Raw genomic sequence first — 57,671 nt, forward strand, 5'->3', positions numbered from 1 at the left:
TCGACCGACGCCGAGCTGGAGGCCGTGCTCGCCCGGGTCGGCCTCGGCGAGTGGCTCGAGTCGCGCGGCGGGCTCGACGCGCGTCCCGGCGAACGCGGCGCGCTCATCTCGGGCGGCCAGGCGCAGCGGCTCGCGCTGGCCCGGGCGCTGCTGCGCGGGTTCCCGGTGCTGGTTCTCGACGAGCCCGCCGCCGGGGTCGACCCCGACCTGGCGGACGCCCTGATCGCCGACCTGCTGCGGGCCGCCGAGGCCGACGGGACGACCGTCGTGCTCATCTCGCACGTGCCGGTTCCGTCAGCGTTGGTGACGCGGCGGCTGCGCCTCGTCGGCGGCCGATTCGCCTAGCCGGCTCCGTGTCGGCCCTCTCGGCTCGTCGCCGAGAGTGCGCACTGTGTCGATATCGGTGCCGCTGGCGACGAAGAGCGCACTCTCGACGTGGTCCGGACCGCGCGGCCGTGGCGGCGCGCTACGCCCCGACGTAGGTGGCGAGGTGCTGCCCCGTGAGCGTCGACCGGTCGGCGACGAGCTCGGCGGGCGTGCCCTCGAAGACGATGCGCCCTCCGTCGTGGCCGGCGCCCGGCCCGACGTCGATGATGCGGTCTGCGTGGGCCATCACGGCCTGGTGGTGCTCGATGACGATGACCGACCTGCCCGAGTCGACCAGGCGGTCGAGCAGCGCGAGCAGCTGCTGCACGTCAGCGAGGTGAAGGCCCGTGGTGGGCTCGTCGAGCACGAGCACGCTGCCCTTCTCGCCCATGTGCACCGCGAGCTTGAGGCGCTGCCGCTCTCCTCCCGAGAGCGTGGTCAGCGGCTGGCCGATGGTGAGGTAGCCGAGCCCGACGTCGGCGAGCCGGCGCAGGATCGCGTGGGCCGCCGGCGTCTTCGCCGCACCGGCGGCGAAGAACTCCTCGGCGTCCGCGACCGACATGGCCAGCACCTCGGAGATGTCGCGACCCCCGAGGGTGTAGTCGAGCACGGACGAGTCGAACCGTCTGCCCTCGCAGTCGTCGCAGACGGTCGAGACCGTCGCCATGATGCCCAGGTCGGTGTAGATCACGCCGGCGCCGCCGCAGGTCGGGCAGGCCCCTTCCGAGTTCGAGCTGAAGAGGGCCGGCTTGACGCCGTTGGCCTTGGCGAACGCCTTGCGGATCGGCTCGAGGAGCCCGGAGTAGGTCGCCGGGTTGCTGCGGCGGGATCCGCGGATGGGACTCTGGTCGACCGAGATGACGTCGTCGCCCACGGATACCGAGCCATGGATCAGCGAGCTCTTGCCCGAGCCCGCGACGCCCGTCACGACGGTCAGCACTCCGAGCGGCACGTCGACGTCGACGCCCTGGAGGTTGTGCGTGGTGGCTCCGCGCACCGCGATCGACCCCGTCGGCGTTCGGACCGTCGACTTGAGCGCCGCCCGGTCGTCGAGGTGCCGGCCGGTCACCGTGTCGGCGCCGCGCAGGCCGTCGACCGTGCCCTCGAAGCACACCGTGCCGCCGTTCGCGCCGGCACCCGGCCCGAGGTCGACGACATGGTCGGCGATCGCGATGGTCTCGGGCTTGTGCTCGACGACCAGTACCGTGTTGCCCTTGTCGCGCAGTCGCAGGAGGAGCTCGTTCATCCGCTGGATGTCGTGCGGATGCAGGCCGGTGGTCGGCTCGTCGAAGACGTAGGTGATGTCGGTGAGCGCCGAGCCGAGGTGGCGGACCATCTTCACGCGCTGGGCCTCGCCGCCCGACAGCGTGCCGGTGGCGCGGTCGAGCGAGAGGTAGCCGAGTCCGATCTCGACGAACGAGTGCAGCACCTGCCGCAGCGACTGGAGCAGCGGGGCGACCGACGGCTCGTCCAGCGCGTGGACCCACTCGGCGAGGTCGCTGATCTGCATCGAGCAGGCGTCGGCGATGCTGATGCCGTCGATGAGCGACGAGCGCGCGGCCTCGTTCAGCCGGGTGCCACCGCAGTCGGGGCAGGAGGTGAAGGTCACGGCTCGGTCGACGAAGGCGCGGATGTGCGGCTGCATCGACTCGCGGTCCTTCGAGAGCATCGACCTCTGGAGCTTGGGCACCAGCCCCTCGTAGGTGAGGTTGATGCCGTTGATCTTGACCTTGGTCGGCTCGCGGTAGAGGAAGTCGTTCAGCTCGACCTCGGTGTAGTCGCGGATCGGCTTCGCGCCGTCGAGGAAGCCCGACTCGATGTAGACGCGCATCATCCAGCCGTCGCCGGTGTAGCCCGGCACTCGGACGGCGCCGTCGATCAGCGACTTCGAGTCGTCGTAGAGCTCGGTGAAGTCCATGTCGCTGACCGACCCCCGGCCCTCGCAGCGCGGGCACATGCCGCCGTTGCGCGAGAAGTTCGCCGGGATGTCCTTCGAGGCGCCGCCCTTCTGAACCGTGAGGGTGCCGGAGCCGCGCACCGACGACACGTTGAACGAGAAGGCGTTGGGGGAGCCCACTCGAGGCGAGCCGAGCCGGCTGAAGAGGATCCGCAGCATGGCGTTGGCGTCGGTCGCCGTGCCCACCGTCGACCTCGGGTCGGAGCCCATGCGCTGCTGGTCGACGATGATGACGGTGGTGAGCCCCTCGAGCACGTCAACCTCGGGACGGGCCAGCGTCGGCATGAACCCCTGGACGAACGCGCTGTAGGTCTCGTTGATCAGCCGCTGCGACTCAGCCGCGATGGTGCCGAACACGAGGGAGCTCTTGCCCGACCCCGAGACGCCCGTGAAGACGGTCAGCTGCCGCTTCGGGATGGCGACGCTGATGTCTTTCAGGTTGTGCTCGCGGGCTCCGCTGACGCGGATGGTCTCGAACGTGCGATCGGCATGAGGCATGCGCCCAATATATCGAGTACCGGCGACAAAGCTAGTGCGAGTGGACGGGCCGCCTGAGGGCGTCCAGCCGCGCCCGCCACAGCCGCAGGCGCCCGGGCTGCTCGGCGACCGTCGGCCCGCCTACCCACGAGGTGGCGATCCGGGGCCCGTGCAGCGATCCGAGGCTCCACACCTCGTGGTCGGCGAGGTCGTCCGGCTCGACGAGCTCCCGCAGCACGGTGACGCCAAAGGCCGTCGCGACGGTCACGAGCGAGTTCTCCGTCACCCCGGGCAGCCGCTCGAGCGTGTCGTCGACCACGCAGAGCGCATCGCCCCGCCACCACGCGATCGACGAGTAGCCGCCCTCGACGACGAGTCCCTCGGGCGAGACGATCACGGCCTCGTCGGCTCCGGCCCGCACGGCCTCCTGGCGCAGGGCGTCGAGGCGCGCGAGGTCCGGTCCTTTGATCAGGGGAGTCGTCCGCGGGTCGACACGCGCGGTGTGCAGCGCCACGGAGGTCGTCCGGACGGGCGCCCGTCGCAGCGACATGTCGAAGGTCCCTGAGGTGTCGAGGGTGATCCGCGGAAACCAGGACCCGGTCGCAGGAACTCCCCGCACCGCCCGATCCCAGAACGGTCCCGCCGCATCGGCGAGGTCGGGCGCCTGCGCCCGCACCGAGTCGACGAACCGCGACCGGTGCACCCCGGCCGCCAGCGCCAGCCCGCCGTCGACGAGGAGGGAGTCCGCCACGAGCAGCGAGGTGGGGGGTGCGTCGTTCATAGAATCAACCCTATGCGGCAGCCTCCGACCCGAACCCCGCTCGCCGGGTGGGTGACGCCCGAGGCGGTCGTCCGCGCGTTCGGGGCGGAGGGCGACGTCGTCTGGATCGACGCCGGCGCGGCCGCGGACGCCGAGGGCGCGGCTCCGTCACCCGGTCATCCGGCGCGCTCGCTGGTCGGCTGGGGGCGCCGACGCCTCGACGCCCGCGCCGCGGTGCCCGGCGACGTCGAGGCGGCCCTGGCCCGCGCCGACGCCTCCCTCCGCGACGACGATCCCGACGCCGACCCGCTCGGCTGGTGGGGCGTCGTCGGCTACGGCGTCTCGGCCGAGCTGCTCGCGCCCGGCGACGCGACCTGGGCCGAGGCCCTCGGCGACCCGGTGCGGCCCGACCTGCTCCTGCTGGAGGTGGACCGCGCGCTCGTGTTCGACCACGGCACGGGCCTCGTCGAGCTGGTGGAGCGGGGCGCTGAGCCGGAGCTCGGCGAGGCTCTGCGGAACTGGTGGCCCGGGCGGGAGCCGCGGCAGAAGGCCGTTCCTGCGCCCGGAGCGACAGCAGCGTGGGCCGACGACGACGCCCGCTACCTCGACCTGATCGCCGGCTGCCTGGCCGCGATCGACCGCGGCGACGCCTTCGTCATCTGCCTGACGACGAGCGCCTCCGTCGTGACCGGCGAGAGCGACCTCGACCTCTACGCGCGGCTGCGGCGGTCGTCTCCGGCGCCGAGGGCGTCGTTCATCAGGCTCGGCGAGACGGCCGTGCTGGGGGCGAGTCCCGAGGAGTTCCTGCGCATCGATGCCGAGGGCCGGGTCTCGACGTCGCCGATCAAGGGCACTCGCGAGCGCTCGGCCGATTCGCGACTCGACGAGGCCCGGGCGCAGGAACTCGCGTCGAACCGCAAGGAGCGCGCCGAGAACCTCATGATCGTCGACCTCATGCGCAACGACCTCTCGCGGGTGTCGCGGCCCGAGCACGTCGCCGTGTCGTCGCTGTTCGCCGTCGAGGGCTTCGAGCACGTGCACCAGCTCGTCAGCACGGTCACGGCCGTGGTGCGGCCCGAGCTCACCGGCATCGACGTGCTGCGGGCGACGTTCCCGCCGGGGTCGATGACCGGGGCGCCGAAGCACAGCGTGGTGCGGATCCTGGCGGAGCTGGAGGCCGGGCCCCGCGGACTCTACTCGGGGGTCGCGGGGCGGTTCGGATTCGACGGCACGGTCGACCTGGCCGTCGTGATCCGGTCGATCGTGCTCGACCTCCCCACCGGCGAGGCCGGCGTCGGCGTCGGCGGCGGGATCACGAACGAGTCCGACCCGGCCGACGAGCTGGCCGAGGTCGCGATCAAGGCCCGCGCCCTGCTGACCGCCCTCGGCGCCTCCGGCGTGCCGGACTCGCTAATCTAGATCCTTGGGTCCGCGGCGTCGCCAGTGCGATGCGCTCCTGGGCCCGCACCCCCAGACGTGAATTGAGAACCTCCGTGGCACACGAGCACGAGCAGAACCTGACGACCGACGCCGCCGGCGATGACGGCGAGTCGACCGTCGTCGACCCGAACGCCTACGACTTCGCCGCCCTGCAGACGAAGTGGCAGGCCGTCTGGGAGGAGCGCCAGCCGTTCACGATCGACGACCCGACCGACAAGCGCCCGCGCAAGTACATCATGGACATGTTCTCGTACCCGTCGGGCGACCTGCACATGGGTCACGCCGAGGCGTTCGCGTTCGGCGACATCGTGGCCCGCTACTGGTGGCAGCAGGGCTTCCAGGTGCTGCACCCCGTGGGCTGGGACAGCTTCGGGCTGCCCGCCGAGAACGCCGCGATCAAGCGCGGCACCGACCCTCGCGAGTGGACGTACGCGAACATCGACCAGCAGCGCGCCGCCATGAAGGCGTACGGCGTGTCGGTCGACTGGACCCGCGAGATCCACACCTCCGACCCCGAGTACTACAAGTGGAACCAGTGGCTGTTCCTCAAGATGTACGAGAAGGGCCTGGCCTACCGGAAAGACAGCTGGGTCAACTGGGACCCTGTGGACCAGACCGTCCTCGCCAACGAGCAGGTGCTCGCCGACGGCACGTCCGACCGCTCGGGCGCCGTCGTGGTGAAGAAGAAGCTCACGCAGTGGTACTTCAAGATCACCGACTACGCCGACCGCCTGCTCGACGACCTGAACCAGCTCGAGGGCCGCTGGCCGTCGAAGGTGCTGGCGATGCAGCGCAACTGGATCGGCCGCTCGACGGGTGCCGACGTCGACTTCGCCGTCGAGGGCCGCGCCGAGAAGATCACGGTCTTCACGACGCGCCCCGACACCCTGCACGGCGTCACCTTCATGGTCGTCGCGCCGGAGTCCGACCTGGCGGCGGAGCTCGTCGCCGGCGCGGACGACGCCGCGATCGCCGAGACGTTCCAGGCATTCCTGACCGAGGTGCAGAAGAGCACCGAGATCGAGCGCCAGACCGCCGACCGCCCGAAGCAGGGCGTCTTCCTCGGCCGCTACGCCAAGAACCCGCTGACCGGCGAGCGGATCCCGGTGTGGGCCGCCGACTACGTCCTGCCCGACTACGGCCACGGCGCCGTCATGGCCGTGCCGGCGCACGACCAGCGCGACCTCGACTTCGCCCTGAAGTACGACCTGCCCGTGCGCGTCGTCGTCGACGTGAACGCGCCCGTGACCGGTGTGATCCCCGCGCTCGAGCTGGACGAGAACGGCCAGGCGATCCTGCCCGACGATCTGGAGCCGACCGACCCCGCCGAGACGGGCACCGCCCTGACCGGCGAGGGCCGCCTGCTGAACTCGGGCGTCTTCACCGGGCTGAGCAAGTCGAACGGCATCAAGCGCATCATCGAGGCGCTGGAGACCGCCGGCGACGGCCGCGCCGCCAAGACGTACCGCCTCCGGGACTGGCTCATCTCGCGCCAGCGCTTCTGGGGCACCCCGATCCCGATCATCCACGGCGCCGACGGCGTCGAGATCCCTGTTCCGCTCGACCAGCTCCCCGTCGAGCTGCCGTCGACCGAGGGCCTCGACCTCAAGCCCAAGGGCCAGTCGCCGCTGGGCGCCGCCACCGAGTGGGTCACCGTCGAGGACCCTCGCGACGGCAGTCCGGCCCTCCGCGACCCCGACACGATGGACACCTTCGTCGACTCGTCGTGGTATTACCTGCGCTACCTCAACCCGAACGACGACACCATGGCCTTCGACCCGAAGGAGGCCGACAAGTGGGCGCCCGTCGACCAGTACGTCGGCGGTGTCGAGCATGCGATCCTGCACCTGCTGTACGCGCGCTTCATCACCAAGGTGCTGTTCGACCTCGGCTACGTGGGCTTCACCGAGCCCTTCAGCGCGCTGCTGAACCAGGGCATGGTGCTCTCGGGCGGCTCGAAGATGTCGAAGTCAAAGGGCGGCGTCAACCTGAGCGACGAGCTCGCCGAGCACGGCGTCGACGCGATCCGGCTCACCATGGCGTTCGCCGGCCCGCCCGAAGACGACATCAACTGGGAAGACGTGTCGCCCGCCGGCGCCGCCAAGTTCCTGGCGCGGGCCTTCCGCCTGGCGAACGACGTCGCCTCGACGCCCGACGCCGTGTGGGCCGAGGGCGACCAGAACCTCCGCCGCTCGACGCACCGCTTCCTGTCGGAGGCCCCGAGCCTGGTCGAGGCGTTCAAGTTCAACGTCGTCGTCGCGCGCCTCATGGAGCTCGTCAACACGATCCGCAAGGCCGTCGACTCCGGCGCGGGCCCCGCCGACCCGGCCGTGCGAGAGGCCACCGAGACCGTGGCTCTCGCTCTGTCGCTGTTCTCGCCGCACACCGCGGCCGAGATGTGGGAGCGCCTCGGCTACGACTCCGACGTCGCGACCTTCGGCTGGCGCAAGGCCGACCCGACGCTGCTCGTCGAGACCAGCGTCACCGCGGTGATCCAGGTCAACGGCAAGGTGCGCGACCGTCTCGAGGTCTCGCCGAAGATCGGCGCCGACGAGCTGGAGGCCTTGGCTCGCGAGTCGGCGGCCGTGAGGCGCGCCGTCGGCGACAAAGAGATCGTCAACGTGATCGTGCGGGCGCCGCGCGTGGTGAACATCGCCGTGAAGTAACGCTGTCGTCCTGTTCTCCACAGGGCCTCGGAGCCGCCGATCTCTGCACAGATCGGCGGCTCCGTCGTCTCCGGGGCCGCCGCTTTCCTAGCGTGGCCGCATGAGCAGTTCAGAGGGGCGCACGCCGGACTTCCGCGAGCCGGGGTCGGCGCCGCGGTGGCGGGTGGCCGTGGGCGCGGCGGTCGTGGCGGCGGTGGTCCTGGTCGGGATCGTGGTGGCGGTGTCGGCCATCACGGCGGGGCGGCAGGCGGTAGCCGATGTTCCTGCGCCCGTGTCGTCGTTCACGACGCCGGCCCCGGCGCTCTCGACACCTTCGCCGGGGCGGGTGTTCGTGCACATCCTGGGGCGGGTCGAGCGGCCCGGACTGTACGAGGTGGCGTCCGGGTCGCGGGCGGTCGACGTGGTGGCCCAGGCCGGCGGGTTTCGCGACGATGCCGACCAGACAGCGCTGAACCTCGCTCGCACGGTCGCCGACGGGGAGCAGATCGTGGTGCCGAAGGTGGGGGAGTCGGCTTCGCCGGTGCCGCCAGCCGGCACGTCGTCGTCGTCGGCGCCTTCGGGCATGGTCGACCTCAACACCGCCGACGCCGCGACCCTCGAGACGCTGTCGGGCGTCGGGCCGGCGACGAGCGCCGCGATTCTGGCGTGGCGCGACGAGCACGGGCGGTTCGCCGCCGTCGAAGACCTTCTCGACGTGCCGGGGATCGGCGAGAAGAAGCTCGAGGCGCTGCGGGAGAGCGTGGTGGCGGGGTGATCGACGTGCGGCTGGCGGCGCCGGCGGCGGCGGGGTGGGGTGCGCTGGTGCTCGCGCTGCCCCACCCTGCCGCGCTGCCGATGATTGCGGGAGTCGCCGCGGTCGGGTCGTGCGGGCTGCTCCTCGGTCGGCGGCTCGGGCTCGTGGCCGTGATGCTCGGCGTCGTCGCAGCCCTCGCCGGGTCGGCGTGGATTCGCCTGCCGTCGCCGGAGTCCCTGCCGAGCACCTCGACGGCCGTCGTCGGCGAGGTCGTCCGCCTGCCCGATCCGCGTACCGGCACGCTCACCCTGTCGATCAGCAGGGTCGGGGCGCAGGAACCCGCCCACCCCCTCCGCACCCTCGTCCTCGGCGCGGAGCCGGGCGCCGCCTGGCCCACCGCCGGCGACACCGTCGCCGTGACCGGCCGGCTCTCCGAGTTCACCCCCGGCGATCCCCATGCGCTGGCGTTGCGGCCGTCCTCGCCGGTCGAGGTGGTGAGGCCTGCATCGGGGCTCGGCGGGTGGGCCGCCGACCTACGCGACGGCTTCGCGCGCACCACCGCCGGTCTCCCGGGCGACGGCGGCGACCTGCTCCCGGGGCTGACGCTCGGCGACACGGCACGCGTCTCGGCCGACCTCGACCAGGCGATGAAACGGTCGTCTCTGGCCCACCTCACGGCGGTGTCGGGTGCGAACTGTGCCGTCGTCGTCGCCGTCACGCTGATGCTGGCGGCCGCGCTCGGGGTGCCGCGGCTCGTTCGCTACGGGGCAGCCGCCGTGGTGCTCGGCGGATTCGTGGTGCTGGTGACTCCCGAGCCGAGCGTCCAGCGCGCCGCCGTCATGGCTCTGGCGGGGCTCGCCCTGACTGCGTGGGGACGACCCGTGCGCGGGCTCCCTCTGGTGTCGCTCGCCATCGTCGTGCTCCTGCTGAGCGACCCGTGGCTCGCGCGATCGTTCGGGTTCGCCCTGTCGGTGCTGGCGACCGCGGGGCTCGTGGTGCTGACGGGGCCGCTCAGCCTCGTCCTGGCCCGGGTCGTGCCGTCGCCGATCGCAGTCGCTCTCGCCGTGCCGATCGCGGCGCAGCTGGCCTGCCAGCCGCTGCTGCTCCTGCTCGACCCCGGCGTGCCGCTCGTCGGCATCCCCGCCAACGTCCTCGCCGAACCGGCGGCACCCGTCGCGACGGTCCTCGGCCTGGTCGCGTGCCTGCTCGGCTCCGTCTGGCCCGCCGCCGCGGTCGCCGTGTCTCACGCCGCGTGGCTCCCCTCGACCTGGATCGCCGCGGTGGCCCGGTTCGCGGCAGGCGTCCCCGGGGCGCGGCTCGAGTGGGGCGCGGGCGCTCTCGCCGTCGGGGTCGCCGCACTCGTCGTGCTGCTGGCCGCCGCTTCGGTGCTCGCGCCGTCGCACCGCCGCGCCCGCCGTGTCGCGACCTCGGCCCTGCTCGCGCTCCTCGTGCCCCTGGCCGCGACCACCGCCGGCGGCACGCTCGGCCGCCGCGCGACCCTCCCCGCCGACTGGCTGATCGCGCAGTGCGACGTGGGCCAGGGCGACGCCGTGCTCCTCCGCTCGGCGGGCAGGGTGGCGCTCGTCGACACCGGCGATGATGCGGCTTTGCTGGCCACCTGCCTGCAGTCCTTCGGCATCGGCCGGATCGACCTCCTCGTGCTCACCCACTTCGACGCCGACCACGTCGGCGCGTCCGGGTCGCTGGCCGGGCGGGTGGAGACCGTGCTCGTGGGGCCGGGCGGTGGCGACGTCGTTCCTGCGCTCAGGGCTCGGGCTGTGGTCGCCGCGACGCCGGGTGCGTCGATGCGGCTGGGCGACGCGCAGCTCACCGTGCTGTGGCCGCCTGATGGGACGACGCCGGGCAACGAGGCGAGCGTCGTGCTCTCGGTCTCGTGCGCCTCGGTCTGCGCGCCGGCGCAGCTGACCGCGGTTCTGCTGGGCGACCTCGGCGAACGCGAGCAGGCGCGCCTGCGCGGACGCACCGACTTCGGCCCGGTCGACGTCGTCAAGGTGTCGCACCACGGGTCGCGCGACCAGAGCCCTTCTCTGTACCAGGAACTACGGCCCCGCATCGCCCTGGTCGGCGTCGGGGCCGACAACACCTACGGCCACCCCGTCGCGCAGACCGTCGACCTGCTGCAGTCGGTCGGCGCCGCCGTCGTCCGCAGCGACGAGGACGGCACCGTCGCCCTCGCCCGCGACTCCGACGGCGGCATCGCCGTCTGGCGCGCAGGAGCACGCGTGACGGCCGGTGCACCTAGGCTTGACCCCGGCCTCGCCGAACCGGTCGCGGCCCCGGGCCGCTCGACACGGCCCGGCACGGACCGCCCGGAGGAGAGACATGGCAGCGCGAACCGCGGGCAAGGCGACGAAGGCCGTCCAGATCGCCCAGGTCGGATGGGACGCCATTCGTCCGGCGCCCGTGATCCTGGTCTCGGGGCCCGAGCAGTTCCTCGCCGACCGGTCCGTCCGGCAGCTGCGCGACCAGCTCGTCGCCGAAGACCCTCGGCTCGAGGTCCACGATCTCTCGGCCGACCAGTACGGCCCCGGTGAGCTGATCACCCTGGCGAGCCCGTCGCTGTTCGCCGAGCCGCGCCTCATCCGAGTCGCCAACGTCGAGAAGTGCACCGACGCATTCCTGCAGGAGGCGCTCTCGTACCTGGAGGCGCCGGCCGACGACACCTACCTCGTGCTCCGCCACGGTGGGGGAGTCCGCGGCAAGAAGCTGCTCGACGCGCTCCGCGGCGGCCTCGGCGGCGGCATCGAGGTCATCTGCGCCGAGCTCAAGAAAGACACCGAGAAGCTCGACTTCGCCGCCGCCGAGTTCGCCGCCGAGGGGCGGCGCGTATCGGCCGGAGCCCTTCGTGCGCTGGTGCAGGCGTTCCAGGACGACCTCTCGGAGCTCGCCTCCGCGTGCCAGCAGCTCCTTGCCGACGGGGCCGCCGAGATCACCGAGGTGACCGTCGAGAAGTACTACTCGGGTCGCGTCGAGACCAACGCGTTCAAGGTCGCCGACACCGCGATCGCCGGGCGGCAGGGTGAGGCCCTGATCCTGCTGCGGCATGCGCTGGCCTCGGGGCAGGACCCCGTGCCGATCGTCGCCGCCTTCGCGTCCAAGCTCCGGACCATGGCCAAGGTCAGCGGCGGCGGGCGCTCCAGCCAGGGCGAGCTGGCGTCGCGGTTCGGGCTGGCGCCCTGGCAGGTGCAGCGCGCGCAGCGCGACCTCGGCGGGTGGTCCGACGAGGGGCTCGGCCGCGCCATCGACCTCATCGCCACCACCGACGCCGCCGTCAAGGGCGCCGAGCGCGACGCCGTGTACGCCCTCGAGCGCATGGTCAGCGTCGTCAGCCGTCGAGGCGCTACGAGCTAGAGGCGGGGCCTGGCAGCTCGGGCCCGCCGAATCGGCACACGCCCGCCGTCGCGACGGCGGGGCTGAGCCGTTCTGGCGGGGCCGAGCCGCAGCAGAGCGCGCCCGAGCCGGTCCGGGGCCGACGCCCCCGCACGGCGAAGGCCCCGCCTCCCGAATCGGGAGGCGGGGCCTTCGTACAGCGGCGCGGGACCTAGAGGGCCGCGACCTGCTTGGCGATCGCCGACTTGCGGTTGGCGGCCTGGTTCTGGTGGATGACACCCTTGCTGACGGCCTTGTCGAGCTTCTTCGTCGCGACGACGAGAGCGGCGGTCGCAGCGGCCTTATCGCCGGCGGTGATGGCGGCGTGCGTCGAGCGGATGACGGTCTTCAGCTCGCTCTTGACGGCCTTGTTGCGGTCCTGGGCCTTCTTGTTGGTGCCGATGCGCTTGATCTGCGACTTGATGTTTGCCACTGTGGTGAACCTTCTGTCTGGATTGATAAGAGTGTGTACGCAGCCGATCAGGACCATAGAGGGTGGACCTGGTCGCCTAGGCGAACTGACTGCGAATCGCCGCGCAGCGGGGAAGCGGCGGCGGAAGCCAAGAATCAACACTACCAGGGCGTCTGCCGAGCGGCAATCAAGCGGGCCGAGCGTGTCGTAGTAACGTCTCGGCATGCCTTCCCTCGCCCCGCACATCCTGTCCGTGCCCGGCTCCGGTATCCGACGGGTGTTCGAGATCGCGATGAAGCTCGACGACGTCGCGATGCTGGTCGTCGGCGAGCCCGACGTGCCGGTCGCCCGCCACATCATCGACGCCGCCCGGCGCGCCTGGGCCGAGGACCGCACGAGCTACACGCCCAACGGCGGCATCGCGCCGCTCCGGGCCGCCCTGGTGGCCAAGCTGGCGCGCGAGAACGACGTGCACGTGGCCGAGGAGCAGGTCTGGGTGACCGTCGGGGCGACTCAGGCCCTGCACCAGGCGATGGGCCTGCTGCTCGGGCCGGGCGACGAGGTGCTCGTTCCTGATCCCGGCTACACGACCTTCACCATGAACGCGCACATGCTCGACGCGCACGCGGTGCCGTACGCGCTCTCGGCCGAGCACGGTTTCGAGCCGGACGTCGACGCCCTGGAGCCCCTGGTCACCGACCGGACGCGCGCCATCATCGTCAACTCGCCCTCGAACCCCCTCGGCACGGTGTTCGGCGAGGCTCTGCTGCGCCGGATCCTCGACTTCGCCCGCCGCCACGACCTCTGGGTGATCAGCGACGAGGTGTACGAGTACTTCACCTACGGCACGGCGCACGTGAGCCTCGCGGCGCTCGACGACGACGACCGGGTGTTCAGCGTCTTCTCCCTGAGCAAGACCTACGCGATGACCGGCGTGCGTGTGGGCTACCTCGTCACGCCCCGAGGGCTCTCCGAGACGATGAGAACGGTGCAGGAGGCGCAGATCAGCTGCGTCGCCGAGCCCGACCAGTGGGCGGCCCTCGCCGCCGTCACCGGCGACAACCAGCCCGTCGCCGATGCGCGCGAGCACTACCGGGAGAACCTCGAGGCGACTCGGGAGATCCTGCGCCAGCGGGGTCTGGCCTTCCTCGACCCGGCCGGCGCCTTCTACCTCTGGGTCGACGTCTCGCACGCCTCCCGGGGCGACGTCGCTCAATGGGCGGAGGACTTCCTGATCGCCGAGCGCGTCGCCATCGCCCCCGGCAGCGCCTTCGGCCGATCGGGCGAGGGCTGGATCAGGATCAGCCTCGCGGCACCCCTCGACGTGCTCGAGCGCGGCCTGCGCGCCCTGCCTGTCCCCGCCTGACGGAAGGCCGCGGTCCCCGCCCGAGCGCGCTCGTGGGAGAATGTCCCGACCGCTAGACCGACTGCGCCAGAGAGACCACGTGAGCCCCAAAGCCGTTACCGCCCTCGAGCCCGCCTCGACCGCGCCCGACGCGATCCGCAACTTCTGCATCATCGCGCACATCGACCACGGCAAGTCGACTCTCGCCGACCGCATGCTGGGCATCACCGGCGTCGTCGAGGACCGCGCCATGCGTGCCCAGTACCTCGACCGCATGGACATCGAGCGCGAGCGCGGCATCACGATCAAGAGCCAGGCCGTCCGCATGCCGTGGGCCGTCGACGGCACGACCTACGCGCTCAACATGATCGACACCCCCGGCCACGTCGACTTCAGCTACGAGGTCTCCCGGTCGCTCGCGGCCTGCGAGGGCGCGATCCTGCTGGTCGACGCGGCCCAGGGCATCGAGGCCCAGACGCTCGCCAACCTCTACCTGGCGCTCGAGAACGACCTCGAGATCATCCCGGTGCTCAACAAGATCGACCTGCCCGCGGCCGACCCCGACAAGTACGCGGCCGAGCTCGCGCAGCTCATCGGCGGCGACCCGAAAGACGTGCTGCGCGTCAGCGGCAAGACCGGCGTCGGCGTCGAGGAGCTCCTCGACGTCGTCGTGAACCGCATCCCCGCGCCGAAGGGCGACAAAGACGCTCCGGCCCGCGCCATGATCTTCGACTCGGTCTACGACAGCTACCGCGGCGTCATCACCTACGTCCGCATGATCGACGGCAGCCTGAAGCCGCGCGAGAAGATCCAGATGATGTCGACTCGCGCGGTCCACGACATCCTCGAGATCGGCGTCTCGTCGCCCGAGCCCCTCGCCTCACAGGGTCTGGGCGTCGGCGAGGTCGGCTACCTGATCACCGGGGTGAAAGACGTGCGCCAGTCGAAGGTCGGCGACACGGTCACGACGGCCGCCAAACCGGCCACCGTCGCCCTCGCCGGCTACACCGAGCCGCTCCCGATGGTGTTCTCGGGGCTCTACCCGATCGACGGCAGCGACTACCCGGTGCTCCGCGAGGCGCTCGACAAGCTCAAGCTGTCCGACGCGGCGCTCGTCTACGAGCCCGAGACCTCGGTCGCGCTCGGCTTCGGCTTCCGCTGCGGCTTCCTCGGCCTGCTGCACCTCGAGATCATCACGGAGCGCCTCGAGCGCGAGTTCAACCTCGATCTCATCACGACCGCGCCGAGCGTAATCTACGAGGTGACGACCGAAGACAAGAAGACCACCACGGTCACGAACCCGTCCGAGTTCCCCGACGGCAAGATCATGAGCGTGGCCGAGCCCATGGTGAAGGCCGCGATCCTCGCGCCGAAAGACTACGTCGGCGTCATCATGGAGCTCTGCCAGTCGCGCCGCGGCAACCTGCTCGGCATGGAGTACCTCGGCGAAGACCGCGTCGAGCTGCGCTACAACATGCCGCTCGGCGAGATCGTCTTCGACTTCTTCGACCAGCTCAAGAGCAAGACGCAGGGCTACGCGTCGCTCGACTACGAGCCCAGCGGCGAGCAGGAGGCCGACCTGGTCAAGGTCGACATCCTGCTGCAGGGCGAGCAGGTCGACGCGTTCTCGACGATCGTCCACCGCGACAAGGCCTACGCGTACGGCGTGCTGATGACCGGCCGCCTGCGCGAGCTGATCCCGCGGCAGCAGTTCGAGGTGCCGATCCAGGCCGCCATCGGCGCCCGGATCATCGCCCGCGAGTCGATCCGCGCCATGCGGAAGGACGTCCTGGCCAAGTGCTACGGCGGCGACATCACCCGAAAGCGCAAGCTCCTCGAGAAGCAGAAGGAGGGCAAGAAGCGCATGAAGACCATCGGCCGGGTCGACGTGCCGCAGGAGGCCTTCATCGCCGCGCTCTCGGGTGACGTGGAGAAGAAAGACAAGAAGTAGGCGGCAGGGCGGCACTCGCCGGCCGCTGGGAGCATGCTGGACGCATGCCTGCTCTCTTCATCGTCATCATCATCGTCGGAATCATCGTCTTCGGGCTCAGCTTCCTCGGCGCCGCCCTGAAGTTCCTGCTCTTCGTCGGCCTCATCATCGTCGCGATCGGGATCATCGGCTGGATCGTGCGCGCGCTCACGGGCCGCAAGGCCTGACCCGCGTCGCGAGATGGCCGTGGCCGTCGCCCGCCCGCCAGGGTGGCGACGGCCACGGCCATCTCGATGCCGCCACGGCTGCGGCCACCACGTGACCGGGACGCAGCGACGCCGCGACGCGGCCCCGTCTAGAATCGTCGGATGCGCCGTCAGACCCACACCGAGATCCAGACCACCTACGGGCAGGTCGGGGCTACCCAGGCGCCCGACCTCCTGCAGTACCCGCCGAAGGGATTCCGCCCCGCCGAGTACCGCACGCGCATCGGCCACGGCGACGCCCGCTTCGAGGCCGCCTGGGCCGCGATCATGACGTGGAAGGTCCAGGAGCGCAGCGGCATCCGCGTGCGCGTCACCAGCACCCCGTCGTTCGAGGAGGGTGCGTACACGCCCGTCACCTTCGACGACGAGGGCAACCCGCTCGACCCCGCCGACTACGCCGCTCCGACCGGCGAGTCGCACTTCAGCCCCGAGGGCGAGCCGTTCCTGGTCGCCGGAACCGAGGCCGTCCTCGACATCCGCGCCTACGGCCGCACCGTCCACGCGCCGGTCCGCGTCGTCTACGTGATCGACGACCCGACGCGCAAGGGCTTCGCCTACGGCACGCTCGACGGCCACCCCGAGAGCGGCGAGGAGAGCTGGGTCATCGACCAGACCGACGACGGCTCCGTCTGGCTGACCGTGCGGGTGTTCTCGAAGCCGGCGAACTGGAAGTGGCGCCTGGTCGCGCCGTTCCTGCGCCTCCAGCAGACGAAGTACACCCAGCGCTACCTCCGCGTGCTGGTGGGCGACTGACGGTGCCGAGCGCCCTTCCGCTCGCCGACCCGGCACCCGCCGACGGCAGCCTGCCGGCGAGCGTCGTCGACGGTGTCGAGTCGCGCGACTTCGGCGTCTACGTTCACGTGCCCTTCTGCCGTGTCCGCTGCGGCTACTGCGACTTCAACACCTACACCGGCGACGAGCTGCGAGGCGCCAAGCGGAGCGACTACGCCTCGCAGGCCATCGCTGAGATCCGGGGGGCCGACCGGGTGCTGCACGACGCCGGGCTCCCGCCACGCTCGGCCTCGTCGGTCTTCTTCGGGGGCGGGACCCCGACGATGCTGCCCTCCTCCGATCTCGGCAGCATGCTGACGGCCGTCCGCGACACCTGGGGCATCGAGCCCGGCGCCGAGGTCACGACCGAGGCGAACCCCGACTCCGTCGACGCCGACTACCTCGTCGACCTGAAGCGCGCCGGCTTCACGCGGGTGAGCTTCGGCATGCAGTCCGCCGTGCCGCACGTGCTGGCCACCCTGGAGCGCACTCACGATCCGGCTCGGATCCCGCTGGTCGTGGCCTGGGCGCGCGACGCCGGGCTCGACGTGAGCCTCGACCTGATCTACAGCACGCCGGGGGAGTCGCTCGACGACTGGCGCCGCTCGCTCGACCACGCCGTCGCGCAGGAGCCCGACCACCTGTCGGCGTACTCGCTGATCGTCGAGGACGGCACGAAGCTCGCACGGCAGATCCGCCGCGGCGAGGTCGCCCAGCCCGACGACGACACCGCCGCCGACATGTACGAGCTGGCCGACGAGGTGCTCGCCGCCGCCGGCTACGAGTGGTACGAGGTCAGCAACTGGGCGCGGGGCGAGCGCCACGAGAGCCGGCACAACCTGTCGTACTGGCGCGGCCACGACTGGTGGGGCGTCGGCCCCGGCGCGCACAGCCACGTCGGCGGGGTCCGCTGGTGGAACGTCAAGCACCCCGCGGCCTACGCCGAGCGGATCGTCGCCGGGCTGTCGCCCGCGGCCGGACGCGAGACGCTCGACGCCGAGACGCGGGCTACGGAGCGCGTGCTCCTCGCCGTCCGCATCCGCGACGGCCTGCGCATCGCCGAGCTCGGCGACACGGGCCGCGCCGAGGTGGCCGGCCTGATCGCCGACGGGCTGATCGACGGTCGCACGGCGATCGCCGGCGCGCTCCGCCTCACCCTCCGGGGCCGGCTGCTCGCCGACGCGGTCGTCCGCCGCCTCCTCCCCGACTGATCCGCCGTCGGGCCGCCGCCGTCGCCGCGACGGGGGCGGACCACGGCGACGGCGACGGCCGGCGAGTGTTACGGCTTGATGAACTCGATCGACAGCGGGTACTTGTAGTACTGGCCGCGGTTGGCGGCGACGGCGGCGATGATCGAGAAGATGATGATCACGATTCCCACGGCGAAAATCACCAGCGTTCCGATGACGATGACGGTCAAGATGCCGCCGATGACATAGCCGATCAGCATCGTCAGCTGGAAGTTGAGGGCGACGCGGGTGTGCTCCTTGATGAAGGGGCCCCGGTCGCGCAGCACCAGGTAGCCGATCAGCGCGGGGATGAACCCGAAGGGGATCCCGCCGATGTGGATCAGGGTCGCCCACAGCTTCTCGTCTTCCGGGCGCAGGGGCTGCGGCGGCTGGTAGCCGGGCGTGCCGCCGTAGGGAGCCTGTCCGGACTGACCGGACTGACCGTACTGACCGTACTGACCGGACTGACCGGGATTGCCGTAGGAGCCGGTGGGCGGCGGCGTGGGCTGGTCGTCCTTGGGCGGGGGCGGGGCGTCGGTCATGTGATCTCACCAATCGTCTGCGCTGGCGGTGCGCGGGGTCCCGGGCACCGAGTTCGCGCCGAGCTTAGCGGCGGACGCGTCCCGGCAACCAGGGTTGCGGTGCCCCGTGGAGTACGATTGGCAGTCTTACTCAGCGAGTGCCAGACAGACGACGGGAGGCCTGCGTGGTCAGCGAACGAGGTCTCGAAGTGCTCCGCGTCATCGTCCACGACTACGTCGAGTCGCGCGAGCCGGTCGGCTCGAAGTCGATCGTCGAGCGGCACCAGTTCGGCGTCTCGGCGGCGACGATCCGCAACGACATGGCCCTGCTCGAAGAGGAGGAGCTGATCGCGGCCCCGCACACCTCGTCGGGTCGGGTGCCGACCGACAAGGGCTACCGGCTGTTCGTGAACCAGCTCGCCGACCTGCGACCGCTCACGGCGGCGCAGCGGACGGCGATCGAGACGTTCCTCGGCAACTCGTCCGACCTCGACGAGGTGCTCTCGCGCACGGTGCGCCTGCTCTCGCAGCTCACCAACCAGGTGGCGCTGGTCCAGTACCCGACGTTCTCGGCGGCGACCGTCCGGCACATCGAGCTCGTGCGACTCAGCGACACCCGCCTCATGACGGTGCTCATCACCGACGCCGGCCACGTCGAGCAGCGCACGATCGACGCGGGCCACGAGATCGACGAGCTGTTCGTGGGCGAGCTGCGAGCCAAGCTGAACACCCGCGTCGGCGGCAGGACGCTGGCCGAGGCCGCCGCCGTCCTCTCCACTCTCTCCGTCGAGTTCCTGCCCGATCGCGCCCCCTTCGTCGAGGCGGTGTGCCGGGCCCTCGTCGAAGAGGCGAAGGCGGGTCGCCAGGAGAAGCTCGTCATGGCGGGCGCCGCGAACCTGGTGCTCACCGAGGAGGACTTCGCCGGCAACCTCTTCCCGGTGCTCGAGGCGATCGAGGAGCAGGTCACGCTGCTGCGCCTCTTCGGCGAGATGCACCAGGGCGCCGATCTCGCCGGCGGTGACAGCGTCATCGCCAGCATCGGCCGCGAGAACGAGTCGTTCGGGCTCGCCCAGACGTCGGTGCTCGCCAGCGGATACACGGCATCGGGTGGTGAGATCGCCCGGTTGGGCGTCCTCGGCCCGACCCGCATGGACTACTCGACCAACATGGCGGCCGTTCGCGCCGTCGCCCGCTACCTGAGCGGCCTCCTCGGCGAACGCTGAGCCGAGTCCGCCCCGAAACCCCCACGAGAACGAGCACGGAGACAAGTGGCAGATCACTACGACGTCCTCGGAGTCGACCGCAAGGCCAGCCCCGACGAGATCAAGAAGGCCTACCGGAAGCTGGCGCGCCAGCTCCACCCCGACGTGAACCCCAGCCCCGAGGCATCGGAGCGCTTCAAGGAGGTGACGCACGCGTACGACGTGCTGAGCGATCCCCAGCAGCGGGAGCGCTACGACCTCGGCCCGCAGGCCGGGTTCGGCGGCGGTGCCGGCGCGGCCGGGTTCGGCGACATCTTCGACGCGTTCTTCGGCGGCGGCCAGCAGCAGCGGCAGGGTCCGCGGTCGCGCCGTGAGCGCGGGCAGGACGCCCTGCTCCGCCTCGAGGTCGACCTCGACGACATCGTCTTCGGCGTCCAGCGTGACATCGAGGTCGACACGGCCGTCCTCTGCGACACCTGCAACGGCTCGTGCTGCGCCCCGGGCACCAGCCCGCAGACCTGCGACATCTGCCACGGCACCGGCTCGATCAACCGCCAGGTGCGCTCGCTCCTCGGCAACGTCATGACGTCGAGTCCCTGCGGCACCTGCCGCGGCTACGGCACCGTCATCCCCAACCCCTGCCCCACCTGCCAGGGCCAGGGCCGCGTCCGGGCTCGCCGCACGATTCCCGTCGACATCCCCGCGGGCGTCGACACCGGGATCCGCCTCCAGATGCCCGGCCAGGGCGAGGTCGGCCCCGCCGGCGGCCCGAACGGCGACCTCTACCTCGAGGTCAAGGTGCGCCACCACGATGTGTACAGCCGCAACGGCGACGACCTCCTCGCGACCCTCGAGGTGCAGATGGCCGACGCGATCCTCGGCACGACGACCACCGTCGAGGCGCTCGACGGCGACGTGACGGTCGAGGTGAAGCCCGGCTCGCAGAGCGCCGACGTCATCACGATCAAAGACCGCGGCGTGACGCGCCTGCGCGGCTCCGGCCGCGGCGACCTCAAGATCGGCGTGCAGGTCGTGACCCCGACCAAGCTCAGCCATAAGGAGAAGGACCTGATCGAGAAGTTCGCCTCGGGCCGCAAGCACGACTCGCCCCAGCTCTCGCAGTTCCAGCAGGGCCTGTTCGGCAAGCTCCGCGATCGCTTCCTGAACTTCTGATCGTGGCGCACTTCTACCTCGTCGAAGAGCTCGGCGACACCGGGGTCGGCGCCCAGGTGGTCGTCACCGGCCCCGAGGCTCGCCACGCGGTGACGGTGAGCCGGGTTCGGGTCAGCGAGACCCTCCGGGTCGGCAACGGCCGCGGGCTGGTCGTCGAGGGGGAGGTGCTCGAGGCCTCGGGCGACCGACTGGTGCTGGAAGCGGCGGAGGTCGGGCACGTTCCTGCGCCCGATCGCCGCCTCGTCCTGGCCCAGGCCCTCGCCAAGGGCGACCGCGACGAGCTGGCCGTGCAGGCCGCCACCGAGCTCGGCGTCGACGAGATCGTGCCGTGGGCCGCCGCCCGCAGCATCTCGAAGTGGGAGGGCCCGAAGGTCGCCAAGGGCCTCGCCCGCTGGAGCGCCATCGTGCGCGAGGCGACGAAGCAGTCGGTGCGGGCGTGGCAGCCGCGGGTCGGCGACGTGGCGACCACCAGACAGCTCGAATCGCGCGCAGGAACCGCGCGGGTCCTCGTGCTCGACCCCACCGCCACGGAGGCGCTGTCGAGCGTCGCCCTGCCCGACGTCGGCGACGTCGTCGTCGTGGTCGGCCCGGAGGGCGGCATCACCCCCCACGAGGTCGACGGCCTGGTCGCCGCGGGTGCGGTCGCGGTGCGGCTCGGCGACAGCGTGCTGCGCACCTCCACCGCGGGGCCTGCCGCTATCGCCGTGCTCAGCGTCCGCCTCGGCCGCTGGTGAGCCGGCGCCCCGGCCGCGTGTCGGCGGCCTTCGTTACGATGAGCGCATGAGTTCGGAGCCTTCAGTCTTTTCTCGGATCATCGCACGCGAGATCCCTGCGACGATCGTGCACGAGACCGAGACGGTCATCGCGATCCGAGACATCGCGCCCAAGGCGCCGGTGCACCTGCTCGTGATCCCGAAAGACCCGCAGTACGCGGACGTCGCGGAGCTCGCGGCCGGCGATCCGGCCCTCCTGGCCGACATGGTGGCCGTCGCGAAGGCCCTCTCGGAGGATTCCGAGCTGTTCGGGGACTATCCGCGCGGTCAATTCCGTTTGATCTTCAACACCGGCGAAGCCGTCGGTCAGACCGTCTTCCACGTCCATGCGCACGTCATGGCGGGGAACCTCCAGGAAGGCTCACTTGCCTAGCTCCTCCAGCAACATCCCCGACGGGGCCATTCGCGACGACCTCATCGTCGACGGGGTCGCCATGGTGCAGCTCCTCGGCCCGCAGGACCGCCTGCTCCGCGCCGTCGAGCAGCAGTACCCCTCAGTCCGAGTCCTCGTCCGAGGCAACGAGGTCGCCCTCGAGGGTCCGGCCGACGACGTCCGCCGCGCCCGCGAGCTCGTCGACGAGCTCGTGACGATGGTGCGCCAGGGCCACGACGTCGGCCCTGCCGAGGTGCGCACCACCGGCCGCATCCTCGCCGACGGGCAGGGCCACCCCGCCGAGCTGTTCGGCGCCGCCATCGTGACGAACAAGGGCAAGAGCGTCCGCGCCAAGACCCTCGGCCAGAAGGAGTACGTCGACGCGATCGACGACAACACGATCGTCTTCGGCATCGGCCCCGCCGGCACCGGCAAGACGTACCTCGCGATGGCGAAGGCCGTGCAGGCGCTCCAGCGTCGCGAGGTGTCGCGGATCATCCTGACGCGTCCGGCGGTCGAGGCGGGGGAGCGCCTGGGCTTCCTGCCCGGCACGCTCACCGACAAGATCGACCCGTACCTGCGGCCGCTCTACGACGCGCTCAACGAGATGATGGACCCCGAGATCGTCCCCAAGCTCCTCGCCGCGGGAACGGTCGAGGTGGCTCCGCTCGCCTACATGCGCGGCCGGACGCTCAACGACGCCTTCGTCGTGCTCGACGAGGCGCAGAACACCACTCCCGAGCAGATGAAGATGTTCCTCACCCGCCTCGGCTTCGGCAGCAAGATGGTCGTCACCGGCGACATCACGCAGGTCGACCTCCCGACCGGCTCCAGCGGGCTCCAGCTCGTCACCCGCGTGCTCGGCGACGTCGACGACATCCACTTCGCCCGCCTCACGAGCGACGACGTGGTCAGGCACACCCTGGTCGCGAAGATCGTCGACGCGTACACGAAGTTCGACGCCGAGAAGATGGCGCGGCTGCACGCGCGCACCGAGGCCGCCTCGCCGGCTGCGCGGCGGGCTGCCGACCAGGTGACCGCTGCCGACCAGGTGGCCGCTGCCGACCAGGTGGCCGCTGCCGACCAGGAGACCCCCGCATGACCATCGAGCTGAACAACGAGTCCGGCGTCGAGGTCGACGAAGCGGCGATCCTCCGCCTGGCGACCTTCGCCCTCGACCAGATGCACGTGCACCCCGAGGCCGAGCTCGCGATCGTGCTCGTCGACGAGGGCGCCATGGAGCAGCTGCACGTTCAGTGGATGGACGAACCGGGCCCCACCGACGTGCTGAGCTTCCCGATGGACGAACTCCGTCCCGGCACGGAAGACGAGCCGACGCCGCCCGGGCTGCTCGGCGACATCGTGCTCTGCCCCCAGGTCGCCGCGCCCCAGGCCGTCACGGCCGGGCACTCGACGCTCGACGAGCTCCTGCTGCTCACGACGCACGGGATCCTGCACCTTCTCGGCTTCGACCACGCGGAGCCCGACGAGAAGGCCGAGATGTTCGGCATCCAGGGCGAGATCCTCGCCGCCTTCGCCGCGTCCGACGCGCAGAGGTAGCCGCCGATGATGATCGCGATCTTCATCACCGCGGCCGTCGTCCTCGTCGTCATCGGCGGGCTCCTCGCCGCCAGCGACTCCGCCCTCGGGGTCCTCAGCCGCCACGACCTGATCGAGCTCGCCGAGCAGCGCCGCGCCGCACGGCGCGAGGGCAGTGCCCGCGCCATCCTCGCCATCGCCGACGACGTCGGCGCGCAGGTGAACGCCATCAACTTCGTCCGCGTGCTCGCCGAGACCGCCGCCGCCGTGCTCGTCTCGCTCGCGTTCGCCTACTCGTTCGCCGAGTGGTGGCTCGCGCTGCTGCTCTCGGCCCTGATCATGACCGCCGTCTCGTTCGTGCTCGTCGGTTCGAGTCCGCGGAGTGTCGGCCGGGCCCACGCATGCACCCTGGTCGGCGTCGTCGCCGGCTTCCTGCGCGCGCTGCGCGTGGTCCTCGGGCCTGTCGCCGCGGCACTCGTCTGGCTGGGCAACCGCGTCACGCCCGGCCGCCCGCGGAGCGCCCAGTTCTCGTCGGAGGAGCAGCTGCTCAGCATGGTCGACGAGGCCACCGAGCTCGACGTGCTCGACGAAGACGACAGGACGCTGATCCACTCCATCTTCGAGTTCAGCGAGACCGTCGTGCGCGAGGTCATGATCCCGCGCACCGACATGGTCACCGTCGACTCCGACGCGACCATCGAGCAGACCATGTCGACGTTCCTCGGCAAGGGCGTGTCGCGTATCCCCGTGATCGGCCGCGACAGCGACGACGTGCTCGGCATCGTGTATCTGCGCGACGTCACGCGCTGGATCTTCGAGGGGCACAGCCTGTTCGAGGGGCGCCCTGGAGCAGACCGCCTCGCCGCCGACTTCTCGAAGCCGGCCGTGTTCATCCCCGAGTCGAAGCGCGCCGACGAGACCCTGCGCCAGATGCAGACCGAGAAGAACCATCTCGCGATGGTCGTCGACGAGTACGGCGGCATCGCCGGCCTGGTCACGATGGAAGACCTCATCGAGGAGCTCGTCGGCGACATCAGCGACGAGTACGACCAGACCGTGGTCTCGTACCGTCCGATGGGCGAGGGCACGTTCCTCGTCAGCGCCCGCTTCCCGGTCGACGAGCTCGGCGACCTCTTTGGCATCGAGCTCGACGACGACGACGTCGACTCGGTCGGCGGCCTGCTCACCAAGGCGCTCGGGCGCCTCCCGGAGCGCGGCTCGCAGGTCACCGTGTCGGGCCTCATCCTCACCGCCAACCGCACCGAGGGCCGCCGCCGCGACCTGCAGACCGTGCTGGTCAAGCGGGACGCCGCCCTCGAGGCCTCCCAGGCGGCGTTCGCCGCGGCCTCCGCCTCCTCGTCTCCCACCAGCACAGCCACCAGCACCACCAGCGATCGGACCACCCGATGACCACCTCCAGCCCCATCCCCAAGTCACCCGCCGGCTTCCGAGCGGGCTTCGTCTCGTTCGTCGGCCGCCCCAACGTCGGCAAGTCGACCCTGACCAACGCCCTCGTCGGCGAGAAGGTCGCCATCACGTCGTCCAAGCCGCAGACGACTCGCCGGGCCATCCGCGGCATCGTGCACTCGGCGACGGGCCAGCTGGTCCTCGTCGACACGCCGGGCATGCACCGGCCGCGCACCCTGCTCGGGGAGCGGCTGAACAGCGTGGTTCAGGACACCCTGGGCGACGTCGACGTCATCGGCTTCTGCGTGCCCGCCGACGAGAAGCTCGGCCCCGGCGACCGCTTCATCAACGAGCAGCTCGACGCGTTCCCGCGCGCGAAGAAGGTCGCCATCGTCACGAAGGTCGATGCCACCTCGCGGCCGGCCGTCGCCGAGCAGCTGCAGGCCGTCAGCCAGCTCCGCGACTGGGACACCATCATCCCGGTGTCGGCCGTCACCGGCATCCAGCTCGACACGATCGTCACCGAGCTGATCAAGCTGCTGCCGCTCTCACCCCAGCTCTACCCGTCCGACGTCGCGACCGAGGAGGTCCTGGAGGACCGCGTCGGCGAGCTCATCCGCGAGGCCGCGCTCGAGGGCGTCGAAGACGAGCTGCCCCACTCGCTGGCCGTCACCATCGACGACATCGTGGAGCGCGACGACAAGGAGCTCGTCGAGATCTACGCGAACCTCTTCGTCGAGCGCGACAGCCAGAAGGGCATCGTCATCGGCCACAGGGGGCAGCGGCTCCGCGAGGTCGGCGAACGGGCTCGGGCGCAGATCGAGCCCCTGGTCGGCAAGCAGGTCTTCCTGTCGATCCGCGTCAAGGTCGCGAAGGACTGGCAGCGCGACCCGAAGCTCCTGGGGCGCCTCGGCTTCTAGCCGGGCCGGCTCGGACTACATCCCCGGGATGATTCCGGTCGCCGCGAGTCGCACGCGGCCTCGCAGAGCCTGATCGAGAAGCCTCGACCCCGTACCGTGGTGGGGTGAACGTCCGCCTCCGCACCTCTCAGATCGTCGCCGACATCGCGATCGCCGTGGTCGTCGGGCTCGCGAGCCTCCCGTTCGACCTGCACGCCAACCCGCTGTCGCTCGTCATCACGCTCGGCATGGTCCTCTGCCTCGTGTTCCGCCGCCTGTCGCCGGCGGCCGCGCTCTCGCTCGCGTGGGCGACGGCGGCGTTCGAGATGCTCACCCTGTCGACGCCCCAGGTCTCGAATCTCGCGATCTGCGCCGTGCTCTACGCGACCGCCGCCCACGGCAGCCCGCGCGTCAAGTGGCTCGGACTCGGCTCGGTCGGCGTCGGGGCCGCCGTCGGCATGTTCTACGTGACCTTCGCCCAGCTGTCGCTCTTCGGCGTGCCGCACGACGTGACGAATGCGACCGACCTGATCCAGCTGCTCCTGCAGATCGGCATCACCTTCCTCGGCTTCCTCGCGCTCCTGGGGCTCCCGTGGGTCGGCGGTCAGCTGGTCCGCACCCGCTACGCCGCCCGCGAGAGCCGCGACGCCCAGCTCGTCGCCGAGCGCGAAGCGGCTCGCGCCGAGAGCGAGGCCGCCCGCGCGGCCAGCGACGCGGCCCGCGCCGAGCGCGACATCGCCGTCGAGCAGGAGCGCTCGCGCATCGCGCGCGACATGCACGACGTGGTCGCCCACTCGCTCGCCGTCGTCATCGCCCAGGCCGACGGCGCCCGGTACGCCTACCGCGCCGACCCGGGCTCCGTCGAGGACAGCCTGAGCACCATCGCGGCGACCGCCCGGGAGTCCCTGGTGGAGGTGCGGGTGCTCCTGGGCCAGCTGCGGCACAGTCAGGGCGCGGCGCCGCAGCCCGTCCTCGGCGACCTCGAGAAGCTCGTCGACCAGATGACGACCGCCGGCCTCTCGATCGACCTGCGCTCGAGCGGCACTCCCGCCCAGCTCGGCGGCAACCGCCAGCTCGCGATCTACCGCATCGTGCAGGAGTCGCTCACGAACGTCCTCCGCCACGGCGACCGCAGCTCCACCGTCGACGTGCTCTTCGACTGGCGGCCCGACGACCTCATCATCGTGATCGCGTCGACCGTGCTCCCGACCGAGGCGATCGACCCCTCCGCTCTGACGACGAGCGGCCAGTTCCGACCCGACGAGCGCCGCGGACATGGCATCGTGGGGATGCGCGAGCGCGCGTCCCTCGCCGGCGGAACTCTCACCACGCACCAGGCCGGCGGGCGCTTCATCGTCCGCGCGACCATTCCGTCGACCGCCCTGACCCAGGAAGTCCGCCTCCGATGAGCTCTGCCCCCGAATCCACCGCGACCGCGGCGCCGTCCACCACGATCAAGGTCGTGCTCGTCGACGACCAGGCGCTGTTCCGCGCGGGAATCCGCATGGTCGTCTCGTCGCAGAGAGACCTCGAGTTCGTGGGGGAGGCGGGCGACGGCGCGGAGGGTGTCGAGGTCGTGGCGCGGACCCGCCCCGACGTCGTCCTGATGGACATCCGCATGCCCGTCATGGACGGCATCGCGGCCACGACGGCGATCCTCGAGCAGGCCGACCGCGAGGGCAGGCCCGCGCCGCGCATCCTCGTCCTCACCACGTTCGACCTCGACGAGGCGGCGACCCGGGCGATCCGGGGCGGGGCCAGCGGCTTCGTGCTCAAAGACAGCGACCCCGAGTTCCTGCTCGCCGCCATCAGGACCGTGCACGCCGGCACGGCGGTCATCGCGGCATCGGCCACGCGCGAGCTCTTCGAGCACTTCGACGGCGGGAGCGCCGGCTCGAAGGCCGTGCCCGAGGCGTTCGAGTCGCTCACCACGCGCGAGCGCGACATCTTCCAGTCGGCGGCGCGCGGCCTGTCGAACTCCGAGATCGCCCAGCGGGAGTTCCTCAGCGAGGCGACGGTCAAGACGCACATCTCGCGGATCCTGGCCAAGCTGTCGCTGCGCGATCGCGTGCAGCTCGTCGTCTACGCGTACGAGCACGGGCTGACCTCATAACAAAACCAGTGCTAGCGTGTTCTCGTGCTGTTCGGCCTGCTCCTTCTTAGCTGCCGCGACGAGACCTCGTTCTAAAGGCCTCCCTCGTCGCGGTGTCCGTCGTATCCGGCCGCACTTTCGAATGAGGTAGAGAGACCAATGCAGAACAACCAGAAGTCCTCCGGGATGCCGATCCACAAGTACGTCCCGTACTCCGAGCAGATCGTCGTCGACCTGCCCGACCGCACTTGGCAGACGAAGCGCATCGAGAAGGCACCGCGCTGGTGCGCGGTCGACCTCCGCGACGGCAACCAGGCGCTGATCGACCCGATGAGCCCCGAGCGCAAGCGGATCATGTTCGACCTGCTCGTGAAGATGGGCTACAAAGAGATTGAGGTCGGCTTCCCGTCGGCCTCGCAGACCGACTTCGACTTCGTCCGCAGCCTGATCGACGAGAACGCGATCCCCGACGACGTCACGATCCAGGTGCTCACCCAGGCGCGCGAGCACCTGATCAACCGCACCTACGAGTCGATCAAGGGCGCCAAGCAGGCGATCGTGCACCTGTACAACTCGACCAGCATCCTGCAGCGCGACGTCGTCTTCCGCACCGACCGCCAGGGCATCATCGACATCGCTCTCGAGGGTGCGCGTCTCTGCAGGGAGGCCGAGAAGACGGTCCCCGAGACCACGGTCTACTACGAGTACAGCCCCGAGTCGTTCACCGGCACCGAGCTCGAGTTCGCCCGCGACATCTGCAACGCCGTCATCGAGGTCTTCGAGCCGACGCCCGAGCGCAACGTGATCATCAACCTGCCGGCGACCGTCGAGATGGCCACGCCCAACGTCTACGCCGACGCGATCGAGTGGATGAGCCGCCACCTGGCGCACCGCGAGAACGTCATCCTGTCGCTGCACCCGCACAACGACCGCGGCACCGGCATCGCCGCGGCCGAGCTGGGCTACATGGCCGGCGCGGACCGCATCGAGGGCTGCCTCTTCGGCAACGGGGAGCGCACCGGCAACGTCGACCTGGTCGCCCTGGGTATCAACCTGTTCACGCAGGGCATCGACCCCGAGATCGACTTCTCCGACCTCGACGAGGTCAAGCGCACCGCCGAGTACTGCAACCAGCTGCCGGTGCCCGAGCGCAGCCCGTGGGCCGGCGACCTCGTCTACACGGCGTTCAGCGGCTCGCACCAGGACGCCATCAAGAAGGGCTTCGAGGCCATGGCCGCGTCGGCTCAGGCACAGGGCAAGGGCGTCGACGACCTCGTCTGGGCCGTTCCCTACCTGCCCGTCGACCCGAAAGACCTGGGCCGCTCGTACGAGGCGGTCATCCGCGTCAACTCGCAGTCGGGCAAGGGCGGAGTCGCCTACCTGCTGAAGACCGACCACTCGCTCGACCTGCCGCGCAAGCTGCAGATCGACTTCTCGGGCGTCGTGCAGTCGAAGACCGACAGCGAGGGCGGCGAGGTCACGAGCGAGCAGATCTGGGAGATCTTCCAAGACGAGTACCTCCCGTCGCGCGTCGCCGAAGACAAGTGGGGCCACTTCGAGCTGACCCGTACCGGCACCCGGAGCGACATGTCGGGCGTCACGCACCTCTCTGTCGATCTGCGGGCAGGAATGAGCGCGGTCACCACCGAGGGCACCGGGTCGGGGCCGATCGCGGCCTTCATCGAGGTGCTGTCGCAGCAGGGCGTCGAGGTGAAGCTGTACGACTACGTCGAGCACACCCTCAGCGCCTCGGGCGATGCGCAGGCCGCGGCCTACGTCGAGCTCGACGTCGACGGAACCCGCCTGTGGGGCGTCGGCATCGACGCCGACATCTCGACGGCGAGCCTCAAGGCCATCGTGTCCGCGGTCAACCGCGCGCTGCGCTCCACGGTGGCCGAGCCGGAGCTCGCGACGGCCTAGCCCCGATACCGCCTTCGCGCGAAGACACCGTCGCTAGGCGGTGTCTTCGTGCGTCTCGGGAGTCTTCGGCGTGCGGGTGCGCCAGCGGGGCAGCCGCGAGAGGGCGCGCTGCTCCGGCAGGCTCCATCCGAAGCGCACCGCGAGGAGGCGGATGCTGAAGGTCGTGGCAGTTCCTGCGATCGCTGCGGCCAGGGTGGGCACGCCGAACGTGACGAGCGCCACGAGCACGGCCGTGCCGGCGCCCGCCGCCACGGCGTAGAGCGAGCCGACGTGCATCATCGCGATCGTCAGATTCATCAGGAGGTCGCGCAGCACCGAGCCGCCGACGGCCGAGATGACGCCGACGAACACGGCGGGGATCTCGGGCAGGCCGAGAGCGAGCGCCTTGGTCGACCCGATGGCCCCGAAGAGGCCGATGGTGAGCGCGTCGAGCACGGTGATGAACCCGGCCAGGCGAGTGAAGATCCGCTGCAGGAGCATGCCGAGCAGCGCCGCGAGCACAGCCGTCAGCAGATACCAGTTGCTCTGCATCGCCCGGGGCACCTCGCCGATCAGGACGTCGCGCAGGATCCCGCCGCCGAGCCCGGTCGCCGTGCCGATGATCGCGACGCCGAGCAGGTCGACCCGGCGCTCACGGAACTGGCTCGCGAACAGCGCGCCCTGCAGGCTGCCGATCGCTACGGCCAGAAGATCCGCCCAGAGGGGGATGGAGAAGGCTGTGGCGGACACCCAGTGATTCTGCCATGCGGGGGATACTGGGACGGTGCCCGTGTACCGAGACGAATGCGTGATCCTGCGCACCCACAAGCTGGGTGAGGCCGACCGCATCCTCACGATGCTCAGCCGTCAGCATGGCAAGATCCGCGCCGTCGCGAAGGGCGTGCGCCGCACCGCGTCGAAGTTCGGCGCCCGGCTCGAGCCGTTCATGGTCGCCGACCTGCAGCTCTACGAGGGCCGCTCGCTCGACATCGTCACGCAGGCCGTGTCGCTCGGCTCGTACGGGGCCGACATCGTCTCGGACTACGCCAGCTACACGGCCGCCAACGTCATGGTCGAGACCGCCGACAAGCTCACCGACGCCGAGGCCGGCCTGCAGCAGTACCTCCTGCTCGTCGGGGCGCTGCGGTCACTGGCGCGGCGGGAGCACGACCCGCAGCTGATCCTCGACTCGTACCTGCTCCGCGCCCTCTCGATCGCCGGGTGGGCGCCGAGCTTCGGCGACTGCGCCGTGACCGGAGCCCCCGGGCCGCACAGCGCGTTCGTGGTGCAGCTCGGCGGGGTGGTGGCCGACGCCGCGGCACCCCCCGGGGCGCCGCGCCTGAATCCTGCGACCCTCGAACTGCTCGGCGCCCTGCTGAGCGGCGACTGGGGCATCGCCGAGGCAGCACCCGACGACACCCGCAACCAGGCCAGCGGCGTCGTCGCGGCCTACACGCAGTGGCACCTGGAGCGCGGGCTCCGGTCGCTGCCGCACCTCGACCGCACGCCGTCGGTCGTCGCACGAACAGGAGAAGTCCTTTGAGCTCCACCCCGCCGATCTCGACCCCGCCGGCTCCCAAGCGCGGGCTCTTCCGCCGCTCGGCCGCACCGGTCAGCGCTCCCGCCTCGATGATGCCGGCCGACATGGAGTACAAGGCGCTCGACTGGCAGGGAGGCACCCCGCCGAGCTACGCGCCGGGCACGGTGCCGAAGCACGTCGCGGTCGTCATGGACGGCAACGGGCGCTGGGCCAACGCTCGCGGGCTCCCGCGCATCGAGGGACACAAGGCGGGCGAGGCGGCGCTGCTCGAAGTCGTCGCGGGCGCGATCCAGGCCGGTGTCGAGCACCTCAGCGTCTACGTCTTCTCGACCGAGAACTGGAAGCGCTCGCCCGAAGAGGTCCGCTTTCTCATGGGCTTCAACCGCGAGGTGCTGCACCGCCGCCGCGAGCAGCTCAACGCGTGGGGCGTCAAGATCGTGTGGTCGGGCCGCCGCCCCAAGCTCTGGGCCTCCGTCATCAACGAGCTCCGCGTCGCCGAAGAGGCCACGCGGGGCAACAGCACCATGACGCTCAACATGTGCGTCAACTACGGCGGCAGGAACGAGCTGACCGACGCGATGCAGTCCATCGCCGCTGAGGTGGCGGCCGGCCGGCTCAAGCCGACGGGCATCACCGAGAAGGTGATCCAGCGTCACCTGTACCAGTCGCAGCTGCCCGACGTCGACCTGTTCGTGCGGTCGTCGGGCGAGCAGCGGACGTCGAACTTCCAGCTCTGGGAGTCGGCGTACGCCGAGATGGTGTTCCTCGACCGGCTGTGGCCCGACTTCACGCGCGACGACCTGTGGGGCGCGATCGACCAGTACACGAACCGCGGCCGGAGGTTCGGCGGCGCCGTCGATGCGCCGTCGCCCGCCTGATCCCGAGGTGCCGCGGTGGTGGCTCGCAGTGACGCCGGATGACCGAGGCTTGTCCGAGGTCCGGCGCCACTGCGCGGCGCCGCGATGAGTCCGGTGGTGGCTCGCAGTGACGCCGGGCGACCGAGGCTTGTCCGAGGTCCGGCGCCACTGCGCGGCGCCGCGATAAATTCAGAAGGTGATGTTCGCGCCGAGGAAGATCCGCTCGGACGGCCACAGGAACTGCAGCGTGAGAGGTCCGTCGCTCGTGCGGTGGAACCACGCGTTGGCGAACACGACGCCCTTGCCCGGCAGGAGGTACCAGGTCGACGACCCGGCCGGGAACTGCGAGCCGAGGTCGGTCGAGTAGCCGTCTTTCTCCAGGAGGTCCTGGCCGGCGAAGGTGTCCTGCGTGGCGAGCTTGTTGCCGTACGACGAGTAGTCGGCCGCGAGGTCGGTGAGGTCGAGCCGCTGGTTGGAGTCGTTGACGAGCACGTAGGCCGTCACCTCCACCTTCGTGCCGGCGGGGTACGGATCGGTGCCGTTCGGGCGGGCGTAGATCGACTTCGCCGAGGTCGTGATCTCGCCGACGCGGTACACGTAGATCGTGAGGTCCTTGTAGTTGACCTGATTGAGAAGCGTGCCGCCGGGAGCTAGGGTCTGCGGGTCGACGCTCGACGACGAGGAGCCGCCCGAGCCGGTACCGCCCGTCACCTGCGGCTGCGGAGCGGACGTCGATCCGCCCGTGCCGGTGCCCGCCTGCGAGCCGCTGTCGCCGAGGGGCGTCAGGGTTCCGACACTCGGAGCGCACCCGGCGAGCACGGCCACGAGGGCGGCGGCGGTGAGCGCCGCGGGGAGTCGTCTGCGCACGGGTGGGGCCTTTCGGTGGGGACGCGTCAAGCCTAACCGGCGGGGCTGGGCGGGCGGCGGGGCGGCGCGGGGCCCCGCCGGGGCTCAGCCGGCGGCGGCGGGCTGCTCGGCGCGACGGCGCTCGGCCGCACGGAGCCCGAACGACGCGGGAGCGATCCGGCGGGCAGCACGGAGCCCGGCCCCCACCGCGGGGATCCCCTCCGCACCGCGAGCGTGCGCGACGGCCACGATCCGGTCGCTTTCATCGCCCAGGGCTCGCACCTCGACGCCGTCGGGCAGCGCGGCGGGCACGAGCGAGAGCGAGGGCAGCAGGGCCACGCCGAGTCCGGCCGCGACGAGCCCCGTCACTGCCAGGGCGTTGTCGGTCTCGAGCACGATGCGCGGCTCGAACCCGGCGAGGCGGCACACGGCGAGCAGGTGGCCGCGGCAGCGGGGGCACCCCGCGATGAAGGGCATCTCGCGCAGGAACTCGAGATGGCCGGCATCTTGCGCCGGGAACGTCCCGGCGGGCGCCACCGCCAGCATCGTGTCGCGGAAGAGGGGCACCTCGACCACGTCTGGGTCGGGCAGCCCGCCGTCGCCGGGGTAGGTGAACGTGAGCGCGAGGTCGATCTCGCCCCGGCGCAGAAGCTCGACTGCCTCGGGAGGCTCGGCCTCGAGGTACGACGTGGTCAGCCCCGGGTGCCGCGCGACCAGGTCGGCGAGCAGGGCCGGCACGAGGGTGGGGGAGGCGCTCGGGAACCCGGCCAGGCGGAGTGCCCCGCTCTCGGTGCCGGCGAGGGCGTCGAGCTCGTCGTGCGCCGCGGCCAGGGCAGCCTCGACGTGCACGGCGTGGCGCGCGAGGCGCCGACCGGCCTCGGTCAGCGTCGCAGTGCGGCCGGTTCGGAGCAGAAGCGGCTGGCCGGCCTCCGTCTCGGCCCGGCGCAGGCGCTGGGTGATCGCGGGCTGGCTGTAGCCGAGTCGCGCTGCGGCGGCGGTGATGCTGCCGGTCTCGGCAAGGGCGCGGAGGGCGCGGAGGTCGTGGACGTCCATAACCCGATGTTATGGCCTCCCGTCGCAGCTGGCCATTGTGTGATGGGCGGCTTCCCGGGACGCTGGGTGCATGCACCCCCTCGCAGCGCTCTTTCCGTCGGGTACCGGCTACCTCGCCGCCTGCACCGGCGGGCTCCCCGCCCGGCCGACGCTCGACGCCCTGCGCGCCGACCTCGACGCGTGGGAGTCGGGGGTCGTGTCGCCGGCCGAATACGGCCGCGTGGCCGACGACTGCCGCGCCGCGTTCGCCCGGATCGTCGGAGTCCCCGTCGACGACGTCGCCATCGGGTCTCAGGTGTCGGCGCAGGTGTCGGTCATCGCGGCCGCCGCGCCCGACGGCGCCGAGATCCTCTGCGCCGAGGGCGAGTTCTCGTCCGTCGTCGCACCCTTCGCGGCGTACGGGCTGCGGATGCGTACCGTGCCGCTCGCCGCCCTCGCCGACTCCCTCACCGACCAGACCTGGCTCGTCGCCTACTCGCTCGTGCAGTCGGCGACCGGCGAGGTCGCGTCACCGCGCATCGCGTCCGTCGCGCGCGCGGCGGGTGTCCGCACCCTCGTCGACCTCACCCAGGCGGCGGGCGTCCTGCCGGTCGACGCGTCGCTCTACGATGCGACGGTCACCCACGCCTACAAGTGGCTGTGCTGCCCGCGCGGGGTGTCGTTCCTGACGCTGTCACCGGCGTTCGCGGCGGCTCTCGTGCCGATCCAGGCCGGCTGGTACGCGGGGCAGGACGTGTGGGCGTCCTGCTACGGCAGCGGATTCGAGCTCGCATCGTCGGCGCGGCGATTCGACGTGTCGCCCGCGTGGCAGGCCGTCGTCGGGGCGGCGCCCGCGCTCGAGCTGTTCGCCTCGACATCGGCCCAGGCGTCGTGGGAGCACGCGACGGCGCTCGGCGACGCGCTGTGCGACGGGCTCGGGATCGCCCGCCAGGGGCAGGCGATCGTGACCTGGCCCGACGAGTCCGGCGACGACCTCGTGCGGCTGACCGAGGCCGGGCTGACGGTGTCGGGGCGGGCCGGGCGGGTGAGAGTCGCGTTCCACGTCTGGAACGACGGTGCCGACGTCGAGGCCGTGCTCCGCGCCGTCGGCAGGTAGGCGCTGTGCCATAGGCTTTGTCGCATCCCCGCGCATCCAGCTCGGGCAGAACTCTGGGAGTACCTCACGTGGCAGCACCGAACCGTCTCGATTCCGTCATCGCCCTGGCCAAGCGCCGCGGCTTCGTCTTCCAGGCGGGCGAGATCTACGGCGGCAGCCGCTCCGCATGGGACTACGGGCCACTCGGCACGGCGCTGAAGGAGAACATCAAGCAGCAGTGGTGGAAGTTCATGGTCCAGGGCCGCGACGACATCGTCGGGCTCGACTCCTCCGTGATCCTGCCCCGCACCGTGTGGGAGGCCTCCGGCCACGTCGAGGTCTTCAGCGACCCGCTCGTCGAGTCGCTCCACACGCACAAGCGCTACCGCGCCGACCACCTGCTCGAGGCGTACGAGGCCAAGCACGGCCACCCTCCGGTCAACGGCCTCGCCGACATCCGCGACCCCGACACCGGCCAGGAGGGCTCGTGGACCGAGCCGCAGAACTTCTCGGGCCTGCTCAAGACCTTCCTCGGCCCCGTCGACAACGAGCAGGGCATGGCCTATCTCCGCCCCGAGACGGCCCAGGGCATCTTCGTGAACTTCAACAACGTCATGGGCGCGGCCCGCATGAAGCCGCCCTTCGGCATCGCGCAGGTCGGCAAGTCGTTCCGCAACGAGATCACCCCCGGCAACTTCATCTTCCGCACGCGCGAGTTCGAGCAGATGGAGATGGAGTTCTTCGTCGAGCCCGGCACCGACGACACCTGGTTCGACTACTGGATCGACGCCTGCGAGGCCTGGTACCTCGACCTCGGCATCACCCCCGAGAACATGCGCCGGTACGAGCACCCGACCGAGAAGCTGTCGCACTACTCGAAGCGCACCGTCGACCTCGAGTACAAGTTCCGCTTCACCGGGTCGGAGTGGGGCGAGCTCATGGGCGTCGCGAACCGCACCGACTTCGACCTCACCACCCACTCGAAGGCCTCGGGCGTCGACCTGTCGTACTTCGACCAGGGCAAGAACGAGCGCTGGACCCCGTTCGTCATCGAGCCGGCGTTCGGCCTCACCCGGGCGCTGATGGCGTTCCTGGTCGACGCGTTCCACGAAGACGAGGCCCCCAACGCCAAGGGCGGCGTCGACAAGCGCACCGTGCTCAAGCTCGACCGTCGCCTCGCGCCGGTCAAGGTCGCCGTGCTGCCGCTCTCGCGCAACGAGAACCTCTCGCCGTTGGCCCGTTCGGTCGCAGCCGGCCTCCGCAAGCTCTGGAACATCGATTTCGACGACGCCGGAGCCATCGGCCGCCGCTACCGCCGCCAAGACGAGATCGGCACGCCGTTCTGCGTCACGGTCGACTTCGACTCGCTCGACGACAACGCGGTGACCGTGCGCGAGCGCGACACCATGTCGCAGGAGCGCGTGCCGCTCGACCAGCTCGACGCGTACCTTGGGGCGCGGCTGCTCGGCTGCTGACCCCGCCCGTCGGTTCGCTCAGCTAGTGGAATCGGGCAGAACTGCAGTCTTAACTGCGGTTCTGCCCGATTCTGCTTGGTGGAGGCACCTGTGGAGAACGGGCGCAGGATCCGGCTCACCTCCGCCAGGATTGACCGATGGACGCCCAGGCCCACGTCGTCGCACTCGGCGGCATCGCCCGCCGCAGCGCGCTCGTCGCCCGCGGGGTCACGCCCCGTGCCCTGGCGGCGGCCATCCGCGCCGGTTCGCTCCGCCGCATCGCCCGCGGCTGGTACACGACGTTGCCGGAAGGCGACCCGCGAGTCGTCGCGGTCTCGCTCGGGGGCGTCCTCACGGGTGCCGCGGCGCTCCGGCTGGCAGGCGCCTGGCTGTGGTCAGCACCGTGCACCATCGACGTCTCGATGCCTCCCGGCGCGAGCCGGCCCGCAATTCTTCCTCGCGGGGTCGCCCTCACCTGGTCCTCCGAGCGCCGGGGTGAAGCCGTCGTCGCGGCCCTCGAAGAATCGCTGCTGCACGCCGTCCCGCGCCTTCCCTTCGACGAGGCCGTCGCCGTCCTCGACTGGGCACACCACACGAATCGGCTCGACCTCGTCGAGCTTCACGGACTCTGCGCTCGTCTCGGCCAGGATCGACGTCGCATCGTGGAATGGGTCGACGTCGACTGCGGCAGCGTCCTGGAGAGCATCGCGCGGACCCGACTCCGCGCCCGCGGCCACCGGCTCGCCTCGCAGGTGCCGGTCGATCCTCTCGGCGAGTGGCGCGCACTGGGAGCGATCGACCTCGTGGTCGACGGCGTCGTCGCTCTGGAGCTGGACGGCCGAACCTTCCACGAGTCGACGTTCGAAGCCGACCGGCGAAAGGATCTCGTCATCCATCGAGGTGGCCGAACGGCCATCCGAGCGTCGCGCGAGATGGTCGCCACCGATTGGTCGGCCGTCGCGGAGGCCGTCGAGGCTGCGGTCGCGCGGCATCGGGGCACCCGGTGGACGAGAGCGAGACGACCGCCCATCGTCGCCGGCTGGTACCCGCCGTGGCGTCTGCCACGGGCACGCAGGTAACGACTGGCTGAGGGGTGGAATACAGCGGCCGGATGCTGTGTTTCTGCGATCGTGAGTTCTGCAGCCCCCATCAAGGTCGACATCTGGTCCGACATCGCCTGCCCCTGGTGCTTCATCGGCAAGCGCAAGTTCGAGAAGGCCGTCGACGCGTTCGACGGCGACGTCGAGGTCGAGTACCACTCGTTCGAGCTGTCGCCCGACACCCCCGTCGACTTCGAGGGCAACGAGGCCGAGTTCCTCGCCGTCCACAAGGGCATCCCTACCGACCAGGCCCAGGGCATGCTCGACAACGTCCGCGGCATCGCCGCATCGGTGGGACTCGCCTACGACTTCGAGGCCATGCACCACACCAACACCGTGAAGGCGCACGAGCTGATCCACTTCGCGAAGTCGAAGGGCGTGCAGATCGACATGAAGGAGCGCCTGCTCCAGGCCTACTTCGAGGACGGCCGGCACCTCGGCCACCTGGACGTGCTCGCCGACGTCGCCGCCGAGGCGGGGCTGGACCGCGCGGAGGCGCTGGCCGCGCTCGAGTCGGGCGAGTTCCTGCCGTCGGTGCGTGCCGATCAGGAGCAGGCGCGGGCCTTCGGCATCAACGGCGTGCCGTTCTTCGTCTTCGAGGGCAAGTACGGGGTGTCGGGGGCGCAGGATCCAACGACGTTCGCGAACGTGCTCGAGACCGTGGCCGCCGAGGCCGCGCCCCAGCCGACGGGCGCCGAGTGAGCACCCCGTTCACCATGCTCGGCGATGCCGACGCGATGGCGTGCGAGGGCGACTCCTGCCTGGTGCCGCTGCCTCTCACCGGCGTGAGGGCGGGCGACGTCGACATCGAGCCCACCCACGACGAGGCCGCGGCGGCTTCGGCCCGTGCCGTGGCCGCGGCTCTCGACGAGGGCGCAGCCCTCTGAACGGGCGCTAGTCGCGCGGCCTCTCGTCGTCGGTGATGTCGGCGACGGTCGCCCCGTAGGCGGCGAGGAGCGCGTCGGCCTCGACGAAGGCGCTGCGCCCGTGGGCTCCGGCTCCGAGGGCGACGCGGGTTCCTGCGATACGTTCGTCGGCGTACACCGGCCACGCCGTCGTGCTCCCGATCGGCGTGATCGTGCCGCGCTCGTAGCCCGTCGCCTCGAGGGCGACGTCGGGCGACGGCATCGACAGCTTGTTCACCCCCACCACCGCGCGCAGCTTCGACCACGAGATCTGCCGACCACCGGGAACCAGCGCGAACAGGAACTGCCCGTCGTGCCTCTTCACCACGAGGCTCTTCACGATCGTCGACGGGTCGATTCCCAGCACCGAAGCGGCTTCCACCAGGCTCCCCGCCTCGGGACGGTCGACGACCTCGACGGCCAGCCCTCGCGCCTCGGCGTCGGCGAGCAGGCGGTCGGTTGCGGGCGTTGCGGTCATCTGGTCTCTCCACGGGTCGCCACAGAGGGGGAAGTTCTCCACAGGCTGGGCGCTCAGCCGGTGGGACGTACGAGGGGATGGGATAATCGATCCCGATGACAACAACTCTCTCGCACCCGGTACCGGTGTCGCCAGCTCCTGCGGCGGCCACTCCGCCCGCACGCGCCATGACGCTGCCGACCGCCCCGCTGCGGATCGGCCCCATCGAGGTCGGCTCGCCCGTCGTACTCGCTCCGATGGCGGGCATCACCAACACGGCGTACCGCAGGCTGTGCCGCGAGTACGGCGCCGGGCTCTACGTCAGCGAGATGATCACCAGCCGTGCCCTCGTCGAGCGCACCCCGGAGTCGATGCGCCTCATCAAGCACCACGAGAGCGAGACCCTGCGCAGCATCCAGCTCTACGGGGTGGAGCCCAACACCGTCGCCGAGGCCGTCACGATGCTCGTCGCCGAAGACCGCGCCGACCACATCGATCTCAACTTCGGCTGCCCGGTGCCCAAGGTCACGCGGCGCGGCGGCGGGTCGGCTCTGCCCTGGAAGCTCGGGCTGTTCCGCGAGATCGTCGAGCGGGCCGTGAAGGCCGCCGGCGACGTCCCCCTGACGATCAAGATGCGCAAGGGCATCGACGACGATCACCTGACGTACCTCGAGGCCGGCAAGGCCGCCGAGGGCGCCGGCGTGGCGTCGATCGCGCTCCACGCGCGGACAGCCGCCGAGTTCTACTCGGGGCAGGCCGACTGGTCGGCCATCGCGACCCTCAAAGAGGCGATCACCGACGTCCCGGTGCTCGGCAACGGCGACATCTGGTCGGCCGCCGACGCCATTCGCATGGTCGCCGAGACCGGCTGCGACGGCGTCGTCGTCGGCCGCGGCTGCCTCGGGCGGCCCTGGCTGTTCGGCGACCTGGCGGCTGCGTTCCGCGGTGAAGACCTGAAGGCCGAGCCCACGCTCGGCGAGGTCGCACAGGCCTTCCGCCGGCACGCCGAGCTGCTGATCGAGTTCTACGAGGGCGACGAGGGGCGCGCCTGCCGCGACATGCGCAAGCACGTCGCCTGGTACTTCAAGGGCTACCCGGTCGGCGGCGACGTCCGCGCGGCGCTGGCAGCCTCGTCGAGCCTCCCCGAGATCGATGACCTGCTCGGCACCATGGACTGGTCGCAGGGCTACCCGGGCCTCGACGCCGAGGGCCCGCGCGGGCGCGCCGGCAGCCCGAAGCGCCCGTCGCTTCCGGACCGCTGGCTCGAGAGCCGCGAGCTCGACGAGTCGTTCCGCGAAGAGCTGGCCGCCGCCGAGCTGCACCACAGCGGGGGCTGACGCGTCCGCCGCTCCACCCGACCGTCCTCCCACCGCCCGAAGGGCCCAGTCATCGCCAACAGCACACACGTCACCGCGTCCGAGTCGACGACCGCGGCCGGCACCGCCCGGTTCGCCGAGCCCGCCGCGGGCTACGACGAGCGCGACAGCGACCGCTGGCTCCCGGAGGAGCACTCGAACCGCCGCAGCGACTTCGCCCGGGACCGAGCGCGCCTCCTCCACTCGAGCGCGCTCCGGCGACTCGCCGCCAAGACGCAGGTGCTGAGCCCGACAGCGGGTCTCGATTTCGCCCGCAACCGCCTCACGCACTCGCTCGAGGTCGCGCAGGTGGGGCGAGAGCTCGCCACGAGCCTCGGCCTCGATCCCGACGTCGTCGACACCGCGTGCCTCGCCCACGATCTCGGGCACCCGCCCTTCGGGCACAACGGCGAGAAGGCCCTGAACGACTGGGCCGAGGGCATCGGCGGCTTCGAGGGCAACGCCCAGACGCTCCGGCTCCTGACCCGGATCGAGCCCAAGGTCATCAACGGCTCGGGTCGCAGCTACGGGCTCAATCTCACCCGGGCCAGCCTCGACGCGAGCTGCAAGTACCCGTGGCCCGCGGCCCAGGGTGTCGCCGACCCCGGCGGTCGCACCAAGTTCGGCTTCTACGACGATGACACCCCGGCGTTCGACTGGCTCCGCCTGGGCGCCCCGCGTCGCCAGCGCTGCATCGAGGCCCAGGTGATGGACCTCAGCGACGACATCGCGTACTCCGTCCACGACCTGGAAGACGCCGTGGTCAACGGCTACATCGACGTGGCTTCGCTCTCGTCGAAGGTGGGTCACGACTCGCTCATCGACGCGATGCACGCGTGGGTGGGCGGCGAGCTCAGCCGAGACGAGCTGACCGAGGCCTTCGACCGCCTGCGATCGCTCGACGTCTGGCTGCACGACTACGACGGCGGCCGCCTCGACCAGGCCAGGCTGAAGAACCTCACCAGCCAGCTGATCGGCCGCTTCGCCGGCTCGGCCACCGAGGCGACGCACCAGCACTACCCGCAGGAGAGCCTGACGCGCTTCTCGGCCAGCGTCGTGATCCCCGCCGAGATCATCGGCGAGATCGCCGCCCTCAAGGGCATCGTCGCCGCCTTCGTGATGACCCGCAACACCCGCCAGCCGATCTACGTGCAGCAGCGCGAGGTGCTCTCGAGCCTCGCCGACGCACTGTGGGCGACGGGGTCCTCCGAGCTCGACGCCGGATTCCGCGCCGACTGGGCCGACGCCGTCGACGACGACGCTCGCAGGCGCGTGATCGTCGACCAGGTGGCGTCGCTCACCGACCAGAGCGCGATGGCCTGGCATGACCGCCTCGTGCGGCCGTAGTGCCCGCGTCGCGAACGTCGGTGGGCGGCCGTAGAGTGAGCGAGTTCGAAAGGGGTGCCGCGTGCCGGGGCTGATCAAGCGCGCCGACATCGACGAGGTGCGCAGTCGCGTCAACATCGTCGACGTCGTCTCCGACTACGTGACCCTCAAGGGCGCCGGCATCGGCTCGATGAAGGGCCTGTGCCCGTTCCACGACGAGCGCAGCCCGAGCTTCCACGTGCGCCCGCAGGTGGGCCGCTACCACTGCTTCGGCTGCGGCGAAGACGGCGACGTCTTCAGCTTCGTGCAGCAGATGGACCACACGACGTTCCAGGAGGCCGTCGAGCGCATGGCCGCCCGCGTCGGCTTCACCCTCCACTACGAAGACGGCGGCCAGGCCAGCGACCACGGCAACCGCGCGCGGCTGCTCGCGGCCAACCAGGCCGCGGGCGAGTTCTTCGTCGAGCACCTGACCGCACCCGACGCCGATCCGGCGCGCCGGTTCCTGGGGGAGCGCGGCTTCGACCCGGCAGCGGCCGCCCGCTTCGGCACCGGCTTCGCACCGAAGTCGTTCGACGCGCTCCGGTCGCACCTCAAGGGCCGCGGCTTCAGCGACGAGGAGCTCGTCACCGCCGGGCTCCTCAGCCAGGGCGACCGCAGCCCCTACGACCGGTTCCGCGGGCGTCTCCTGTGGCCGATCCGCGACGTGACCGGCGCCACCATCGGGTTCGGCGCCCGGCGGCTCCTCGACGACGACCAGGGCCCGAAGTACCTCAACACGCCCGAGACGCCGATCTACCACAAGTCGCAGGTGCTCTACGGGCTCGATCTCGCCCGCCGCGACATCTCGAAGCAGAAGCAGGTCGTCATCGTCGAGGGCTACACCGACGTCATGGCCTGCCATCTCGCCGGGGTCACCACGGCCGTCGCCACCTGCGGCACCTCGTTCGGCGTCGACCACATCAAGGCGCTGCGGCCGATGCTCGGCGACCTGAGCGGGCTCGACCAGTCGGTCGCCGGCGAGGTCGTGTTCACGTTCGACCCCGACGCGGCGGGGCAGAACGCGGCGAGCCGCGCCTTCGCCGAGGAGCAGCGCTTCGCGGCCCAGACCTTCGTCGCAGTCGCTCCCGACGGGCTCGACCCCTGCGATCTGCGCCTGAACCGCGGCGACGACGCGGTCCGTCGACTGGTGACCAGCCGCCGTCCGATGTTCGAGTTCATGATCAAGCGCACGCTCGACGGCTTCGACCTCGAGACCGTCGAGGGTCGATCGTCTGCGCTCCGGAGCGCCGCACCCGTCGTCGCGGGCATCCGCGACACGGCGCTGTTCCAGGGGTACATCCGACAGCTCGCGGGCTGGCTCGGCCTCGACCCGTCCGACGTCGAGCCGGCCGTGTTCGCGGCCAAGACCGCCCCCAAGGCGATCGAGCGGCTCGCGCCGTCCAGCGACTCCTCGCGGCAGTCCATCACCAGTCTTCCCGAGCGATCGGCCGGGCCGATCGACGAGGGTCCGAGCATCCTGCGGCTGCCCGACGACCCGTCGACCCGCCTCGAGCGAGACGCCCTGATGGCGATCCTGCAGCACCCTGACGCGGTGCCGTCCGAGCTGACCGCCCAGGCGGCCTTCGCCGTCTTCGTCAACGGCTCGCTCGCCGTCGTCCGCGACGCCGTCGCCGCCAGCCTCGACCGCCTGACCGACCGCGACTTCGTCGAGGCCGTGCTGGAGCAGACGCCTGCTCCCTTCCTGGGGCTGGTGAAGGAGCTCGCCGGCGGGCCCCTTCCCGAGCGCGAGGGGCGCGACGTGGCGACCTACTGCCAGGGGATCCTGTCGTCGCTCGTCGAGCGCGACCTGCTCCGGCAGAAGGCCGAGCTCCTCGGCCAGATGCACCGCACCGACGCGAAGACCGAGCCCGAGCGGCGGCGCGAGATCGGAGAGAAGCTCGTGTCCGTCGAGGCGGCACGACGCACTCTGCGCAACGAGTAGGCTCGTGCACGCAAAAGTCGTGCGCTGACGCACAAGTCGTGCGCGGCTCGTTGCGGGCCTGTAAACACTTCGCCTCAAATTGCGCAGCGGCCCGGTCCTATCGAAAGAATGAAAGCCCCGCCGGCGATCACAGCATCGGCAGCCGCGGGGCTCACGCACCGACACAAAGGGGTACACCACGTGAATTCGAAGTCTTCGCTCGGTCGTCGCGCCGCGATCGGAGTGGGCGGCGCTGTCACTGCCGCCCTGGTCCTCGCAGGCTGCGCCTCCGGCGGCTCCACCACCATCGACAGCCTCGACGGCGTGATCGTCGGCACCTCCGACGTCATCACCTCGCTCGACCCGGCGGGCTCGTACGACAACGGCTCCTTCGCCGTGATGAACCAGGTGTACCCGTTCCTCCTGAACACCCCGTACGGCTCGCCCGACGTCAAGCCCGACATCGCGACCAGCGCCTCGTTCACGGCCCCGACCGAGTACACGGTCAAGCTCAAGAGCGGCCTGAAGTTCGCGAACGGCGACGACCTCACGTCGTCCGACGTGAAGTTCACGTTCGACCGCCAGCTGGCCATCGCCGACGCGAACGGCCCGTCGTCGCTGCTCTCCAACCTCAAGAGCACCGCCGCCCCCGACCCCACCACCGTCGTGTTCACGCTCAAGACGGCGAACGACCAGACTTGGCCGCAGGTGCTGTCGAGTCCCGCGGGCCCGATCGTCGACGAGCAGGTCTTCAGCGCCACCAAGGTGACCTCCGACGCCGCCATCGTCAAGGGCGAGGGCTTCGCCGGTCAGTACTCGATCACCCAGTACAAGCCGAAAGAGCTGATCCAGTACAAGGCGTTCGACGGCTACAAGGGCCTTCTCGGAACCCCGAAGTCGAAGTCGGTCACCGCCCAGTACTTCACCGACGAGACCGACCTCAAGCTGGCCGTCCAGAAGGGCGACGTCGACGTGGCGTACCGCTCGCTGAGCCCGACCGACCTGGCCTCGCTGAAGAAAGACTCCAACGTCACCGTGCACAACGGTCCCGGTGGCGAGATCCGCTACATCGTCTTCAACTTCGACACCATGCCCTACGGCGCCAAGACCGCCGACGCCGACGCCGCGAAGGCTCTCGCGGTCCGCAAGGCGGTCGCCGACTCGGTCGACCGCCAGGCGCTCTCCGAGGACGTCTACAAGGGCAGCTACACGCCGCTCTACTCGCCCGTGCCCGACGGCCTGACCGGCGCCATCACGCCGTTCAAGACCCTCTACGGCGACGGCGACGGCGGCCCGGACGCCGACAAGGCCAAGTCGACCCTGAAAGACGCCGGCATCTCGGGCAAGGTCACGCTGAACCTGCAGTACACGCCCGACCACTACGGCGCGTCCTCCGACGACGAGTACGCCCTGATCAAGTCGCAGCTCGAAGAGACCGGTCTCTTCACGGTCAACCTCCAGTCGACGCTCTACGACACGTACAGCACGCAGCGCACCAAAGACGCCTACCCGCTGTACCAGCTGGGCTGGTTCCCCGACTACAGCGACGCCGACAACTACCTGACGCCGTTCTTCCTCCCCTCGCCGGGATCGGACGGCAAGGACGTCCCCGGCGGATTCCTGCTGAACCACTACAGCGACTCGAAGGTCAACTCGCTGATCGAGGCTCAGCGCAGCGAGACCGACAAGGCGACGCGCACCAAGGACATCCAGGAGATCCAGACCCTCGAGGCGGGCGACATCTCGACGCTGCCCCTCCTGCAGGGTGCTCAGGTCGCGGTCTCCGGCAAGGACGTCAAGGGTGTCGACGACACGCTCGACGCCTCCTTCAAGTTCCGCTACGCCGCTCTCTCGAAGTAGCAGCAGCTCCATCGGGGTGTCTGCCCCGGCGACCTCGGTCGTCGGGGCAGGCACCCCTTCCCTCGCAATCCCAGGAGTGACGTGACAGTTCTCAACGACACCTCGCCGACGGCGCCCGCCGTGTCCGGCCCCCGCCGCGAGCGAACGCGGGGAGGCGGGCTCGGGCGCTACGTCCTGATCCGCTTCCTGCTGATCTTCCCGACGGTGTTCATCCTCGTCACCCTCGTGTTCTTCCTCATGCGCGTGGTCGGCAACCCGATCACGGCCGCGGTCGGCGGACGCCTGACCCCGGCCCAGCTGCAGGAGCGGCTGCACGCCGCCGGCTACGACCGGCCGATCATCGTCCAGTACGGCGAGTACCTCGGGCAGCTCGCTCGCGGAGACTTCGGCACGACGCTGACCGATCACCAGAAGATCAGCGACATCCTCCTGACCTACGGCGGCGCCACGATCGAGCTGGTGTTCTACGCGCTCATCGTCGCGCTCATCGTGGGCATCCCGCTCGGCATGCTGGCCGCCTACGTGCGCGACCGCTGGCCCGACGTGATCCTCCGCGTCTTCGCGATCTTCACCTACGCGACCCCGGTGTTCTTCGCCGGCCTCCTGCTCAAGCTCGTCTTCTCGGTCTGGCTCGGCTGGCTCCCGCTCGGCGGCCGCGCGTCGACCCGGATCGAGCTGGCGCTCGGCGGCATCCCGAACCCGACGGGCATCTACATCATCGACGCGCTCCGCACGGGAAACCCGACGATCATCACCGACGTCCTCGCCCACGCGGTCATGCCCGCCCTCGCCCTCGGCCTGATCACCGGCGGCGTGTTCCTGCGCCTCGTCCGCACGAACGTCATCGGCACGCTCGGCGCCGACTACATCGACGCCGCCCGCTCGCGCGGGGTCTCCGAGATCAAGCTCGTGCGCGCACACGCCCTCAAGCCGGCGCTCATCCCGATCATCACGGTCATGGGCCTGCAGATCGCCATGCTGCTCGGCGGATCCGTCCTGACCGAGACCACGTTCGGCTGGCGCGGCCTCGGCTTCGAGCTCCAGCAGTACCTCTCGGCACGCGACTTCGTGGCGGTGCAGGGCATCGTCGCCCTTCTCGCGGTCATCGTCGCGGTCACCAACTTCATCGTCGACATCGTCGCGGCGTTCATCGACCCGCGAGTGAGGTACTGATCATGACGAACGTCCTCGCCGCAGCCAAAGACAAGCGCGCACCCTGGTACAAGCGCCTCCCCGTCGTCGCGCAGCTCCGCCGGAGCGTCGGCCTCCAGCGTGGGATGCTCATCACCGGCATCGTCATCTGCCTGGTGTTCATCCTCACCGCGATCTTCGCCCCGCTGATCGCCCCGTTCGGGTTCGGCCAGCTCCGCGACGACGCGGGGGCCTTCCCCCGCCAGGCGGCGCCGGGCGGCGAGCACATCTGGGGAACGACCGTCGGCGGGTACGACGTGTTCAGCCGCGTGGTCTGGGGCGCGCAGACGGCGATCTCGGTCGTCATCGTGGCCGTGATCCTGTCGGTCACCATCGGCGTCGTGCTCGGACTCGTCTCCGGCTACCTCGGCGGCTGGCTCGACCGCGTTCTCGTGGTCATCGCCGACGCGGTCTACGCCTTCCCGTCGCTCCTGCTCGCGATCGTCGTGTCGATCGTGATCTCGGGCGGCCAGTCGAGCCTGCTCGGGGGCATCGTCGCGGCCGGGATCTCGATCACGGTCGTGTTCGTGCCGCAGTACTTCCGCGTGGTCCGCGCCGAGGCGGTCCGGCTCAAGGCTGAGGCCTTCGTCGAGTCGTCCAAGGTGGTGGGCTCGTCGACCGCCCGCATCATGTTCAAGCACGTGCTCAGGAACGCCACGCGCAGCCTTCCGCTCATCCTGACCCTGAACGCGTCCGAGGCCATCCTCACCCTCGCCAGCCTCGGGTTCCTCGGCTTCGGCATCGGTCCCACCGCCGCCGCCGAGTGGGGCTACGACCTCAACCGGGCCCTCTCCGACACGGCGAGCGGCATCTGGTGGACGGGCGTCTTCCCCGGCGCGGCGATCGTGCTGCTCGTGCTCGGCGTCACCCTCGTCGGCGAGAGCCTGAACGACCTGGCTGACCCGCGCCTCCGCACCCGACGCCGGGCCAAGCGGCGCACAGCCGCGACCACGCCGCCGCCAGCGGCCGCCACGACCGAAGGGGCCGGAGCATGACCGACACCGCTCACGACGACCGCCTGAAGGCCGTCGACATCCGAGACCTCGAGGTCACCTTCGCCACCGACGGCGGCGACGTGCCCGCCGTCCAGGGCGTGTCGCTCGAGGTGAGAGCCGGCGAGGTCCTCGCGATCGTAGGGGAGTCAGGATCCGGCAAGACCGTCACCGCCAAGACGATCCTGGGCCTCCTCCCCGACACCGCCGTCGCCTCGGGTGCGGTGCTCCTCACCGGCGAAGACGTTCTCTCCGTCGGTCCTAGGCGCGTGCGCGAGCTGCGCGGCACCGACGTCGCGATGGTGTTCCAGGAGCCCTCCACGGCCCTCAACCCCGTCTACACGGTCGGCTGGCAGATCGCGGAGGGCATCCGCGCGCACGGCAAGGTGTCGAGGCGCGAGGCGAAGAAGCGGGCGATCGACATCCTGCGTCGCGTCGGCATCCCTGATCCTGCGACCCGTGTCGACTACTACCCGCACCAGTTCTCGGGCGGCCAGAAGCAGCGGGTCGTGATCGCGATGGCCCTCGTGCTCAACCCGTCGGTGATCGTGGCCGACGAGCCGACCACCGCGCTCGACGTGACGGTCCAGGCCGAGATCCTCGACCTGCTGCGCCGCTGCCGCGACGAGTTCGGCGCCGCGATCGTGCTGATCACGCACAACATGGGCGTGGTCGCCGACCTCGCCGACCGCGTCGCCGTGATGTACCTCGGGAAGGTCGTCGAGGAGGCCGACGCAGCGACGCTGTTCGCCAGCCCTCAGGACGACTACACGAAGCGCCTGCTCGGCAGCGTGCCGCGTCTCGAGGCGCGCGGCCACCAGGCGGCGCCTGCCGCCGACGCCGAGGTCGTCGTGCGCGCCTCGGGGCTCGAGATCGAGTACCCGGGTCGGCTCGGCCGGGGCGGCTTCCGCGCCGTCAAGGGCGTCGACTTCACGATCGCGAAGGGGCAGGTGCTCGGCCTCGTCGGCGAGTCCGGCTCGGGCAAGACCACCATCGGCCGGGCGATCGCGGGTCTCACCAGGGTGACGGGCGGCTCGCTCGAGGTGCTCGGCGTCGAGATGAACGGCGTCCGGGAGCGCGACTTCAAGCCGAAGCGAGCCGACATCGGGTTCGTCTTCCAAGACCCGGCCTCGTCGTTCAACCCGCTGCTCACGATCGCCGAGTGCGTGGCCGAGCCCCTCATCGTGCATGGACGAGCGGGCGACGCCCGCGCGGCCCGGGGGAGGGTCGACGAGCTCCTGGAGGCGGTGCAGCTGCCCAAGGCGTTCGGCGACCGCTACCCGCACGAGCTCAGCGGCGGCCAGCGCCAGCGCGCCAGCCTCGCGCGATCGCTCGCCCTCGACCCCACACTGCTGATCGCGGACGAGCCGACCAGCGCGCTCGACGTGTCGGTGCAGGCGCGCGTGCTCGAGCTGTTCGCCGAGCTGCAGAAAGACCTGGGCTTCGCGGCGCTCTTCATCAGCCACGACCTGGCCGTGGTGAACATCCTCGCCGACCGGATCGGCGTACTGTTCCATGGAGACCTCGTCGAATCGGGGCCGAACGACCAGGTCCTGGGGGCTCCGGAGCACGCGTACACCAAGCGCCTGCTCGCGTCGCTCCCCGTCCCGGATCCGGCCGAGCAGGCGCGGCGCCGCGAGGCTCTGGCTGCGCTCACCCGAGCAGAAACGAACCAGGAGTCCTGAGTCATGGCCGTCGAAGCTCCCGTCCTCGTGGCAGACGACCTGTCGCTGCTGTACCCGGCCCGGTCGGGCCACGCGGAGGTCCGGGCTGTCGACGGCGTCACGCTGACCGTCGCGTCGGGGGAGATCCTCGGCGTGCTGGGCGAGGCGGGCTCCGGCAAGTCGACGCTCGCACGCGCTCTGGCCGGTCTGGCGCACGGTCGACGACCACCTGAGGGCTCGCCCCGGATCGCTGGCGGCGAGCTCTTCGTGCTCGGCGAGCGGATCCGCACGATCTCGTCGCGCCGACGAGACCGCCTGACCTCGCGGGTCGGCTACCTGTCGCAGAGCGACGGCGACGCGCTCAAGCCCGATCTGACCGTCGCCGAGGCCGTCGCCGAGCCGCTGTACGAGCGCGACCGCCGCTTCGACCGCATCGAGGCGGGCCACCGCGTCGCCCAGCTCGTCGACGCCGTCCACCTTCCGATGTCGACGATGCGCAAGCAGACCTGGGAGCTCAGCTCCGGCCAGCGCCAGCGCATCGCCCTGGCCCGCAGCCTCGTGCTCGAGCCGACCGTCCTGATCGCCGACGAGCCCGCCCGGGGCGTCGACGCCCTCGTGCGCCAGTCGGTGCTCGAGCTGCTCAGGAGCATCCACACCGACCGCTCGTTCTCGGCCGTCGTCGTGACGTCATCCGTGGGCGAGGCCCGCGCGGTGGCCGACCGCGTCGCCGTCCTGCGGGCGGGGCGCCTGGTCGGCCTCGGCGAGCTCGACGTCGTGCTGGAGCAGACGGTCGACCCGTACGTGAAGGTGCTGTCGCAGACGTCGCCCATCGACATCATTCCGGCATCTGACCGCACACCCAAGAAACACCGCTGAGGCCGAGACCGACCCCGAGCACCACCGCCAGAAAGGCACCCGTGACTTCCAGCACCGCCGCGCGCGGCCACCGCGCCGTCCTGACCCCGTCCGCCGTCGTCCCCGACGAGCGCCGCCCCACCCCCGGCCCGATCGCCGTCGGCCCGACGGTCGAGCAGCACGTCGTCGACGCTGTCGAGGCGGGCGGCGGGACTCTCGGACCGATCGACGACGAGACCCGCGGGCTCATGTGGCTGTCGCACAAGGCGATCGACGAGCTCGACGAGGTGCTGACGACGCACCCGAACATCGAATGGGTGCAGTTGCCCATGGCCGGTGTCGACATGTTCGCGCCCATCATGAAGAAGTACGCCGACTCGCCGCGGCCGCTGTGGACGAGTGCCAAGGGCGCCTACTCCGAGCCGGTCGCCGAGCACGCCGTCGCGCTGACGCTGGCGCTCCTCCGCGTGTTCCCGGAACGAGTGCGCGCGTCGAGCTGGGCGACAGTACCCAAGGGCATCTCGCTCTACGGCCTCAACGTCGTGATCGTCGGCGCCGGCGGCATCGGCCTCGAGATCATGCGCCTGCTCGAGCCGTTCGACACGTCGATCACCGTGGTGCGCCGCAGCACGTCGCCGGTTCCGGGCGCCGCCTGCACCGTGGCGGCGTCGTCGCTCGACGAGGTCCTTCCCGACGCCGACGTCGTGATCGTCGCCGCGGCGATGACAGACGACACCGCGAAGATGTTCGGCGCGAGCCAGTTCGACCTGATGAAAGACACGGCGGTGCTCGTGAACATCGCGCGAGGAGGCCTCGTCGACACGGACGCGCTCGTCGAGGCGCTCCGGGCCGAGTCGCTCTGGGGCGCCGGACTCGACGTCACCGACCCCGAGCCCCTGCCCGACGGACACCCGCTCTGGACAGAGCCCCGCGCCCTGATCACGCCGCACCAGGCCGACACGCCCGAGATGACGGCTCCGCTCCTCGCCGAGCGGATCCGGCACAATGTCGCCGCCCTCTCGGGCGGCGGGGAGTTCATCGGCGTGGTCGACCCGGCGGCCGGCTACTAGACCGCCGCCGGGCGGTAGCCGCCTCCGACGCCGCACCGGCCCCTGGGGTCGCCCCGATAGATCGCCGCCCCACGTGTGTTCAGCGCGCGGACAGGAAAAAAGCCCCCACGGGTGGAGCCGTGGGGGCTTCGCTCCCCGACTTGGACTCGAACCAAGAACCTGCCGGTTAACAGCCGGCTGCTCTGCCAATTGAGCTATCGAGGAATGGCAGCTGTTCGTATCGCTTGGATGTGATCCGTTTGAACAGCGACCACAACTCTAGCAAACGTTTCGGCCGCTGATGAACACCTCAGCCTTCGGGGTGGTCGAGACCGGGCATCCAGGTGTTGCCGGGCACGCCCCAGCCCTTCTTCTTGGCCACCTTCGAGATGGCCTTGGCGAACGGGTAGTCGACGCGATCGGCGTACAGAAGGCCGTCGAGGTGGTCGTACTCGTGCTGGAAGATGCGCGCCAGCCAGCCGTACGCCTCGATCTCGAAGGGCTCGCCGTCGAGGTCGACCGCGCGGAGGAGGACGCCGTCGGCGCGTCGCAGCGGGAACCGCTCGCCCGGGATCGACAGGCACCCCTCCGACTCGAGCTCGTCGTCGAGCTCGTCGACCGACTCGGGGACGAGCGGCGTCTGCCACAGCTGCGGATTGATCGCGACTCCGCGCCAGGCCTCGCCGTCGTCGTCCGACCACGAATACACGAAGAGCCGCAGGCCCACGCCGACCTGCGGCCCGGCGAGGCCCACGCCGGGCGCTTGGTCCATCGTGTCGAACATGTCGGCGACGAGCTCGCGGAGCGACTCGTCGAACTCGGTGACGGGCGCAGCGGGCTCGTGGAGCACGGGCTCGCCGGTGATGGTTATCGGTCGTACAGCCATTCACTCAGCCTATCGGCGGCCGTCGCGGTAGCGTGAGGGAGTGCCACTGCCTCTCGACGTCCTCGCCACGCCGGTCACGCTGAGTACGCATCAGGCCATCGGGATCCCCATCGCGCTCGTCGGAGCAATCTTCCTGTCGGTCGGCGCGCAGCTCCAGCACCGCGGCGTGGCCAAGGTGGAGCGCGCCTCGGGCGGAGCCGCCAAGGGCCTCAAGGTCGGCCAGATGCTGCGTCTCCTCGGTCGTCCGTCCTGGGTCATCGGCAGCGCCATGCTCGGTCTCGCCATCGTGTTCCAGCTCACGAGCCTCAGCTTCGCGCCGCTGATCGTCGTGCAGCCCCTCGGCGCCGTGGCGCTCGTGGTCACGGCGATCCTGAACTCCCGGACGACGCGTCAGCGTCTCGACCGGCAGTCGAAACGCGCCATCCTGTTCTGCGTCGGCGGCGTGGGCCTGTTCGTCACCGTCGCCGCCCTGACGGCGACCGAGCCCGCCATCACGACCGGCCAGCTCGTGACTGTGCTGGTGATCCTCGCGTTCGTCTTCGCGATCTGGCTGACCGCCTTCCTGCTCTTCCGCACCCGGATCCGGGCGCTGTTCTACATCATCGGCGCCGGCTTCCTGTACGGCTTCGTGGCCACACTGGCGAAGGTGATCATCAACAGGATCGAGTCGTCGAACTTCGACGCTCTGACGTTCGTCTGCGCCGCGTTCCTCATCGCCGCGGGCTCCCTGGGCGGTTACTTCGTGCAGAACGCCTACTCGTCCGGACCGCCCGACCTGGTCATCGCCGGGCTTACGGTGGTCGATCCGCTCGTCGCCGTCGGCGTGGGCGTGCTCGTTCTGGGGGAGGCCTCGACGGCCCCGTGGTGGGCTGCCATCTTCTACCTCGCCGCGGGCGCTCTGGCCGTCTACGGCGTCTTCCAGCTCGCCAAATACCACCCGCAGGCGAGCCGCTGAGCTAGCCTGGGCCGAACCACTGGCCTCAGGCCGTTTCTCCAGCCGCCCGTCACCACCGGTAAGGACGCCACCTCCCCGTGACCCACGACACCGCCCCCGGCGACAGTCCCGCCCCCTCCACCGTCACCCCGCAGAGGCCCTTGCGGGTGCTCCTCGCCGGCGACACGTTCCCGCCCGACGTCAACGGCGCGGCGAACTTCACCGAGCGCCTGGCGGTCGGCCTCGCCGGACGCGGCCACGACGTGCACGTCGTCGCTCCCGCAGCGACTCGCAAGCACGGCACCTTCCGCGAGGAGCACGACGGGCAGGTGCTCACGGTCCACCGCCTCAACTCGACCCGCTGGCCGCTGCACGACTGGCTCCGCTTCGCGACGCCGTGGACCGTCAAGTTCCACTCCCGCCGCATCGTCGAGTCGTTCAAGCCCGACGTCGTGCACATCCAGGCGCACATCATCATCGGTCGCGGCCTCACCAAGGTCGCCCACGATCGCGGCATCCGGATCATCGCGACCAACCACTTCATGCCCGACAACCTCGTCGATCACTTCCCTCCGATGCCGAAGCGCCTCAAAGACTGGATCGTGACGAAGGCCTGGCAGGACGCCGCTCACACCTACGAGTACGTGCAGGAGATCACGACGCCGACCAAGAAGGCCGCGGGCTTCCTGGAGGCGGCGACGAACATCACCGGCGTCTACGCCATCTCCTGCGGAATCGACGCCTCCGACTACACGGCCAAACCGGGACGCCCGAAAGACAACACCATCGTCTTCGTCGGCCGCGTCACCGGCGAGAAGCACATCGACGTGCTCCTGCAGGCGATGACCAAGCTCTCGCCCACCCTCGACGCGAAGCTCGTCATCGTCGGCGGCGGCGACCTCCTCGGGCGTCTCACGCAGATGACGGCCGACCTCGGTCTGGCCGACCGTGTCACGTTCGCCGGCTACCTCTCCGACGACGAGCTGCGCCGCACGCTCACCGACGCGACCGTCTTCTGCATGCCGTCGACGGCCGAGCTCCAGAGCATCGCGAGCCTCGAGGCCATGGCCTCAGGGCTGCCCATCGTCGTGGCCGACGCCATGGCCCTGCCGCACCTCGTCGACGACGGGTCGAACGGCTATCTGTTCCGCCCGGGCGATGCCGACGACCTCGCTGAGAAGCTGACTCTCGTGCTCGAGAAGTCCGATGCCGACTACGTCGCGATGCGCACGGCGAGCCTGAAGATGATCGAGCCGCACGACATCGGCCGCACCCTCGACACATTCGAGAAGCTGTATCGTGGTCAGGCGGTGGCCGACCCGGTCGCCGACACCGCGCGTGCTTCGCAGACCGAGTCCTCTTCGTCGTCGTAGCCGGGCCGTCCAGCGGCCTGCGCGCGGATGCGGGGCGGTAGCTCAGCTGGTCAGAGCAGGCGACTCATAATCGCTCGGTCACGGGTTCAAGTCCCGTCCGCCCTACGTGTCAGAACGGCGCCTGCGAAGGCCCCGGACCACGAGCACGAGCCCGACGATCACCAGAATGCCGCCGATGACCAGCCACTTCCGGTCACCGGTCATGGAGCTGCCGGGGATCAGATCGGCCCCCTGGCCGGCGAACACGCCCCCGACCACCACGACGATCGCGCCGACGACGATGAGGGTGATGCGCCCGGTCCGTGAGTCCATGGGCCTCAACCTACGCCGTCGCGAGTCTCGACGCGTGGTGGCAGGCGGAACGCGCGGCCCGGCGGTCTGCCAGACTCGACGCATGCCTTCTCTGAAGTACGACGTGACCGTGTCCCGCGACGAGGACGCCTGGCGCGTCGAGATCGCCCCGATCGGCGGCACGGCCACAGCCCGCTGGCTGGGCGAGGCCGACGACGTCGCACGTGCCTTCATCGCCGACTTCGAAGACGTCGAGCCCGACACGATCGAGCTCGACATCGTCGTCGAGTACCCGGGAGACGTCGAGGCTCAGCTCGACCGTGCCGCCCAGCTCCGCACTGCGTCCGACGAGGCGCTCGATGCCGAGTGGAACGCCCTCGGCCGCGCCGCCGACCAGCTCGATGCGGCCGGCGTGACCAAGCGCGACATCGGCGACATCCTCGGGCTCGCCGTCCCGCGCGTCCGCAGGATCCTGCGCGGCGGTGCTCGCGAGAACACCTCGCGCCTCGACGCGCAGTAGTCATCGAAGGACGCGCAGTAGTCATCGAAGCAATATAAGAAATTCAAGGGGAGTCCCCAGGACTGGTGCCTTGCGCACGGGGGAGGGGTGCGTGCAACACTGGTAGGGCATCACTCGTCGTGGAGTGGAACGCACTCACCACCGTCCACCATCAATCCGAGTCCACGACGAGACTGCCCCGCCAGGCCGCATCCAGGTCTGCGGTTCCGGCGTTCCCCGACGCCCGGCTTCGTCGCGCGCTCCCGGGAGTCCCGTGACCGACACCTCCACAGCACCCCGCACACTGCGCACGCCCCGCGCCGGCGCAGCGCCCGCCGTCGGGCAGCCGCACGAGCTGACGCCCCGCGCCGTCGTCGGCATCGCCGTGCTCGGCCTCGCCACATTCTTCGCCATCACGACCGAGCTCATGCCCGTAGGGCTCCTCGGCTCGATGAGCTCGAGCCTCGGCGTCTCGGTCTCGTCGATGGGCCTCGTCATCACGGTCTACGCGGTCGCCGTCGCTGTGCTCGCACTGCCCCTCACACTCGCCACCACGCGCTTCCCGCGTCGGGCGATCCTGGTGGCCACCCTGGGCGGCTACGCGCTCTCGAACCTGCTGATCGCGCTCGCGCCGAGCTTCGCCGTGGTCTGCGCGGGCCGTGTGATCGGCGGCGTAGCCCACGCCCTGTTCTTCTCGGTCGCATCCGCGTACGCCACGAAGATCGTCCCGCCGCGTCTGGCCGGCCGGGCGATCGCGTTCGTCTACTCCGGCTCGTCCCTCGGCTTCGTGATCGGCGTCCCCATCGCCACGACAGTCGGAGAGCACGCAGGATGGCGCCTTGCCGTCGGCGGCGTCGCAGTGGCGAGCGCGCTCCTGGCCGTCGTCGCACTGCTGTTCCTGCCGTCGGTCCGCGGCGAGTCCCAGCCTCACCTGGGCTCCGTGAAGTCCTGGGCGCGATCCGGCCTCATCGCGGTCGCGATCGCCGACCTGCTCCTCTTCGCCGGCCACTACGTCGTCTACACCTACATCGGCCCGTACCTCGAGGGCGCGGGCCTCGGGCACGACTACATCGGCGGCGCGCTGCTCGTCCTGGGCGGCACCGGGATCATCGGGCTCGTCGCGGCCGGCTCGTTCGTCGACCGGGCGCCGCGGCAGACGCTCCTGGTGGCCGTCGCCGTCATGGTCGCCTCGATCGCGGCCCTGCCGCTCGTCCACGGCTCGCTCGTCGGCACGTTCGTCGTCGCGGGCCTCTGGATGGCCGCCAACGGCACGACGGGCACCCTGTTCATGGCGGCGGCGATCCGCACCGGCGGCGTCAGCCCCGACATCGCCGGCGCGATCATCAACGGCGCCTCGAACATCGGCATCGCCGGCGGTGCCGCAGTCGGCGGCGCCGTCTACAGCGGAGCCGGCCTCGGCGTGCTCCCGCTCGCGGCCGCTGCCGTGCTCGTCGTCAGCTTCGGCGTCGTCCTCGCAGCCCGCCGCGGCTTCCCGGTCCACGGTCACTCGCAGGCGACCCTGTCGACGACGTCGATCCCCGTCATCACGACATCGATCCAGGCCATCACGACGTCGATCCCGACCGTGATCACGTCATCGATCCGCACCATTCAGACGCACACGGCCGCCATCCGCACCGTGCCGGGCCACGGCGGCTGACGCCGCGCCCCGGGCATCCGCCCGTCCGACCTGAACCAATCGAGACGGAGACTGTGTCCGCGAGCGGCGGGGGTTCGGTCTCGGGACGCTTTCCCTGGGCGTGAATTCACGCCCAGGGAAAGCGTCCCAGCGAGAACCCCGGGGGGAGCCGCCCCGTCAGCTGAGGTCGGGTCTGCAGCTGAGATCGGGTCAGTAGCTGTCGTCCACGACGAGCTTGCCGTCGACGACCTTGAGCGAGACGTAGACGTTGAAGGTGGTGTCGTACGAGTAGGGGTAGGAGGTACCGAGGAACTCGTCGGTGTACTTCTCGGTGACCGAGCCCGAGCCGCCCTCGCTCGTCACGGAGATCGAGTCGCCGTTCAGCGACACCGCCAGCGTCGGCTGCTTCGTGACCTTGTACGAGACCTTCGTGTAGCCCGAGCCCGGTCCGTAGAAGGGGCAGTCCGAGTCGAGGTCGCCGCGAGTCGACTTCTCGCACGTATCGATCAGGTCGGTGACGATCTTCTCGGCGTCGGTCGTCAGCCGATCCGTGGGCTTCGCCTCGAACTGCGCCGAGGCCCCGTACGACGACGAGCCGGCGCCCACCGCGATCTTCTGGACGGTCGATCCGAAGTAGTCCGTTCCCGCGATCGACAGGTCGTAGACGCCCGGGTAGGCCGTCAGCTCGAGTCCGCTGTCCGACAGCGCGCCCACCGCGGTCCCGCCGGCGGTCACGTCCGAGGTCGCGAAGATCGTGTCGGCCCGCACGTCGACGGTGGACGTCAGGGGCTTGACCTTCCACTCGTCCTTGAAGAACCAGCTCGTCCCGGTGCGCGTGAGCTGCAGGATGGCGTCCTGCTGCTGCCCGCCGACCGAGAAGGCCGCCG

52 protein-coding genes, 2 tRNA genes and 1 pseudogene (2 of these 55 cut by a window edge) are annotated in these 57,671 nt (G+C 70.6%); 43 read left to right on the top strand and 12 right to left on the bottom strand.

Going from position 1 to position 57,671, the window contains the following annotated elements; genetic code table 11:
* Positions 1-345, top strand: the 3' portion of a protein-coding gene (gene cydC / locus AC07TY_RS02265) for a thiol reductant ABC exporter subunit CydC (protein ID WP_494784218.1). It extends 1,332 nt beyond the left edge of the window; only the last 345 of its 1,677 coding nucleotides appear in the window; its start codon lies beyond the left edge, outside the window; it ends in the stop codon at positions 343-345.
* A gap of 121 nt (positions 346-466) precedes the next feature.
* Here the strand turns inward: cydC and AC07TY_RS02270 are convergent, their stop codons facing one another.
* Both AC07TY_RS02270 and AC07TY_RS02275 read right to left on the bottom strand, forming a co-directional pair.
* A complete protein-coding gene (locus AC07TY_RS02270) occupies positions 467-2,821 on the bottom strand; it encodes an ATP-binding cassette domain-containing protein (RefSeq protein WP_494784219.1) in 2,355 nt (784 codons plus the stop codon).
* A gap of 31 nt (positions 2,822-2,852) precedes the next feature.
* Complete coding sequence (locus tag AC07TY_RS02275; RefSeq protein ID WP_494784220.1) at positions 2,853-3,581, bottom strand: aminotransferase class IV; 729 nt, start codon at positions 3,579-3,581, stop codon at positions 2,853-2,855.
* 12 nt (positions 3,582-3,593) lie between these two features.
* Here AC07TY_RS02275 and AC07TY_RS02280 point away from each other — a divergent pair, with 12 nt between their 5' ends.
* The 5 genes and pseudogenes from AC07TY_RS02280 to holA all read left to right on the top strand — a co-directional run bounded on the left by AC07TY_RS02280 (position 3,594) and on the right by holA (position 11,771).
* On the top strand, positions 3,594-4,979 hold the full coding sequence (locus AC07TY_RS02280; RefSeq protein ID WP_494784221.1) for an anthranilate synthase component I family protein: 1,386 nt from the start codon (positions 3,594-3,596) through the stop codon (positions 4,977-4,979).
* Positions 4,980-5,053: 74 nt separating this feature from the next.
* Complete coding sequence (gene leuS / locus AC07TY_RS02285) at positions 5,054-7,666, top strand: leucine--tRNA ligase (protein ID WP_370454039.1); 2,613 nt, start codon at positions 5,054-5,056, stop codon at positions 7,664-7,666.
* A gap of 100 nt (positions 7,667-7,766) precedes the next feature.
* Positions 7,767-8,420: a helix-hairpin-helix domain-containing protein gene (locus AC07TY_RS02290; protein WP_488626386.1), complete on the top strand. Its 654-nt coding sequence runs from the start codon at positions 7,767-7,769 to the stop codon at positions 8,418-8,420.
* Between the two features lie 152 nt (positions 8,421-8,572).
* Positions 8,573-10,162: pseudogene (locus AC07TY_RS02295) on the top strand (ComEC/Rec2 family competence protein); the annotation flags it as partial.
* 580 nt (positions 10,163-10,742) lie between these two features.
* A complete protein-coding gene (holA, locus tag AC07TY_RS02300) occupies positions 10,743-11,771 on the top strand; it encodes a DNA polymerase III subunit delta (RefSeq protein ID WP_494784222.1) in 1,029 nt (342 codons plus the stop codon).
* Positions 11,772-11,961: 190 nt separating this feature from the next.
* On the opposite strand, the gene rpsT is transcribed toward holA, so the two are convergent.
* On the bottom strand, positions 11,962-12,222 hold the full coding sequence (rpsT, locus tag AC07TY_RS02305) for a 30S ribosomal protein S20 (protein WP_488626384.1): 261 nt from the start codon (positions 12,220-12,222) through the stop codon (positions 11,962-11,964).
* Between the two features lie 202 nt (positions 12,223-12,424).
* Between rpsT and AC07TY_RS02310 the strand changes: the two genes are divergently transcribed.
* From AC07TY_RS02310 to hemW, 5 genes are all read left to right on the top strand, one after another.
* On the top strand, positions 12,425-13,567 hold the full coding sequence (locus AC07TY_RS02310; RefSeq protein ID WP_494784223.1) for a pyridoxal phosphate-dependent aminotransferase: 1,143 nt from the start codon (positions 12,425-12,427) through the stop codon (positions 13,565-13,567).
* Between the two features lie 79 nt (positions 13,568-13,646).
* The gene (gene lepA, locus AC07TY_RS02315; protein WP_494784224.1) at positions 13,647-15,497 is read left to right on the top strand and encodes a translation elongation factor 4; all 1,851 of its coding nucleotides are present in this window, start codon (positions 13,647-13,649) and stop codon (positions 15,495-15,497) included.
* Between the two features lie 44 nt (positions 15,498-15,541).
* Complete coding sequence (locus AC07TY_RS02320) at positions 15,542-15,703, top strand: hypothetical protein (protein WP_158614137.1); 162 nt, start codon at positions 15,542-15,544, stop codon at positions 15,701-15,703.
* A 141-nt stretch (positions 15,704-15,844) separates the two neighbouring features.
* Positions 15,845-16,495, top strand: coding sequence for a DUF1990 domain-containing protein (locus tag AC07TY_RS02325; RefSeq protein ID WP_488626381.1), 651 nt, complete (start codon positions 15,845-15,847; stop codon positions 16,493-16,495).
* Positions 16,496-16,497: 2 nt separating this feature from the next.
* Positions 16,498-17,724 carry a radical SAM family heme chaperone HemW gene (gene hemW, locus AC07TY_RS02330; protein ID WP_494784225.1) on the top strand — a complete coding sequence of 409 codons (1,227 nt, stop codon included), beginning with the start codon at positions 16,498-16,500 and terminating at the stop codon, positions 17,722-17,724.
* 68 nt (positions 17,725-17,792) lie between these two features.
* On the opposite strand, the gene AC07TY_RS02335 is transcribed toward hemW, so the two are convergent.
* Positions 17,793-18,284, bottom strand: coding sequence for a DUF4870 domain-containing protein (locus AC07TY_RS02335; RefSeq protein ID WP_494784226.1), 492 nt, complete (start codon positions 18,282-18,284; stop codon positions 17,793-17,795).
* A gap of 164 nt (positions 18,285-18,448) precedes the next feature.
* On the opposite strand from AC07TY_RS02335, the gene hrcA reads away from it, so the two are divergent.
* From hrcA to leuA, 11 genes are all read left to right on the top strand, one after another.
* Positions 18,449-19,486 carry a heat-inducible transcriptional repressor HrcA gene (gene hrcA / locus AC07TY_RS02340; protein WP_494784227.1) on the top strand — a complete coding sequence of 346 codons (1,038 nt, stop codon included), beginning with the start codon at positions 18,449-18,451 and terminating at the stop codon, positions 19,484-19,486.
* A gap of 45 nt (positions 19,487-19,531) precedes the next feature.
* Positions 19,532-20,638, top strand: a complete 1,107-nt coding sequence (gene dnaJ / locus AC07TY_RS02345) for a molecular chaperone DnaJ (RefSeq protein WP_488626377.1) — start codon at positions 19,532-19,534, stop codon at positions 20,636-20,638.
* Between the two features lie 2 nt (positions 20,639-20,640).
* A complete protein-coding gene (locus AC07TY_RS02350; protein ID WP_494784228.1) occupies positions 20,641-21,372 on the top strand; it encodes a 16S rRNA (uracil(1498)-N(3))-methyltransferase in 732 nt (243 codons plus the stop codon).
* Between the two features lie 46 nt (positions 21,373-21,418).
* Entirely contained in the window at positions 21,419-21,784 is a 366-nt protein-coding gene (locus AC07TY_RS02355) for a histidine triad nucleotide-binding protein (protein ID WP_123504745.1), read from the top strand.
* On the top strand, positions 21,777-22,886 hold the full coding sequence (locus tag AC07TY_RS02360) for a PhoH family protein (protein ID WP_494784229.1): 1,110 nt from the start codon (positions 21,777-21,779) through the stop codon (positions 22,884-22,886). The genes AC07TY_RS02355 and AC07TY_RS02360 overlap by 8 nt, the downstream gene beginning before the upstream one ends.
* Positions 22,883-23,344, top strand: a complete 462-nt coding sequence (ybeY, locus tag AC07TY_RS02365) for an rRNA maturation RNase YbeY (RefSeq protein WP_494784230.1) — start codon at positions 22,883-22,885, stop codon at positions 23,342-23,344. Before AC07TY_RS02360 ends, ybeY begins: the two co-directional genes overlap by 4 nt.
* Before the next feature lie 6 nt (positions 23,345-23,350).
* The gene (locus AC07TY_RS02370; RefSeq protein ID WP_494784231.1) at positions 23,351-24,733 is read left to right on the top strand and encodes a hemolysin family protein; all 1,383 of its coding nucleotides are present in this window, start codon (positions 23,351-23,353) and stop codon (positions 24,731-24,733) included.
* The gene (era, locus tag AC07TY_RS02375; RefSeq protein WP_494784232.1) at positions 24,730-25,650 is read left to right on the top strand and encodes a GTPase Era; all 921 of its coding nucleotides are present in this window, start codon (positions 24,730-24,732) and stop codon (positions 25,648-25,650) included. Before AC07TY_RS02370 ends, era begins: the two co-directional genes overlap by 4 nt.
* A gap of 104 nt (positions 25,651-25,754) precedes the next feature.
* Complete coding sequence (locus tag AC07TY_RS02380) at positions 25,755-27,038, top strand: sensor histidine kinase (protein WP_123504740.1); 1,284 nt, start codon at positions 25,755-25,757, stop codon at positions 27,036-27,038.
* A complete protein-coding gene (locus AC07TY_RS02385; protein ID WP_123504739.1) occupies positions 27,035-27,742 on the top strand; it encodes a response regulator in 708 nt (235 codons plus the stop codon). Before AC07TY_RS02380 ends, AC07TY_RS02385 begins: the two co-directional genes overlap by 4 nt.
* A 138-nt stretch (positions 27,743-27,880) precedes the next feature.
* Positions 27,881-29,641 carry a 2-isopropylmalate synthase gene (gene leuA, locus AC07TY_RS02390; RefSeq protein ID WP_494784233.1) on the top strand — a complete coding sequence of 587 codons (1,761 nt, stop codon included), beginning with the start codon at positions 27,881-27,883 and terminating at the stop codon, positions 29,639-29,641.
* Between the two features lie 33 nt (positions 29,642-29,674).
* On the opposite strand, the gene AC07TY_RS02395 is transcribed toward leuA, so the two are convergent.
* Entirely contained in the window at positions 29,675-30,370 is a 696-nt protein-coding gene (locus tag AC07TY_RS02395; RefSeq protein ID WP_233579769.1) for a trimeric intracellular cation channel family protein, read from the bottom strand.
* Between the two features lie 34 nt (positions 30,371-30,404).
* Here AC07TY_RS02395 and recO point away from each other — a divergent pair, with 34 nt between their 5' ends.
* Positions 30,405-31,163 (top strand): DNA repair protein RecO, encoded by a 759-nt coding sequence (recO, locus tag AC07TY_RS02400; protein ID WP_123504737.1) that lies wholly within the window; start codon positions 30,405-30,407, stop codon positions 31,161-31,163.
* Positions 31,164-31,249: 86 nt separating this feature from the next.
* Positions 31,250-32,038 (top strand): isoprenyl transferase, encoded by a 789-nt coding sequence (locus tag AC07TY_RS02405; RefSeq protein ID WP_123505167.1) that lies wholly within the window; start codon positions 31,250-31,252, stop codon positions 32,036-32,038.
* A 168-nt stretch (positions 32,039-32,206) separates the two neighbouring features.
* Here AC07TY_RS02405 and AC07TY_RS02410 read toward each other — a convergent pair whose 3' ends face one another.
* Together AC07TY_RS02410 and AC07TY_RS02415 are read right to left on the bottom strand one after the other, a co-directional pair.
* The gene (locus AC07TY_RS02410) at positions 32,207-32,884 is read right to left on the bottom strand and encodes a hypothetical protein (RefSeq protein WP_494784234.1); all 678 of its coding nucleotides are present in this window, start codon (positions 32,882-32,884) and stop codon (positions 32,207-32,209) included.
* A gap of 84 nt (positions 32,885-32,968) precedes the next feature.
* Positions 32,969-33,916, bottom strand: a complete 948-nt coding sequence (locus tag AC07TY_RS02415) for a LysR family transcriptional regulator (RefSeq protein ID WP_494784235.1) — start codon at positions 33,914-33,916, stop codon at positions 32,969-32,971.
* Positions 33,917-33,986: 70 nt separating this feature from the next.
* Here AC07TY_RS02415 and AC07TY_RS02420 point away from each other — a divergent pair, with 70 nt between their 5' ends.
* The 5 genes from AC07TY_RS02420 to AC07TY_RS02440 all read left to right on the top strand — a co-directional run bounded on the left by AC07TY_RS02420 (position 33,987) and on the right by AC07TY_RS02440 (position 38,432).
* Positions 33,987-35,012 carry an aminotransferase class V-fold PLP-dependent enzyme gene (locus AC07TY_RS02420; protein ID WP_494784236.1) on the top strand — a complete coding sequence of 342 codons (1,026 nt, stop codon included), beginning with the start codon at positions 33,987-33,989 and terminating at the stop codon, positions 35,010-35,012.
* Between the two features lie 68 nt (positions 35,013-35,080).
* Positions 35,081-36,466, top strand: a complete 1,386-nt coding sequence (locus AC07TY_RS02425) for a glycine--tRNA ligase (RefSeq protein WP_488626368.1) — start codon at positions 35,081-35,083, stop codon at positions 36,464-36,466.
* A gap of 137 nt (positions 36,467-36,603) precedes the next feature.
* On the top strand, positions 36,604-37,524 hold the full coding sequence (locus AC07TY_RS02430; protein ID WP_494784237.1) for a hypothetical protein: 921 nt from the start codon (positions 36,604-36,606) through the stop codon (positions 37,522-37,524).
* A gap of 51 nt (positions 37,525-37,575) precedes the next feature.
* Complete coding sequence (locus tag AC07TY_RS02435; protein ID WP_494784238.1) at positions 37,576-38,247, top strand: DsbA family oxidoreductase; 672 nt, start codon at positions 37,576-37,578, stop codon at positions 38,245-38,247.
* Positions 38,244-38,432, top strand: a complete 189-nt coding sequence (locus AC07TY_RS02440; protein WP_488626365.1) for a hypothetical protein — start codon at positions 38,244-38,246, stop codon at positions 38,430-38,432. The genes AC07TY_RS02435 and AC07TY_RS02440 overlap by 4 nt, the downstream gene beginning before the upstream one ends.
* A gap of 7 nt (positions 38,433-38,439) precedes the next feature.
* On the opposite strand, the gene AC07TY_RS02445 is transcribed toward AC07TY_RS02440, so the two are convergent.
* Positions 38,440-38,928 carry an aminoacyl-tRNA deacylase gene (locus AC07TY_RS02445; RefSeq protein ID WP_494784239.1) on the bottom strand — a complete coding sequence of 163 codons (489 nt, stop codon included), beginning with the start codon at positions 38,926-38,928 and terminating at the stop codon, positions 38,440-38,442.
* 167 nt (positions 38,929-39,095) lie between these two features.
* Here AC07TY_RS02445 and dusB point away from each other — a divergent pair, with 167 nt between their 5' ends.
* From dusB to AC07TY_RS02490, 9 genes are all read left to right on the top strand, one after another.
* Positions 39,096-40,244 (top strand): tRNA dihydrouridine synthase DusB, encoded by a 1,149-nt coding sequence (gene dusB / locus AC07TY_RS02450; protein ID WP_494784547.1) that lies wholly within the window; start codon positions 39,096-39,098, stop codon positions 40,242-40,244.
* 51 nt (positions 40,245-40,295) lie between these two features.
* A complete protein-coding gene (locus tag AC07TY_RS02455; RefSeq protein WP_494784548.1) occupies positions 40,296-41,609 on the top strand; it encodes a deoxyguanosinetriphosphate triphosphohydrolase in 1,314 nt (437 codons plus the stop codon).
* A gap of 61 nt (positions 41,610-41,670) precedes the next feature.
* Positions 41,671-43,572, top strand: coding sequence for a DNA primase (gene dnaG / locus AC07TY_RS02460; RefSeq protein ID WP_494784240.1), 1,902 nt, complete (start codon positions 41,671-41,673; stop codon positions 43,570-43,572).
* A gap of 180 nt (positions 43,573-43,752) precedes the next feature.
* Positions 43,753-45,411, top strand: coding sequence for an ABC transporter substrate-binding protein (locus AC07TY_RS02465; protein ID WP_494784241.1), 1,659 nt, complete (start codon positions 43,753-43,755; stop codon positions 45,409-45,411).
* A 120-nt stretch (positions 45,412-45,531) separates the two neighbouring features.
* Positions 45,532-46,584 carry an ABC transporter permease gene (locus AC07TY_RS02470; RefSeq protein ID WP_488626718.1) on the top strand — a complete coding sequence of 351 codons (1,053 nt, stop codon included), beginning with the start codon at positions 45,532-45,534 and terminating at the stop codon, positions 46,582-46,584.
* Between the two features lie 2 nt (positions 46,585-46,586).
* Complete coding sequence (locus AC07TY_RS02475; RefSeq protein WP_488626362.1) at positions 46,587-47,597, top strand: ABC transporter permease; 1,011 nt, start codon at positions 46,587-46,589, stop codon at positions 47,595-47,597.
* On the top strand, positions 47,594-49,279 hold the full coding sequence (locus AC07TY_RS02480; protein ID WP_494784242.1) for an ABC transporter ATP-binding protein: 1,686 nt from the start codon (positions 47,594-47,596) through the stop codon (positions 49,277-49,279). Before AC07TY_RS02475 ends, AC07TY_RS02480 begins: the two co-directional genes overlap by 4 nt.
* 3 nt (positions 49,280-49,282) lie before the next feature.
* Positions 49,283-50,134 (top strand): ATP-binding cassette domain-containing protein, encoded by an 852-nt coding sequence (locus tag AC07TY_RS02485; protein WP_488626360.1) that lies wholly within the window; start codon positions 49,283-49,285, stop codon positions 50,132-50,134.
* Between the two features lie 41 nt (positions 50,135-50,175).
* A complete protein-coding gene (locus tag AC07TY_RS02490; RefSeq protein WP_494784243.1) occupies positions 50,176-51,183 on the top strand; it encodes a D-isomer specific 2-hydroxyacid dehydrogenase family protein in 1,008 nt (335 codons plus the stop codon).
* Positions 51,184-51,314: 131 nt separating this feature from the next.
* Here the strand turns inward: AC07TY_RS02490 and AC07TY_RS02495 are convergent.
* Positions 51,315-51,387, bottom strand: a tRNA-Asn gene (locus AC07TY_RS02495).
* 85 nt (positions 51,388-51,472) lie between these two features.
* Complete coding sequence (def, locus tag AC07TY_RS02500; RefSeq protein WP_488626358.1) at positions 51,473-52,048, bottom strand: peptide deformylase; 576 nt, start codon at positions 52,046-52,048, stop codon at positions 51,473-51,475.
* Between the two features lie 40 nt (positions 52,049-52,088).
* Between def and AC07TY_RS02505 the strand changes: the two genes are divergently transcribed.
* The 3 genes from AC07TY_RS02505 (at position 52,089) to AC07TY_RS02515 (ending at position 54,460) form a co-directional block, all read left to right on the top strand.
* A complete protein-coding gene (locus AC07TY_RS02505; protein WP_494784244.1) occupies positions 52,089-53,003 on the top strand; it encodes a DMT family transporter in 915 nt (304 codons plus the stop codon).
* Positions 53,004-53,080: 77 nt separating this feature from the next.
* A complete protein-coding gene (locus AC07TY_RS02510) occupies positions 53,081-54,355 on the top strand; it encodes a glycosyltransferase (RefSeq protein ID WP_488626356.1) in 1,275 nt (424 codons plus the stop codon).
* A gap of 31 nt (positions 54,356-54,386) precedes the next feature.
* Positions 54,387-54,460: transfer RNA gene (locus AC07TY_RS02515), tRNA-Ile, on the top strand.
* On the opposite strand, the gene AC07TY_RS02520 is transcribed toward AC07TY_RS02515, so the two are convergent.
* On the bottom strand, positions 54,458-54,667 hold the full coding sequence (locus AC07TY_RS02520) for a hypothetical protein (RefSeq protein ID WP_123504717.1): 210 nt from the start codon (positions 54,665-54,667) through the stop codon (positions 54,458-54,460). The genes AC07TY_RS02515 and AC07TY_RS02520 overlap by 3 nt on opposite strands.
* Before the next feature lie 82 nt (positions 54,668-54,749).
* Between AC07TY_RS02520 and AC07TY_RS02525 the strand changes: the two genes are divergently transcribed.
* Together AC07TY_RS02525 and AC07TY_RS02530 are read left to right on the top strand one after the other, a co-directional pair.
* The gene (locus AC07TY_RS02525) at positions 54,750-55,166 is read left to right on the top strand and encodes a hypothetical protein (RefSeq protein WP_123504716.1); all 417 of its coding nucleotides are present in this window, start codon (positions 54,750-54,752) and stop codon (positions 55,164-55,166) included.
* A gap of 253 nt (positions 55,167-55,419) precedes the next feature.
* Positions 55,420-56,805, top strand: a complete 1,386-nt coding sequence (locus AC07TY_RS02530; protein WP_123504715.1) for an MFS transporter — start codon at positions 55,420-55,422, stop codon at positions 56,803-56,805.
* A 189-nt stretch (positions 56,806-56,994) separates the two neighbouring features.
* Here AC07TY_RS02530 and AC07TY_RS02535 read toward each other — a convergent pair whose 3' ends face one another.
* Positions 56,995-57,671, bottom strand: partial view of a hypothetical protein gene (locus tag AC07TY_RS02535; RefSeq protein ID WP_494784245.1) — the end only. 1,807 nt of this gene lie beyond the right edge of the window; the window shows 677 of its 2,484 coding nt (coding positions 1,808-2,484); its start codon lies beyond the right edge, outside the window; its stop codon occupies positions 56,995-56,997.

Source organism: Frondihabitans sp. GW821-FHT04F02 (genome assembly GCF_059420045.1).

Excerpts from the sequence above, each read along its gene's own strand:
- AC07TY_RS02270 (WP_494784219.1), bottom strand. The coding sequence starts at position 2,821 with ATGCCTCATGCCGATCGCACGTTCGAGACCATCCGCGTCAGCGGAGCC.
- AC07TY_RS02275 (WP_494784220.1), bottom strand. The coding sequence starts at position 3,581 with ATGAACGACGCACCCCCCACCTCGCTGCTCGTGGCGGACTCCCTCCTC.
- AC07TY_RS02280 (WP_494784221.1), top strand. The coding sequence starts at position 3,594 with ATGCGGCAGCCTCCGACCCGAACCCCGCTCGCCGGGTGGGTGACGCCC.
- AC07TY_RS02290 (WP_488626386.1), top strand. The coding sequence starts at position 7,767 with ATGAGCAGTTCAGAGGGGCGCACGCCGGACTTCCGCGAGCCGGGGTCG.
- holA (WP_494784222.1), top strand. The coding sequence starts at position 10,743 with ATGGCAGCGCGAACCGCGGGCAAGGCGACGAAGGCCGTCCAGATCGCC.
- AC07TY_RS02310 (WP_494784223.1), top strand. The coding sequence starts at position 12,425 with ATGCCTTCCCTCGCCCCGCACATCCTGTCCGTGCCCGGCTCCGGTATC.
- AC07TY_RS02320 (WP_158614137.1), top strand. The coding sequence starts at position 15,542 with ATGCCTGCTCTCTTCATCGTCATCATCATCGTCGGAATCATCGTCTTC.
- AC07TY_RS02325 (WP_488626381.1), top strand. The coding sequence starts at position 15,845 with ATGCGCCGTCAGACCCACACCGAGATCCAGACCACCTACGGGCAGGTC.
- AC07TY_RS02335 (WP_494784226.1), bottom strand. The coding sequence starts at position 18,284 with ATGACCGACGCCCCGCCCCCGCCCAAGGACGACCAGCCCACGCCGCCG.
- AC07TY_RS02355 (WP_123504745.1), top strand. The coding sequence starts at position 21,419 with ATGAGTTCGGAGCCTTCAGTCTTTTCTCGGATCATCGCACGCGAGATC.
- ybeY (WP_494784230.1), top strand. The coding sequence starts at position 22,883 with ATGACCATCGAGCTGAACAACGAGTCCGGCGTCGAGGTCGACGAAGCG.
- AC07TY_RS02370 (WP_494784231.1), top strand. The coding sequence starts at position 23,351 with ATGATGATCGCGATCTTCATCACCGCGGCCGTCGTCCTCGTCGTCATC.
- era (WP_494784232.1), top strand. The coding sequence starts at position 24,730 with ATGACCACCTCCAGCCCCATCCCCAAGTCACCCGCCGGCTTCCGAGCG.
- AC07TY_RS02385 (WP_123504739.1), top strand. The coding sequence starts at position 27,035 with ATGAGCTCTGCCCCCGAATCCACCGCGACCGCGGCGCCGTCCACCACG.
- leuA (WP_494784233.1), top strand. The coding sequence starts at position 27,881 with ATGCAGAACAACCAGAAGTCCTCCGGGATGCCGATCCACAAGTACGTC.
- AC07TY_RS02405 (WP_123505167.1), top strand. The coding sequence starts at position 31,250 with ATGATGCCGGCCGACATGGAGTACAAGGCGCTCGACTGGCAGGGAGGC.
- AC07TY_RS02415 (WP_494784235.1), bottom strand. The coding sequence starts at position 33,916 with ATGGACGTCCACGACCTCCGCGCCCTCCGCGCCCTTGCCGAGACCGGC.
- AC07TY_RS02420 (WP_494784236.1), top strand. The coding sequence starts at position 33,987 with ATGCACCCCCTCGCAGCGCTCTTTCCGTCGGGTACCGGCTACCTCGCC.
- AC07TY_RS02430 (WP_494784237.1), top strand. The coding sequence starts at position 36,604 with ATGGACGCCCAGGCCCACGTCGTCGCACTCGGCGGCATCGCCCGCCGC.
- AC07TY_RS02445 (WP_494784239.1), bottom strand. The coding sequence starts at position 38,928 with ATGACCGCAACGCCCGCAACCGACCGCCTGCTCGCCGACGCCGAGGCG.
- dusB (WP_494784547.1), top strand. The coding sequence starts at position 39,096 with ATGACGCTGCCGACCGCCCCGCTGCGGATCGGCCCCATCGAGGTCGGC.
- AC07TY_RS02475 (WP_488626362.1), top strand. The coding sequence starts at position 46,587 with ATGACGAACGTCCTCGCCGCAGCCAAAGACAAGCGCGCACCCTGGTAC.
- AC07TY_RS02480 (WP_494784242.1), top strand. The coding sequence starts at position 47,594 with ATGACCGACACCGCTCACGACGACCGCCTGAAGGCCGTCGACATCCGA.
- AC07TY_RS02485 (WP_488626360.1), top strand. The coding sequence starts at position 49,283 with ATGGCCGTCGAAGCTCCCGTCCTCGTGGCAGACGACCTGTCGCTGCTG.
- def (WP_488626358.1), bottom strand. The coding sequence starts at position 52,048 with ATGGCTGTACGACCGATAACCATCACCGGCGAGCCCGTGCTCCACGAG.
- AC07TY_RS02520 (WP_123504717.1), bottom strand. The coding sequence starts at position 54,667 with ATGGACTCACGGACCGGGCGCATCACCCTCATCGTCGTCGGCGCGATC.
- AC07TY_RS02525 (WP_123504716.1), top strand. The coding sequence starts at position 54,750 with ATGCCTTCTCTGAAGTACGACGTGACCGTGTCCCGCGACGAGGACGCC.